We start from the raw sequence: 57,184 nt of genomic DNA on the forward strand, positions 1-57,184 counted from the left end.
GGCCTACCGGATCGGCTCGCAGCTGGTGGCACCGATGGTGCGCACGCTGGGCATCTCCAAGGCCGAGGCCAGGCGACGCGCCCTGCAGCTGCTGCGCGACGTCGGCATCACCGACCCGGAGCGCACGTTCCGGGCGTATCCGCACGAGGTGTCGGGCGGCATGGCGCAGCGCGTGCTGATCGCGGGTGCGATCAGCTGCGAGCCCGACCTGATCATCGCCGACGAGCCGACGACCGCGCTCGATGTCACGGTGCAGGCGGATGTCCTCGATCTGCTGCGCGATCTGCAGAAGCGGCTCGGCGTGGGCGTCATCCTCGTGACGCACAACTTCGGCGTCGTCGCCGACCTCTGCGACCGGGTCATCGTCATGCAGCAGGGGCGCATCGTCGAGGGCGGCGAGCTTCGCGAGGTGCTGCACTACACCGAAGAGCCGTACACGAAGCGGCTGCTCGGATCGATGCTCGTCGGCAAGGAGCCGATGACGATGCTGACCGTTCCCGAGGGGGGAGAGGGATCATGACCAGCGAGCTGCTCCGGGTGCGCGACCTCGTCGTCGAGTACCCGGCCAAGGGGTTCCGGGCGAAGCCCTTCCGGGTGCTGAAGGGCGTGTCGCTCGAGATCGGCGCCGGTGAGACCGTGGGCCTCGTCGGAGAGTCGGGATCGGGCAAGACGACGCTCGGACGCGCCGTCCTCGGTCTCGCGCCCGTCACCGACGGCACGATCACGTTCGACGGCGCCGACATCAGCCATGCGAACCGCCGGCAGCGGCAGAAGCTCGGGCGCGATCTGCAGGTGGTCTTCCAAGACCCCTACACGTCGCTGAACCCCGCCATGCAGATCGGCGACATCCTCGCCGAACCGCTCGGCGTGCAGGGCATCGGCGCGAAGCAGTCGCGGGCGCGCGTGAAAGAGCTGCTCGACCACGTGAACCTGCCCTCCGACGCCCTGCAGCGTCAGCCGCGCGAGTTCTCCGGCGGCCAGCGCCAGCGCGTCGCCATCGCGCGGGCCCTCGCACTCTCACCGAAGCTCATCGTGTGCGACGAGCCGGTCTCGGCCCTCGACCTGACGACGCAGGCGACCGTGCTCGACCTGCTGCTGCAGATTCAACGCGAGACCGGGGTCTCCTACCTGTTCATCTCGCACGATCTCGACGTCGTACGGCATCTGAGCCACCGTGTGGCGGTGCTCTATCACGGCGAGATCGTCGAGTACGGCGATGCACGACAGGTGACCGAGCGTCCGGAGCACCCGTACACGCAGCGGCTGCTCCTGGCGTCTCCGGTCCCGGACCCGGACGCCCAGGCGCTCCGGCGCGAAGAGCGTCAGGAGCTCGCCGCCTCGCGCTGAGTTCGCGGGCACCGCGAGGCCGGGGATTCCCGCCGAGACCCAGGGCGTCGCCCGCGGTCTCGGCGGGATTCCCCTGTTTCGGCGCTTTGTGCCGGGACTGGGATGGATGCCGCGGCCCGCGGCCCGCGGCCCGCCGGGGCGGCTGCCGCTGCGGCCCGCGCGGCGCGCAGCCCGCACCGCGTGCGGGTGCCCTCGGCGGACGACGCCGCGCCCGAGGGCAGACCGACGGATCAGTACGACAGACCGAAGCCGCCCGGCGCCTCAGTACGAGAGACCGAAGCCGACCGTGTACACCGAGCCCGCGGCATCCACATACGGGTAATCGGGGCCGCAGAACATGCCCGGCACGTCGCGGGGCGAGCCGGCGACGGCCTCGGGGCTGCGCGGCACCGTGAGCGGCAGACGTCCGCCCGGCGCGTCAGATCCCGCCAGCACGTCGGCCAGGTTCGCCGGCGACACGTCGTACGTCGCGACGACCGCGGCGGCGTCGGGCTCGACGTCGGAGATCACCCACGGATTCAGGAAGTTCACCACGAGCGCCGTGGGCACGGCCCTCTCGATCGCCCGGATGCGCTCGACGTCGATGCCGCGATCGGCGAGCGTGACGCTCAGCGGCCGGTCGGCGACATCATCACCGCCGAACAGCGAGATGATCGGGCGCACCCAGACCACCGCGGTGTCGGCCTCGGAGGGGTCGTCGACCACCGTGACATGGGTGGCGAGGGCGTGCCGCAGCGACTGCGTGAGCGCGGCCGCCTCTTCGCGGGCGAAGACCTCGACGTACACGCGGCGATCGGGCGCCAGCGGCAGCAGAGGCGCACCGCGATCGGCGGTCGATGCGTTGCGCAGCAGGGTCACGCTGCGCCGCTGGGCGGCCTCGGCCTCCGCGCGGGTGTCCGCGTCGGCGGCCACAGCGGTCGCCGTGTCGGGGTCGACGTAGGGGTTCTCGAACAGGCCGAGCGCGAACATCTCCTCGAGCAGCAGGGTGATCGACCGGTCGAGCTCGCTCTCGGCGAGGGCGCCGGTGCGCACCGCCGCGATCACGTCGGACGGGTCGGTGACGTCGCTGAACACGTCGGTGCCGGCGCGCACGGCCTTCGCGACGCGCTCCGCGGGCGTCAGCTGCTCGACGCCGTACGCCATTCCCTCGAGCACGCCCGAGTCGCTGTTGACGTGGCCGGTGAAGCCGAGACGGTCGCGCAGCAGCCCTCGCAGGAACGCGGAGTTGTACGCGAAGGCGACCTCCTCGAACTGCGCGTCGTCGCCGTGCAGGTCTGCGGGAAGTTCGTCGGCCGAGGTGTTCACGGGCTTCGAGTAGTACGGCATGATCGACGAGACGCCGGCCTCGACGGCCGCACGGAACGGCGGCAGCTGGTACTTCTCGAGGCTGCCCGGGGTGGGGTAGTCGTTGTCCTGCCCCCAGGGGAAGTGCGGGTCGTGACCCTCGGTGCGCACGCCGCCCCCGGGGAAGTGCTTGACGGTGAGGGCGATCGAGTCCGCACCGAGGGCCTCGCCCTGGAAACCGCGCACGAGGGTCGCGATGAGACGTGAGACGACCTGCGGGTCTTCTCCCAGCGTGCCGTTGAAACGGCTCCACCGCGGTTCGCTGGGCACGTCGGCCATGTAGCCGTACATCTTGTGCAGTCCCGTGGCCCGCCACTCGCGGCGCGCGATCTGGGCGAAGCGGCCGACGAGCCGCTCATCGCCGATCGCGGCGAGGCCGAGCTCACCGGGCCACTCCGAGAACACGCCGCCGCCCTCGCCGACGCCGAGCGTCGCACCGGCCGTGACGTGGTTGCGGGGGTTGGAGGCGAGCACGGCGGGAATGCCGAAGGCGGTCTGCTCGGCCAGCTCCTGCAGCGCGTTCGCCCACACCGCCAGCTCGCGTGCCGGCGCGTTGTCGCGCACGATGAGCCGGCGCTGGTGACGTTCTGCGATCGCACCGCGCGCACTCGACGCATAGAGCTTGGGGCGATCCAGCGGTGCGCCGGTGATCGGCTGCCGCGTGGAGTAGCCGTCCTCCTCACGCAGGTGGGTGCCGGTCGGGTCGAGCCGCGGCGCCGCGCTGAACGACGGGCGCCCCGTGGGGAACCCGCCGTCATCGCCCACCCACGCCGACCCGGCCATGTAGTGGGAGCCGATGATCATCAGGCCGGCCTTCTGGGCGAGGTCGAGACGGTCGCGCAGGTCCTCCGCACGCTCGCGGGGCGTGAGCCGCCAGTCTTCGTACGGCGTGAGCCGGCCGTCGCCGTCGAGGTCGCGGAAGCGCAACCCGTCGACCTCGATGATCGCCGCGTGACGCGACTCCAGTGCGGGCTGCTCCATGATGCGCTCCTCGTGACTCAGTGCTGCTCGGCGAACTGGCCCTCGGCGCGGATCCGCGCGTTCAGCTCGCGCAGGTACTCGTCCTCGTCGAAGTCGAGGGGCACCTCGCGCCCGGTCCAGCTGGACAGGTGGATGGCATTGGCCAGCCGCACCCCGTTGATGCCGTCGGCGCCCGGGGCGAGCAGCGGCGTGCCGTCGATGATGTTGGCCGCGAAGTTCTCCAGCACGCCCGCGTGCTGCTGTCCCCAGGCCGAGTCGAACTCGATGGTCTCGGTCGTGTACAGCTCGGCCGGGTCGATCTCTCCCATGAACAGCTTCACCACGTCCTCCGCCTTCATCGCGTCGCTGAGCTCGCGCTCGGGCTTGATGAGCCGGGTGACGGTCGCGGTCTTGCTGCCCTCGACGACGATCTTGCCCTGCTCGCCGAGGATCTCGAACCGGTCGGTGCCGACGAGATCGTGGGTGGCCGTGATGAAGGTGCCGGTCGCGCCGTCGCCGTAGTCGACGACCGCCGTGACCTCGTCCTCGACGGCGATGTCGCGACGGAATCCGTACGCGACCTTCGCGTAGACCGACTTCGGCACGCCGCAGATCCACTGCCAGAGATCGAGCTGGTGCGGTGCCTGGTTGACGAGCACGCCGCCGCCCTCGCCGCCCCAGGTGGCGCGCCAGGCGCTCTGGTCGTAGTAGCCCTGCGGCCGCCACCAGGTGGTGATGATCCAGTTCGTCCGCCGGATCGCGCCGATCTCGCCGGCGTCGACGATCTCCTTCAGCCGGCGGTAGAGCGGGTTGTTCCGCTGGTTGAACATGATCGCGAAGCTCAGTTCGGGCTTCGACGCGGCGTAGTCGAGCAGTTCGCGCACCTGCGCGGTGTAGACGCCGGCCGGCTTCTCGACGAGGGCATGGATGCCGCGGCTGAGCGCGTCGATCCCCATCTGCGGATGCAAATAGTGGGGGACGGTGGTGACGACGGCGTCGACGGTTCCGGACTCGATCAGCGACAGGTGGTCGTCGAAGAACGGCACCTCGGGATACAGCTCGGCGGCCTTCTGCTTCTTGGCGTCATCGACGTCGGCGATCGCACCGAGCGTCATGTTCGGGATCGCGCCGTCGGTGAGCAGCTTCGCGTACATGGAGCCTTGGGCGCCCAGGCCGATGATGCCGAGGCGGACGGGGGAGGTGGTCATGCGATGGTGCTCCGTTTCAGTGCGCTGTCGGGGGTGAGGGATGCCGCGGCCTCGGGGAACGACGTCGCGTAGACGTCGTGGATCATCCCGACGATCTCGGCGCCGACGGCCGGGCTGATCCAGAAGGGCTCGGGATCGGGCAGGCGACGGTAGAAGTCGGCGATGAGGCGGGCGTGCGAGACGCCCCAGTAGGCGCGCTCGCCCGTAGCGGTGAGTTCGTCTGCGACGTGTTCGACGCTGCCGTCCGCGAAGACGATCTCGAGATCGCCCTGCAGGTGCAGGTGGGCGTTCTCGGCGACGATGTCGACGGTGACCGGTTCGTTGGCGGCGTGTGCGACGGTCGCGTAGAAGACGCTGCGCACGCCGCGGCGGTGCGTGAGCGTCATCTCGGCGGTGTCTTCGACCTCGATCGGCAGAGCGTGGCGCGCGGCCGATCCGGCGACCGAGACGACGGGCCCGACGAGCCAGCGCAGCAGATCGAGCGTGTGGATGGCCTGGTTCATGAGCAGCCCGCCGCCGCCCCCGGCCCAGGTGCCGCGCCACGGCGCCGCGGCGTAGTACTCGGGTGTGCGGTGCCAGATCACCGAGCCCGAGGCTCCGAGCACCCGACCGACCCGGCCCGAGCGCAGCAGCTCGCGGGCGGCGGTGACCGGCGCGTTGTACCGGTTCTGGAAGCAGACGGCGCTCTTCGCCGCCGAGCGCTCGGCGACCGACACGAGCCCGGCGGCCTGGTGCGGATCGCGGGCCACGGGCTTCTCGATGATGGTGTGCACGTCGCGCTCCAGCGCGTCGATCGCGATCTGCGCATGGCTGGCGTGCGGCGTGCAGACGTGCACGACGTCGGGGCGCACGCGGTCGATCAGCTCGAGGTGGTCGGTGAACCCGGCGACGCCGTGGCGGCGGGATGCGGCATCCACCCTCTCCTCATCGGTGTCGCAGACGGCGACGAGCTCGGCGTCGGCCAGGCCCGCGATCGCGTCCAGGTGGACCGTGGAGACATCGCCGCACCCGATGACGGCTGCGCGGACGGTCATCGGGTCGCGACATCCGCATCGGCGAGCAGCCGCGCGAAGGCGCGCGCGGCCTGCCCGAAGGCGACGGGTCCGGAGAATCCGCCGAGGGTGAAGGCCTCGTCGAGGTGCGGTTCGAGCGAGGCGAAGCCGGTGTATCCGTCGTCGCGCAGCGCCGCGATCGTCGCGGCGACCTGGCCGTCGCCCTGACCGGCCGGCACGACCGCACCGGTGCGGGCCACGGCATCCTTCACCTGCAGGTACTCGAGGTGCTCGCGCAGCAGCGGGTAGCCCTCATCGTGCGGCCGGGCGACCCCCACCTGAACGAAGTTGGCACTGTCCCAGGCGACGCGGAGCGCCGGTGAGCCGACCGACTCGACGATGTCGGCGACGCGCTGCGGGGTGTCGCCGTAGATGTCCTTCTCGTTCTCGTGCAGAAGGACCACATCCGCGCGCTCGGCTTCGTCGGCGAGCGCGCGCATGCGGGTCAGGACGTCGTCGCGGATCGCCTCGACGGGGATGCCCTCACCGCGGAAGAACGAGAAGACGCGGATGTAGCGCGCACGGAGAGCGTGCGCGACGTGAATGACGCGGCGCAGCCGTGCGACCTCGTGCTCCACGGGCTCGGACACGTCGACCTTGCCGATGGGCGATGCGACGGCCGAGACGCCCATGCCCGCGCCGTCGAGGAGTCCGGCGAGCTGTGCGGTCCGGTCTGCATCGAGGTCGACGACGTTCACGCCCCAGGCGCTGCGCACCTCGATGTGAGCCGCCCCGAGTGCCTGCAGCACCGCGATCTGGATGCGCGGGTCGGGGTCGATCTCGTCGCCGAAGCCGGAGAGCGTCCACGTCGCAGCCGGGCTCGTCATCGCCTGCACCACCTTTCGCGGGTCGGCCGTCGACCCACGATGTCGATGCTACGGTCTTTCGATCGATTTGGCAAGCGATTGTCATCCTGTCTTTGCCCTGTAATGTTCGGCATGATTCGGCTCTGAGTGATGTCTACGGCATACGGTTGCCAAACGATGTGAATCCTGGCAGACTGACGATGTCGTCCCGATGACAGGGCGCGCATGACGAAGCATGACGAAGGAGACACACGTGGCCAAGATCGGCGTTCAGGCGATGATGCTCAAGGGGAGCTTCGTGCAGCGCGGAGCGTACGAGACGCTGCGTGCGATCACCGAGCTCGGCTACCACGCGGTGGAGATCTCGCAGATCCCGATGAGCGCCGAGAACGTCGAGCAGCTCGAGGCCGCCCGTGATGAGCTCGGCATGGACATCGCCTCGCTCTCGACGAACCTGCGCGGCGGCGGCGGGGTGGCCGTCGATGCGCTTGTCGACGACTACGACAAGCTCGTCGCCGACGCGCATCGGCTCGGCGCGCGGATGCTGCGGATCGGGATGCTGCCGTTCGACGCCATGCGGTCGCTCGACCGGGTGCTCGCCTTCTGCGACGACGTCGAGGAGTACGCGAAGCGGCTGGCCGACGACGGCATCGGGCTGTACTACCACAACCACCACATCGAGTTCGCGAAGTACGACGGGCGGCTGCTGCTGGACATCATTGCGGAGCGCTCGCCGCATGTGGGTCTCGAACTCGACGTGCACTGGATCCAGCGCGGGGGCAAAGACCCCGTCAGCGTCATCCGGCAGTACAGCGATCGCGTGCGCATGGTGCACCTGAAGGACTATCGCATCGGCAGGATGCCGGAAGACGCGTTCGCCTCGCTGGAAGCCGGCGACCACAAGGGCTTCATGGAGGCGTTCACGGGCGTCGTGCAGTTCGGCGAGGTGGGCGAGGGCAACCTCGACTTCCCGGCGATCATCGAGACGTCGCTCGACAGCGATGCGGAGTATCTGCTCGTCGAGCAGGACCAGCTCTACGGCCGCGACGTCCTCGAGTCTCTGCGCATCTCCCACGACAACCTCGTCGAGATGGGCTACGCCCACCTGTTCTGAGCCGCGCCTCCCCCGCCCCCTCGGCATCGCCCCTCCCGCGAGGTCGCACGGTTTCTCGCGAGGTCGCTCCGATTCTCGCGAGGTCGCACCGAATCTCGCGAGGTCGCACCGAATCTCGCGAGGTCGCACCGAATCTCGCGAGGTCGCACCGAATCTCGCGAGGTCGCACCGGGTCGCGGCATCCACCCCCTCCCACAGCTCCCCGCGACTGCCTAGGCTGGGCGCAGGCCGCCCACGAAGCGGCTCGACGAGGGGGTCGACCATGGGCCTGAGCAACATCGAGATCGCACAGGCGGCGCAGCTGCGTCCGATCGGCGAGATCGCGGAGGGGCTCGGGATCCCGCCCGACGCCGTCATCCCGTACGGCACGACCAAGGCGAAGATCGCCCTGCCCTACCTACGCACACTTGCCGCCCGCTCGCAGGGGCGGCTCATCCTCATGACCGGCACGTCGCCCACGCCGGCCGGCGAAGGCAAGAGCACGACCGTCGTCGGGCTCGGCGACGCGCTGACCCGGCTCGGCGAGAAGGCGATGATCTGCCTGCGCGAGCCGGCGCAGGGCCCGGTGTTCGGTATGAAGGGCGGCGCGTGCGGCGGCGGATACGCCCAGGTCGTGCCCATGGAAGACATCAACCTGCACTTCACCGGCGATTTCGCGGCCATCGCGGCGGCGGCGAACCTGCTGGCCGCGCTCGTCGACAACCACATCCACCACGGCAACCCGCTGGGCATCGACGTGCGGCGCATCACCTGGCGTCGTGCGCTCGACGTCAACGATCGGGCGCTGCGCGACATCGTGGTCGGACTCGGCGGGCCGGGCAACGGCTATCCGCGCGAGTCGGGGTTCGACATCGTCGTGGCCAGCGAGGTCATGGCGATCTTCTGCCTCGCGACGAGCCTCGACGACCTCAAGCAGCGCCTCGGCGACATCGTCGTCGCGCAGACGCGCGATCGCACCCCGGTGCGCGCCCGCGATCTCGACGCGCACGGAGCCATGACCGCCCTGCTACGCGACGCGCTGGCCCCGAACCTCGTGCAGACGATGGAGCACACGCCCGCCTTCGTGCACGGCGGGCCGTTCGCCAACATCGCGCACGGATGCAACTCGTACCTCGCGACGAGTTCGGCGCTGCGCCTGGCCGATTACGTCATCACCGAGGCGGGCTTCGGGGCCGATCTCGGCGGCGAGAAGTTCGTCGACATCCTGTGCCGCACGACCGGGCTGCGCCCCTCGATGGCCGTCGTGGTCGTGACGGTGCGCTCGCTCAAATATCAGGGAGGGGTGGATGTCGCGGACCTGCCTCGCGAAGACGTCGCCGCCCTTGAGCGCGGGGTCGTGAACCTCGAGCGGCACCTGCACATCGTGCGGGATGTGCTCTCTCTGCCCGCCGTGGTCGCGGTCAACCACCGCGCGGAAGACAGTGAGTCCGAGGTCGCCGCTCTGCGCGCCGCGTGCGACCGGCTCGGCGTGCGGATGTCGGTCGCGACGCACTTCGCCGACGGGGGAGCGGGAGCCGAAGACCTCGCCCGCGCGGTGATCGACGCCTGCCCGCCCGAGCCGGTCGAGCCCACGTACACGTATCCGCTCGAGGCGACGCTGTGGGACAAGATGACCGCCCTCGCGACCCGCGTCTACGGCGCGGCGGACATCACGGCCGACGCGGCCGTGCGCGCGCAGATCCAGCGGCTGCAGGACGACGGATACGGCGACCTGCCGGTGTGTGTCGCGAAGACGCAGTACTCCTTCTCGACCGACCCGACGGCGCTGGGCGCGCCTGAGGGCCACACCGTCAACGTGCGCGAGGTGCGCCTGGCCGCCGGTGCGCGGTTCATCGTCATGATCTGCGGCAACATGATGACCATGCCCGGCCTGCCGGCGCGGCCGGCTGCGGCATCCATCGACGTCGACGCCGACGGCCGCATCACCGGGCTGTTCTGAGGGGCGGGGCGAGCTCCCCCTGGGCGGATCTGTCGCCGTTGCGCACTCTCCGGCGCCGCAGTGCGCAACAGTGCCAGATTCTCGCGGTGATCGGGCGGGCGGGATGCCGCGGGCCGCGGCATCCCGCACTGTTCCCGACGCCACGGCTGCAGTAAGCTCGTCGGCACCGGGAAGCGCCCGGGATGTGAGGGAAGGAGCCGTGAACATGGACACCGCCTTCGTCGCGCCCTTCGCCGACCTTCATCCCTAGAGGCCACCCGCGGTGGCCTCCGCCTCTTGGAGCAACCACCTGTGACTTCTTCTTTCGACGACCTCGATCTCACCTTCGCCGACGTGTCGCTCGGCGACGGGCAGCGCTGGACCACCTGGCCCGAAGCACTCCCCACCGAACGCGGCCCCGAGCCGAGACCCGCCTGGGTCGTGACGTCGGCCGGCGCCGTCGACACCGAGCTCGGCATCCTCAAGACGGGCAAGGAGGGCGATGTCTTCCTGATCGAGCGCGCCGTGCCCGACGACCCGTCGACCGCGGTCGTGCTCGCGGCGAAGCGCTACCGCGACGATGACCACCGCACCTTCCAACGCTCGGCGGCCTATACCGAAGGCCGCCGCACGCGCAACACGCGCGACGCCCGCGCCCTCGCGAAGAAGTCGACGCACGGCCGTGCTGTCGCCGCGGCGCAGTGGTCGTACGCGGAGTTCGAGGCACTCTCGCAGCTCTGGCAGCTCGGCGTGCCGGTGCCCTATCCCGTACAGGTGACCGGAACCGAGGTGCTCATGGAGTTCATCGGCGACGGCACGGTCGCCGCTCCCCGGCTGGCGCAGTCGCACGCGCGCGGCACCGAGCTCGACGGCCTGTTCGCGCAGGTCGTCGAGATCATGCGGGTTCTCGCACGCGCCGGCTTCGCGCACGGCGACCTCTCCGCATACAACCTCCTCGTGCATCGCGGACGCGTCGTCGTCATCGACCTGCCGCAGGTCGTCGATCTCGCGGCCAACCCGCAAGGCTTCGACATGCTGCATCGCGACTGCGTCAACGTCTGCGACTGGTTCGCTCGCCGCGGTGCGACGGTCGACGCCGAGGGTCTGTTCGGCGAGCTCGTCGCCGAGACCTTCGGATGACGGGTGGATGCCGCAGCACTCCGAACCTGCTCGACTCGGTGAGAGAACAACTCCCGGCCGAGAGTGCGGGGAATATCCGTTCTCTCAGCGGTCAGGTGTTCTCTCGCGGTTGAGGCAGGGGTGGGGGTGCGAGCCGAGCGGGGTAGGGGCCGATCACTCCGCGAAGATGATCTCGAGACCCGTGAATCGGGTGAAGCCGCGGTCGGCGGTGATCAAGGGCACACCGAGGCTGACTGCGTGCGCCGCGATGAGTGCGTCCTTGGACCGCGCCGCGCTCGGTGGCGTCGCGGTCAGCGACGCGTAGGCAGTGGACGCCGCGCCGTCGAACGGTCGCCAGAATGCGCGCAACTCGTCGAGGGCGGAGACCAGCTGGGCCCGCACGCGCGCCAGTTCGCGTCCGTCCGGCTGCAGGGCGAAGCGCTCTGCACCGCGAAGCAACTCGCCGCGCACGATGTGGGAGGCTCCGTGGTCCTCGATCGCATCCACGATCTGGTCGGGTAGCGCGCCGATCAGCACGCTGGTGTCGATCATGGCTCTCACCGTGCGTCGTCCAGCCGGTCGGCGTCGCGATCAGCGGCGAGGGCGCGTCGTTCTTCCGCGGTGACCTCAGCGGGGAGCAACGCGCTCAGCAGGCGCAGACGCGTCTTGATCGCCGCCAACTGCTCGGGTTCGTCGTCCGGCAACGGCACGACCCGCAGGCGCGGGCGATTGTGCACGGTCACGATGGCGCCGGTCTCGGCGAACGCAGACGGGTTCGCCTTGAAGACGCTCATCGGAACCTCTGGTGTGAAATTCTGGGCTGGCATGATCAATTTGGTCTTTTCGATGTGAATAAGTCCGTCGACGCCCATTTTAGTCCAATATGTCTCGTACACGCCTTCCTTTTCGTGGGAAGGGCCCTCGCAGGCCGATGACCCGGGCGCGTCTGGATGCCGCAGCCCGCGACATCACGGCGCCGAGAGAGCGAGCTCCCACACGTTGTACGCGAGCTCGCCGCCGCGCCATGGCATGGATCCCGACCCCGTGAGCCTGAAACCCGCGCCGCGGCACAACGCGTTCGAGCCCGGATTGTCCTGCCCGGGATACGCCACGAGCAGCGCGCGGTCGCCTCGCGCGACGACCCGAGGAATCAACTGCCGCAGCGCTTCGCGTGCGACTCCGCGCCCCTGGAACTCGGGCAGCGTGTTCCATCCGGTCTCGTACGCGGGCGTGCCCTCGTGGTCGACGACCCAGAAGCCGATGCCGCCCGCCGGCTCGCCGTCGACCTCGATGCGGTACATCTCGGCCTCGCCCGACGCCGAGAGGCGCAGGTACCGCTCGTTGCGCTCGACGAGCTTCTCGGGCGGTTCGGGTCCGCCGATGTAGCGCGTCATCTCCGGCGTGTTCGCGCGTTCGAGCAGCGGCAGATCGCCCTCAGCCCACGGCTGCAGTGTGACGTCCATGCCCCGATCCTGCCCCGGGGCTCCGACACTCCCGCCCGCTGCCCGATCAGCGCCCGGCCCTCAACCCGATCAGCGCACAGCCCCCGGATCGGCCAGCGCCCAGCCCCCGGATCGGTGAGAGTACAACTGATGGACGAGGGAGAGGGAAATAACCGCTCTCTCGTCCGTCAGTTGCACTCTCACGGTCTTGAGGGGGCGCGGGCTCACCCGCCGCGCGCTCACCCGCCGCGCGCTCACCGTGGAGCGCGGGCGGCGAGTGTGTGGATGCCACAACCCCGGCGCCTCGCGCGGCCGCACCGGGTTGTGGCATCCCTCAACCTGTTTGAAGGTGCGTTGTGGAAGACCTACCGTGTCACTGTTCCCTCCGGAAAGGTCTCCCATGGTCGACGTCGTCCGCACGAAGAAGCCCTCCGTCCACAAGCGCCACCCCGCCGGCGGCGCCCCGACCGCACCGCACAGCGCCGCCGAGGCGCAGCGTGCCGACGCATCCGAACCGCGCATCGACATCGCGGCGGTCACCGACCTGCTGCTGGGCACCTGGGCCGACGCGCGCCGCGAGTCGCGCGAGATGATCAAGGACGAGGAGTTCTGGCAGATCCCGGGGCAGCCGATGTCCGAGCACCGCGAGCGTGTGCTGGGCCAGCTGCACCGCTTCGTCGCGGCGGGTGCCGCGGGCCGCGCCTACCCGGTCGCGCAGGGCGGGCAGAACGACAACGGCGGCAACCTCGCCTCGTTCGAAGAGCTCGTGCTCGCCGACCCCAGCATGCAGATCAAGGCCGGCGTGCAGTGGGGACTGTTCGGCTCGGCGATCCAGCAGCTGGGCACGGCGAAGCACCACGAGAAGTGGCTCGACGACGTGCGCACGCTGACGCTGCCGGGCGCGTTCGCGATGACCGAGATGGGACACGGGTCGGATGTCGCGGCCATCGGCACCACCGCGACCTACGACGTCGAGACCGAGGAGTTCGTCGTGAACACCCCGTTCCGCGCGGCGACGAAGGAGTTCCTCGGCAACGCGGCGCTGCACGGACGTGCGGCGACCGTGTTCGCGCAGCTGATCACCGGCGGCGTCAACTACGGCGTGCACTGCTTCTTCGTGCCGATCCGCGACGAGAACGGGCAGAACCTGCCGGGCGTGAGCAGCGAGGACGACGGCGTCAAGGGCGGCCTGAACGGCATCGACAACGGACGTCTCGCGTTCGACCATGTGCGCATCCCGCGCGAGAACCTGCTCAACCGCTACGGTGACGTCGCCGCCGACGGCTCGTACTCGAGCGAGATCCCCAGCCCCGGACGCCGCTTCTTCACCATGCTGGGCGCGCTCGTTCAGGGCCGGGTGTCGCTGGACGGGGCATCCACCACCGGCGCAGCCCTGGCCGAGTACATCGCCATCACGTACGCGAATCAGCGCCGCCAGTTCGATTCGGGCACCGGCACCGACGAGGTCGTGCTGCTCGATTACGGAAAGCACCAGCGGCGCCTGCTGCCGCGCCTCGCGCAGACGTACGCGCAGTTCTTCTCGCACGACAAGCTGCTGCAGAAGTTCGACGGCGTCTTCGGCGGCACGAACGACACCCCCGACGAGCGGCAGGACCTCGAGACCCTCGCCGCGGCGCTCAAGCCGCTCTCGACCTGGAACGCCCTCGACACCGTGCAGGAGTGCCGCGAGGCCTGCGGCGGCGCCGGGTTCATGGCCGAGAACCGACTGGTCGGTCTGCACCAGGACCTCGACGTGTACGCCACCTTCGAGGGCGACAACAACATCCTGCTGCAGCTGGTCGGCAAGCGGCTGCTCAGCGACTTCGCGAAGCAGTTCAAGGGGAAGGATGCCGCGGCCCTGGCGCGCTACGCAGTCGGGCAGACCGCGGGCAAGATCTTCCACGGTGCGGGGCTGCGCCGGCTCGGCCAGTCGGTCGCCGACTTCGGCTCGACCGCCCGCTCGGTCGAGCTCGGGCTGCGTGCCGAGCAGCAGCACGAGCTGCTGGCCGGCCGCGTCGAGCAGATGGTCACCGACGTGGCGACCGCGCTGCGCCCGGCATCCAAACTGTCTCCCGCCGACGCGGCCGCGCTGTTCAACGAGCACCAGGCCGAGCTCATCGAGGCCGCCCGCGCGCACGGCGAACTGCTGCAGTGGGAGGCCTTCGCCGAGGGTGTCGCCGGTGTTGACGACGCCGGCACCCGGCAGGTGCTGACGTGGATGCGTGACCTGTTCGGTCTGTGGCTCATCGAGAAGCACCTGGCCTGGTACCTGATCAACGGACGCCTGTCGGCCCAGCGCGCGGCATCCGTCACCCGGTACATCGACCGGCTGTGCGCCCGGCTGCGTCCGCACGCGCAGGACCTCGTCGACGCCTTCGGCTTCGAGGCCGAGCACGTGCGCGCGCCCATCGCGCTGGGCGGCGAGAAGGCCCGGCAGGACGAGGCCCGCGCCTACTATGCCGACCTCGCGGCCTCGGGCAAGGCGCCGACCAGCGAGAAGGCGCTGCGCAAGCAGAAGAAGTAGCGGGCGGGGGGGGGGGGGGGTGGAGGTGGTCGCCCGCTCCGTTCAGCAGTCAGTTTTTGCAGCGCACATGCCGCGACGGCCGTCGGAACTGACTGCTGAACAGGCGTGTGAGATTTCGGCAGTCGGCATCTGCGGTCGAGCGACGCGGTGGCCTGCAGAACGTGACTGTTGAACCGCGGGTGAGCGAGGCGCACGCCGCGGAGGCGACCGTGTCGCACCCCGCGCATAGGCTGAACGGGTGAACCCCGACCTCGAGATCGACGCCGACGGGCGCGCCCGCTGCGTGTGGCCCGGCATGGACGCCGAGTATCGCCGGTACCACGACGAAGAGTGGGGGATGCCGCAGCACGGCGACGGTGCCCTGTTCGAGAAGATGTCGCTCGAGGGCTTCCAATCGGGCCTGAGCTGGATCACGATCCTGCGCAAGCGGCCGCGGTTCCGCGAGGTGTTCGCCGGCTTCGATCCGGCGACGGTCGCGGCGTTCGGCGACGGCGATGTCGAGCGGCTCCTGGCCGATACCGGCATCATCCGCAACCGGGCGAAGATCCTGGCGACGATCGGCAACGCGCGGCTCGTCGCCGACATGCCCGGCGGCGCGTTCGACGAGCTGATGTGGTCGTTCGCCCCGACCGGCCCCCGCGCGCGGCCCGTCGCGTTCGCCGAGATCCCGGCATCCACCCCCGAATCCACGGCGCTGAGCAAGGAGCTGCGCCGGCGCGGCTTCCGGTTCGTGGGGCCCACGACGATGTACGCGCTGATGCAGGCCACCGGCATGGTCGACGACCACCTCGTCGGCTGCTGGCGCGCCGGCTGAGGTGCGGCAGTAAGCTCAGCGCAACTGTTTCCAGAGAGGACGGCCCATGGCCACCGAAGCATTCGCCGGACCCGTCGACTACGTCGTGTTCGCGTTCCCCGCCGGATCCGACGCCTCCGGTGGCCTGAGCGCCCTGCTCGAGCGCGTCGCCGCGGGCGCTCTCGAGGTGCTCGACCTGGAGTGCGTGGGGAAGGATGCCGCGGGTGCCGGCGTCCGCCTCGAGCTGTCGTCGCTGGTCGGCGCGGACGCCGCCGCCCCGTTCGCGGGCGCCGAATCGGGCGTGCTCGACGACGACGATCGCGCGGAGATCGCAGCTTCCCTCGAGGAGGGCGGCTTCGCTATCGCCGTGGTCTACGAGGACCGCTCCCTGGCACCCGTCGCCGATGCGTGGGCGGCCGTCGGCGCGAGCGAACTGTTCAGCGGAGGCGTCGCCATCGACGACCTCTCGTCGGCCGTCGAAGAAGGAGCCGAGTCATGAGCCTCTTCCGCACCGCGGCACGTGCCGCCGTCGCCACCCGTGTGATCGGGGCGACCCACCGCCGGCAGCAGCAGCAGTGGGCGGCGCAGGATGCCGCGGCCGTCGCGCAGGCGCAGGCTCAGGCCCCCGCTGCTCCGCCCGCCGCGCCGGTGCCGCCGGCCGCGCCCGCGCCTGCCGCCCCGCCGGCTGCCGCGCCCGCGGCCCCGCCGGCTCCCGCTCCCGGCGCCACATCGACGGCCTCGATGATCGAGCAGCTCACCCAGCTGGGCCAGCTGCGCGACGCCGGGGTGCTCACCGACGCGGAGTTCGAGGCGCAGAAGCAGCGCATCCTCGCGGGCTGAGAGACTGAGCCCCTCCGGCTGAGCCCTGCGGCTGAGACCCCCTCTGGCCACGGCCCGCCCGCGCGGTTAGCCTGGATCGGACTCACCCGACGGAGGATGTGCATGCTGTTCGCCGCACGACGAGCCGCGCAGCATGCCGGGCAGTCGGCCGTCATCGGCATCGTCGTCGCGGTGTTCGGAGGGGCGCTCGCTGCCACCACCGCGATCGCCGACCGCACGATCGACGCGGGCACCGCGCGCATCGTCGCCGATGCCGATCCGATCGCGCAGAGCATGGTGGTCGACGCGCCGGCGGGGGCGTCCGACGCCGCGATCTCCGACGCCATCGACGCGGCCTTCGCGGGCACCGCCGTGGCCGTGCGCCGCACCACCTGGTCGACGGCCCCCAGTCCGCAGGGCGAGGTGCTGCTGCTGGCCGACCCCCACATCGCAACGGTCGCGACACTCGACTCCGGCGCATGGCCGCGCGCCGGCGCCGATGCCAACGCCGATGCCGATGCCGATGCCGACTCCGGCGCAGAGGTCGCCGTTGCCGCCGCCGCCGGCGACCTGAACCCCGCCGAGATCGGCGGCGCGCCCGTCACCATCTCCGGAACCTGGCGCGCGAACGACCCGGCCGCCGTCGCGTGGGCGGGGCATCCGTCCGTCGCATCCGGCCGCGAGGACGGCGATGTCGGGCCGGTGCTGGTCTCGTCCGGCTTCATCGCCGCGCACGGCCGCGGCGCCCGCGCCGACTGGACCATCAGTGCCGCCGGGCCGGTCGCGGCGGGAGAGGTCGCCGGCTACCGCACCGGCATCGGGCGGCTGGCGACGGCGTTCGACGATCTCGAGGGCGTCGGCGTGCGCACCAGCGGAGGGTGGGATGCCACGCTCGCCCGCGCGGGCGGCGCGGCCGCTGTCGCGCGCGGCGTGCTGTCCGTGCCCGTCGCGCTGCTGCTCGTGATGGGCGCTCTCGTGCTCGGCGTTCTCGCCCGTGCGCGCGGCGCGGCGCGCGCGGGTGACATCCGGCTGCTGACGGCCCGGGGAGCCTCGACCCGCCAGGTCGTGCGCGAAGACACCGAGGTCACCGCCGTGGTCTGCGCCGGTGCGGCGGTCGTCGCGACCGGCATCGGTCTGCTCGCGGGCAGCACGCTCGGCCACGCGCTCGCCTGGGCGGCCGCTGTGGCCGTCGCGGCGCTCGTGCTCGTCGTCGCGGTGGGCGCCTCCGCCGCGCTCGCCGAGCCGGAGGCCCGGGGCGACGTCAGCCGACGGGGACTCGCGGCCACGGCGGTGGCCGCCCTGTTCGCCGCCGTCGTCGCCGGGCTGTCGGCATGGCAGCTGCAGAGCGCGGGTCTCGCCTTCGACGGGCGGGTGGATGCCGCGGCCGCCGCCGCTCCGGCTCTCGTGGTCATCGTCGCCGCCCTGGTCATCGCGCTGCTCGCGGGACCGGCCGCCGCGGTCGGCGAGCGGCTCGCGCGCCCGGTACGGGGACTGGCCGCCGTCCTCGCGCTGCGGCGCATCGCTCGGCAGGCGTCGACCGTGGTCGCGGGCGTGCTCAGCCTGGCGCTCGCCGCGGGCGCGATCACATTCGCCGCGGTCAGCGCGGTGCGCAGTCACGACGCCGTGCACGCGCAGGTCGCCCAGGTGGTGGGCGCCGATGTGCGCGGCGTGTACGACGTGTCGCCGATCGTCGACGGCGCGAGTCCGGCGGTCTCGCCATCCGCCGTCGAGGCGCTCGCCGGTGACGGATCCGCTGCCGACGGATCCGGTGCCGACGTGTTCGCCGCGCTGCGCGCCCCGGTCACCGTCGGCCAGACCGACGCGCAGCTGGTCGCGCTCGTGCCCGACGAGCTCGCCGCGGCCACCGGCATCCCGACCGCACGGCTGAAGGGAGCGACGCCGCTCGCGCTCGACGGAGACCTCGAGGTGGATGCCGCGGCCGCCGGCACCGACAAGGCGCTGCATCCGCACGCCGCCGTGACCCTCGCGGCCTGGGTCGTCGACGCTGCGGGCGTCGCGCGCCGGGTGCCGCTGGGCGCCGTGCCGATCGACGGCACGCCCCACCGCCTGACCACCGATGTCGCCGTCGGCGACGCCCTGCTCGCGGTCGAGGCGAGCGCCGCCGACGTGCAGCCGGGGGTCGGCGTGCAGGTCACCGTGCGCAGCGGGGGTGCCGAGGTCGGCGCTCCGGTCGCGGTCGTCGTCTCTGACAGCGCGCCCACCTCGCGCACGGTCGTCGGCGAGGGGCTCGATGCGCCGCTGCCGGTCGTCGTGACCCGCACGCTGGCCGACCGGCTCGCACTGCACCCGGGTGACGGCATCTCGATCCGGCTCGGCACGATCGCCCGCGCGGTCGACGGACGGGTCGCGGCCGTGCGCGAGGGGCTCGCCGGCATCGGGTCGACCGCCGGTGTCGCCGTCGATCTGAACGGCCTGGTCGACCGTGCGCTCGCGCAGGGCGGATCGGTGCCGGCGCCGGGCGAGCTGTGGGCGCACACCGCCGATGTCGCGGCGACCTCGGCGGCGCTGCGGGCGGTCGCCGAGCGTCCGGTGCAGATCGTGACCGCGGCGTCCATCGGCAGTGCCGCCGTCATCGATCCGGTGCTGGTACTCGTCGCGGCCGGCATCGGACTCGTCGCGCTCCTGGCGGCGCTCGCGTTCGCGGCCGTGTCGGCGGGTGTCGTGCGCGCGCGCCGCGACGAGGCCGTCCCGCTGCGCTCGTTCGGCTTCACCGCCGCGCGGCAGCACGCGACCGCGGCGATCGAGCTCACCGCCGTCGCGGCGTTCGCGCTCGTGCTGGGTGCTGCCGGCGGGCTCGCGGTCGCGCTGTGGCTGGGGCCGGCGCTGACCGCCGCGCTGACGGTCGGAGGAGTGACGTGACCGGGCGGCGCGGGCTCTCGCTCGCCCTGCGCTCGGCGGCCACGAGCCCGGCCGTCTCGCTCATCGTGGTGGTGCTCACCGCCGTCATCGCGTTCGTGGGCGCCGCGGTGCCGGCCCTGCTCGACGACGCGCGCACCGCGACCGTGCAGAAGCAGCTGAGCGCCCTGCCCCGCGCCGCGCTCGACCCGACGGCGACGCTGAAGGGGGCGGCATCCCCCGACTCCACCGTCGGAGGCGACCCGTGGAGCCTCGCCGATGACACCGTCGCGGGCATCCATCGCGATCTCCCGCTGCCGCTGCGCACGGTGCTGGGCGATCCCGGCGTGGTCGTCGTGCTCGACGGGCAGGCGTCGGTGCCGACCCCGCACGTACCCGCTCCGTCGAACCGGGTCGAGGTCGCGCTCGATCCGGGTCTCGAGGGCCGCATCCGCATCGTGAGGGGGAGGATGCCGCGGACCACCGAGATCGCGACCGCCGCGCATCCGGTCGTCGAGGTCGTGCTGTCGCGAGAGGCGTCGCAGGCGCTCGACTGGCCGCTGGATCAGAAGCGCGTGCTCGACTTCACCGACCTGCCGATGACCGTGCGGCTCGTCGGGCTGTACGACGCGGTCGATCCCGAGGATCCGGCGTGGGTGCAGCGCCCGACGGGGCTGCACCCGTCGGCCGATCAGGGCGGCGGCGAACCGGTGCATCTGGCCACCGCGTACGCGTCGGCCGACATGCTCGGGGCGATCGACGTGTGGGCCGGGGCGTCGTCGACGACGGTGTGGATGCCGCTGCTCGACCACCGCGTGACCGGCGCGCAGGCGGCCGAGCTGGCGGCGCAGCTGCGCGGATTCTCGGCGTCTCCGCAGGCATTCTCCGTGCGCGGGCCCGGCATGTTCGAGCAGGGGCTCACGTTCCGCAGCTCGGCCCCGCAGGTGCTGCAGGCCGGCGCTGCGCGCGGCGACGCGATGGCCGCCGTCGCGACGCTCGCGGCGGTCGGACCTCTCGGCGTCGCCGTCGTCGCGGTGGCGATGGCGGGGCGGATGCTGGCGTCGCGCCGGGTCGGTACCGTGCGCGCCGCCCGTGCACGAGGGGCATCGCTGCGGCTGCTGACCGTGCTGCTCGGCGCCGAAGGGCTCGTGCTGGGTGCGCTCGGCGCCGCAGCGGGTGCCGTGCTCGCCGCGATCGTCATCGGGTGGGCGGGTGCGGCATCCGCCCTCGTTCCGGTCATCGTCGCGCTGACGCCGGTGATCGCGGTGCCCTCGGCCGCGCTCAACGCCGCCGCCCGGACCGCGCGGCGCGATCTCGGCGTCGCCGACCGGCCGACGCGCCGGCGCCGGCTCATCGTCGAGGCCGCGATCGTCGCGATCGCGGTCGCCGTGATCGCGGTTTCGTTGAACCGACCGGTCGGTATGGGACTGACGCCGGTGCTGCTCGCCGTTCCTCTGGCGGTCTTCGCCATCGCGTGCGTCGTCGTGCTGCGGCTGATGCCGCCGACGCTCACCGGCGTCGAGGCGCTCGTCGCACGCGGACGCGGCGTGATGGCGCTCGTGGGTCCCGCGCGCGCCCGCCGGGGCCGCACGCTGCCGATCGCGACCGTGCTCGCCGCGCTCGTGTGCGTCGCGACGGCGCTGTTCGCGGGGGTCGCGATAGCCACGATCGGCTCGGGGATCACGCAGTCGGCCCGTGCGCAGACGGGCGCCGACCTGCGCGTGAGCGGGTCGGCGCTCGACGACGATCAGGTGTCTGCGATGCGGCAGGTGACGGGGGTGGATGCCGCGGCCGCCGTCACCGGCGGAGCCTCGCTCCCCGCGCACGCGAAAGGCCGCTGGGTGACCGTCACGGTCTTCGGCGTCGACCCCGGCGAGCTCGCCGCGGTGCAACGGGGTGTCGTCGGTGCGCTGCCGCTGCCGGCGGAACTGGGTGCTGGTGCGGGGGCAGGCTCCGGTGCGGGGTCGGCCTCCGGTGCGGGGGGCTCCGGTGCGGGGGCGGGCTCTGGTGCGGGGGGCTCTGGTGCGGGGGCGGGCTCTGGTGCGGACGGGGGCGCGGGCGACGGGCCGGTGCCGGCCGTGGTCTCGGATGCGCTCGCCGACATGCTCGACGGCGGCACGCTGACGGTGCACGGCGTCGAGGTGCAGGCGGCCGCGCACACCGCGCGCGTCGCGTTCGCACCCGAGGGGCGGTGGCTGGTCGTGAGCCGCGACGATCTCACGCGCCTTCTCGGGCCCGCGCCGGGCATCGACACGGTGCTGATCGACGTCGCCGACGGTGCCGACGTGCAGCAGGTCGCGGCGTCCCTCCGCTCCCTGCTGGGTGACGACGCCCAGGTCATCGACCCCGCCGACATCGCCGCGCAGACGACCGCCGACCCCGCGATGCAGGCGGTGCGGGTGTCGCTCGTCGCGGCGCTGGCGGTCGTGACGCTGCTGCTGGTGCTCGCCGTGACGATGACACTGCTGCGGGGCGCCCCCGTGCGCGGGCGCATGCTCGGGCTGCTGGGGGCGATGGGATACCCGCGCGGGCGCGAGCTGCCGCTGGTCGCGTGGGAGGTCGCCCCGCCGCTGCTGCTCGCCCTGCCGATCGGGGTCGCCGCGGGCTTCGCGCTGCCGCCGCTGCTGCTGCCGGCGGTCGACCTGGCGCGATTCGTGGGCGGGTCCGCGACGGTGCCGATCACCGCGCCGCCGTGGCTGGCGTGGCTGACGGTGGGTGGCTACCTGCTCATCGCCGTGATCGCGGTGACCGTCGCCGCGGCCGTGGCGGCGCGGATGACCGCGATGATCGCGCTGCGGCGCATCGATGAGGAGATCGAGACATGAGCGACGAACCCGACATCGTGTGTGAGGGACTCGTGCGCATCTACACGGCGCAGGGCGTCGAGGTGCAGGCGCTGCAGGGCCTCGACCTGGTCGTGCAACCCGGCGAGATGGTGGCGCTGATCGGAGCGTCGGGCTCGGGCAAGTCGACCCTGCTGAACATCCTGTCGGGGTCCGACACGCCCAGCGCCGGGCGCGCCCGGGTCGCCGGGCACGACCTGGTCGCCATGCGCGGACGCGAGCGACTCGACTACCGGCGCGGCGTCGTGGGGTTCGTCTGGCAGCAGTCCGGGCGCAACCTGCTGCCGTACCTCTCGGGCCGCGAGAACGTCGCGATGGCACAGGACGTCGCCGGCGTCATTCCGCGCGGCGAGCGGAGGGAGCGGGTGGATGCGCTGCTCGACCAGCTCGGCGTGGCGCAGGTCGCCGATCAGCGGCCCGCGCAGCTGTCGGGCGGGCAGAAGCAGCGCGTGGCGATCGCCGTCGCGCTGGCCAACGGGCCGCGCGTGCTGCTCGCCGACGAGCCGACCGGCGAGCTCGACGAGGCCACCAGCGCCGAGGTGCTGGCGGCGATGGAGCAGGTCAACCGCGAGCACGGTGCGACGACGCTCATCGTCACCCACGACGCCGCCGTCGCCGAGCACGTCGACCGCACCGTGCGCATCCGCGACGGGCGGACCTCGACCGAGACGCTGCGTGCGACGCACACCGACGAGGCCGGACGGAAGGTGCGCGTCGCCGCCGAGTACGCCGTGCTCGACCGCGCCGGGCGCATGCAGCTGCCCGCGGAGTACGTCTCGGCGCTCGAGCTGCGCGACCGGGTGCGGCTCTCGCTCGAGCCCGACCGCATCGAGGTGCGGCCCGGGAGCGGGGCGCCTGCTCAGGTCCCTCCTGGGGATAAGGACGCCCCGGTCGCCCGGCGGGCGCAACGTGACGAAGGACCGGATGCCGCGCAGACACCCCGGCCCCCGGCATCCACCCCCGATTCCGAAACCGAGGACCCGTCATGACCGCGCTGCGCGCCACCGGGCTCACCCGCACCTACCGCACGCCCGCGAGCGCGCTGACCGCCGTCGACGCAATCGACCTCGAGGTCGCGGCGGGCGAGCTCGTCGCGATCCGGGGGCGGTCGGGCGCGGGCAAGAGCTCGCTGCTGACCATGCTCGGCGGGCTCGATGCGCCCGACGCGGGGCATGTGGAGATCGCGGGCGTCGACCTGTACGGATCAGAGGGCTCCTCGATGCTGGGCACCGAGGTCGCGAGCATCTTCCAGGGGTTCGGGCTGGTGCCGATCCTGTCGGCTGCCGAGAACGTCGAGGTGCCGCTGCGGATCCGCCGCGCCGATCCCGCCGATCGCACGCGCCGCGTCGCCGACGCGCTCGCCGCCGTGGGGCTCGCCGATCATGCCGCGCAGCGTCCGTCCGAGCTGTCGGGCGGGCAGCAGCAGCGTGTGGCCATCGCGCGGGCGCTGGTGACCGAGCCGTCCGTGCTGCTGGCCGATGAGCCGACCGGCCAGCTCGACTCCGAGACCGGAGCGCAGATCATGGCCCTGATCGCGAACCTCGTGCACGAGCGCGGCACCGCCGCCGTCGTCGCGACGCACGACCCGGCGATGCTCGCCCGTGCCGACCGGGTGCTGCAGCTGCATGACGGGCACCTGAGCACCGGGTGACGCGTTCACCTCGCAGGACGGTTTCGCGATCCCGGGCGTGTCGTGGGGGTGTGGCGGCGCTTCCTCCTGCGAGCTGAACAGGGGAGGGGCGGATGCCGCGGCCCCGGCCCGGTCGAGTCGGGATGCCGCGGGCCCGGCCCGCGACACACCCGCCCCGTCGGGCGGCGGAACGGTCGAGATGGCAGGATGCAGACGTGACCATCGGCAGCGAGGACGACCTCGACGCCCGGCTGCGTGTCGCCGCCGCGCGCGACGCCGACATGCAGCCGATCGACTGGAGCGTGCTGCCCGCCGGCGTCGAGCGCGATGAGTTCGCGGCGCCCAGCGGCGCGCTCTCGCGCATCGCGCTGGGGCCGGTCGACGGCGAGCGGGTCGTGCTCATGCCCGGCATGACCGGGTCGAAGGAGGACTTCGTGCGCGTGATGCCGCTGCTCGCGGCATCCGGATTCCGTGTCGAATCCTTCGACATGGCGGGCCAGTACGAGTCGTGCGCCGCCGGCCCAGCGCCTGGCGCGCACTACACGATGGCGCTGTTCGAAGACGATCTGCGGGCGGTGCTGGCCGCGGGCGCGCCCGCGCACCTGCTCGGATACTCCTTCGCCGGAACCGTCGCCGCCGCCGTCGCCGGCACCCACCCCGAGCTCGTGCGCAGCCTCACACTGCTGTCGACGACGCCGGTGGCGGGCCAGGCGCTGCGCGCGTTCAAGGTGCTCGGGCCGATCAGCGGTGTGCTGCCGCCGCCCGCTCTCGGACGCCTGTTCGTCTGGGTGCTGCGGCACAACCTGCACCGGGCGCCGCTCGACCGCGCCGTGTTCGTGACCACACGGTTCGACAAGACGCGCGTCGACAGCGTGGTCGACATCTTCGGCCTCATGAAGCACACGCCCGACGTCGCGCCGGCGGTGCGGGCCGGCGGCATCCCGGCCCTCGTCGTCGCCGGACGGCACGACGTCTGGCCGCTCGACGCGCATCGCGCGTTCGCCGAGCGGCTCGGCGGACGGCTCGTCATCCTCGACGCCGGACACAGCCCCTGCGAGACCGCGCCGCACCAGCTCGCGGAGGCCATGACCGACTTCTTCGCCGCCGGCCGCTGACGCGGGGCGGATGCCGCGGCCCGCGCGTGCGCGGCGTGAACGCCGTGCCGGGCCCCGGCCAACGTCCTCGCCCGGTCCTGTTTGTTCGGCAGTCAGCTTCTGCAGCCCTGACGCAGGCGAAGTCGCCGAAACTGACTGCCGAACGGGAGAGCCACTTGTTCAGCAGTCGGTATCTGCAGGCCGCGCGCTCCGACGCTCGCGGATACTGACTGTTGAACGAGGGGTGGATGCCGCGGCCCGCGCCTTCCGCGCCTTCCGCGCGGCCCGCGGCATCCACCCCCAGGTTCGGTCGTCGCGGACTACCGTCTCTCCGCGCCAGAGCCGTCATTCGTGACGACCGAACGCGAGCGCCGGCGGGCCCGCAGCGCCCAGCGGCGGCGACGTCGGCGCTCCCACCAGCCGATCTCGCCCCAGTTCAGCGCGATGTCGTGGAACGCCCACGACGCCCGGCGCTTGAACCCCGCCACGTTCTGGAACGGCCGCGCCGACACGCCCACGTGCAGCTCGGCGTCGTACTCCACGCGCATGTCGGCGTCGAGCGTCATCGTGATCTCGAGGTCGTCGTGCACGTGCGGGTCGTCGAGATGCACCCGGTCGCGGATGCGCTCCCACACCGTGCGGCGCAGCGCGAAGTTCGACCCGAACACGGGCTGCTGCCCGGCCATGATGCCGATGAACCAGAAGTATCCGCCGAGGTAGACATGCCCGCCGACCCATCGCCAGAAGCGTCCGGCGCCGTAGAACTCTCCGGTTCCGGTGAGGCCGGCCAGCTCGGCGTCGGCGTCGAAGCGCGCAGCGACACGGGCGGTCCAGTGCGGATCGGGGCGGGAATCGGCATCCAGCCTCCCGATCACGTCGCCGGTCGCGGCATCGAACCCGGCGGCCGTCGCACGCAGCACGCCGCGGCGCGGCTCCGACACGACGCGTGCTCCTGCCGCGACCGCGACGGCGACGGTGTCGTCGGTCGAGCCGTTGTCGACGACGATGATCTCGTCGGGCGCCCGCGTCTGCGCGGCCAGGTGCCGCAGGCACTCGCGCAGCATGTCGGCATCGTTCAGCGACGGGACGACGACGCTCACGGTGCTCATCGTCGTCAGCCTACGGGCATCGGGCGGGGCGCGGGAGTACCGGCCCTTCGTCTCGCCACCGCACGGCTCGCTGAGCAGCCGGGCCGTCCTTATCCCCAGGAGTGTCCGGCCCCTCGTCTTGCCACTGCACGACCCAGGAGCCTCCGGCCGGCCGTCGCGTCGCCCAGCGCCCCGCAACCGCAAGCGGCCCGGGGACTCCATGCACGGGAATACATCCACTCCGCCCTGGGTTGCCGCCTGCGGAGGAACACCTTGGACTACGGACACCCGCTGCGCTTCGGCGTCTTCATCACCCCCGCGAACGCGCAGCCGCAGGCGCCGGTCGCGCTCGCGCGCCACGCCGAGGCGTCGGGTCTCGATCTCGTGACCTTCCAGGACCACCCGTACCAGCCGGCGTTCCTCGACACGTGGACGCTGCTGTCGTACGCGGCGGCGCAGACCGAGAGCATCCATCTCGCCCCCAACGTGCTGAACCTGCCGCTGCGTCCGCCGCTCGTGCTCGCACGCGCGGCGGCCAGCCTCGACCTGCTCAGCGGCGGACGCCTCGACCTCGGCCTGGGCTCGGGCGCGTTCTGGGACGCCATCGAGGCCATGGGCGGGCGCCGGCTGACCCCCGGCCAGGCCGTGTCGGCGCTCGAAGAGGCTATCGGACTGATCCGGCAGACGTGGGATGCCGCGGCCCGCGGCGGTGTCTTCGATGAGGGCGCCTACTACTCGGCGCGCGGGGCGAAGCGCGGCCCGCGGCCGGCGCACGACATCCCGATCTGGCTCGGTGCGTACAAGCCGCGGATGCTCGCGCTCACCGGGCGGCTCGCCGACGGCTGGCTGCCCTCGCACGGCTACCTGAAGCCCGGCGACCTCGCCGCCGGCAACGCGCGCATCGACGATGCCGCCGCCGGTGTCGGGCGCGATCCACACGAGATCCGCCGGCTGCTGAACATCGGCGGACCGTCCGGCGATGTTCGCGGCTGGATCGAGCAGCTCGCGCAGCTGACCCTCGACGACGGCATCGGCACGTTCATCCTCGCCGCCGACGATCCGGGCTCGGTCCAGGCGTTCGGCGAGGAGATCGCCCCCGCCGTGCGCGAGCTCGTCGCCCACGAACGGGCCGACCGTGGCACGACGCCGGCAACGACGCGCTCGGCCTCAGCGCTCGCCGCACGCCGCACCGGCATCGCCTACGACGACGTTCCCGCCGGCCTGCACGCCGTCGAGCCCGGCGACTTCGACTACGCCGACGTGCAGTCGACATACATGCGCGGCGGCGAGCCCGGCATCGTCCTGCAGCCCGACTCGCCGTCGCAGGTGGCGGCCGCGCTCGCGTTCGCGCGGCGGCATCCCGATCTCCCGCTCGCCGTGCGCAGCGGGGGCCATGGCATCTCCGGCCGCTCCACGAACGACGGCGGCATCGTCATCGACCTGCGGCGTCTGAACGACATCGAGGTCATCGACAAGGCCCGGCGCCTGGTGCGCATCGGCCCCGGCGCCCGCTGGATGGAGGTCGCCGCCGTCCTCGCCGAGCACGGCTGGGCGCTCAGCTCGGGCGACTACGGCGCCGTCGGCGTCGGCGGCCTGGCCACCGCGGGCGGCATCGGCTGGCTCGCCCGCGAGCACGGACTGACGATCGACCACGTGCGCGCGGTCGAGGTCGTGCTCGCCGACGGCACGATCGAGCGGGTGGATGCCGCGACCGACGCCGCGCTCTTCTGGGCGATGCGCGGCGCGGGAGCGAACATGGGCATCGCGACGTCGTTCGAGTTCGAGGTCGACGAGGTCGGCCCGCTCGGGTTCGCGCGGCTGGTGTTCGACGCGTCCGACACCGCCGACTTCCTCGTGAACTGGGGGCGGATCGTGCAGGCGGCGCCCCGCGAGGTCACGAGCTTCCTCATCATGGGGCCGCGCCGCCCCCGGCAACCGCAGGTCGCGCACGTCATGGCCATGGTCGACCGGTCCGAGCCCGACGACATCGTCGCGCTGCTGCAGCCGTTCGCACAGCTCGGGCCGCTGCTCGACCAGCAGGTGCAGCTGACCTCGTACGCGCAGGTCATGACGAACGCCGACATCGGTCCGCAGCACGGCGCGGGCGAGCCCCTGGCGCGCTCGGCGCAGCTCGACGAGATCACGCCGGAGGCGGCATCCATCATCGAGGGGATGCTGGATGCCGGCGACTCTTACTTCTTCCAGCTCCGGTCGGTCGGGGGTGCGGTGGCCGACGTGCCCGACGATGCCACCGCTTATGCGCACCGGCAGGCCGCGTTCTCTGCCGTCGCGTTCGGCGCCGATCCGGTGCGGCTCGACGCGCACTGGGGCGAGCTCGCGGCGCACTCCCGCGGCGTCTACCTGAGCTTCGACTCGACGCTGCGGCCCGAGCGCATCGGCGAGGCGTTCCCGCCCGCGCACCTCGCGCGACTGCGGGCGGTCAAGGCGCGAGTCGACCCCGACGGCGTGTTCTCCGACAACTTCGCGATCCCGCCCGAGGAGGGCGTGACGGGCTGAGCCCGCCCGGTCGCCCCGCGAGCCGTGGGCGAGTCGAAACGCGCGATACTCAGCGCGCGGCGTCGGAGAGGTGCCGGCTGTTGTGGCCGAGCACCTTGACCATCACGCCGCGGCGGCGCAGCTCGGCGAGCGTGCGGCTCTCCTCATCGCGCGAGCGGCCGAGCGCGTGGATGCTCGCGACGACCACGACATCGCCGTTCTGCAGCGTGCCGAACAGGCGGACGAGGCGCTCTTCCCAGCTCTCGAGGGTTTCGGGGGCCGGATGCCGGAACCCCTCGATCGGCACGCCGAAACGCGTCAGGTCGTCACGCTGCTCTTTGATCGACGGCATGTCGTCGCGGGCGACGACGACGCCGACCAGGCGCGATCCGTTCGGGCGCGCCTGCCACCAGTCGTGGTCGTTCTGCAGCTGCTCGAAGCACTCCGGGCACTCAGCAGCGACGTGCTCCGGACCAGGCGTGCTCTCGTTCATCCCTCTATTCTCACCCGAACCACCGACACTCGCGGTCTCTCACTCGTCTTCGAGTCGCAGACGCAGGCTCATCTCGTCGGCGTCGAGCTCGGCCAGGGCGTGCCGCAGGGTCGCCGAGCTGTACGTGCCGCCGTGCGAGAGGGTCGCCAGCGACCGGCGCATGGCGGTGATCGAGATGAGCCGCAGCTCGAGCATCTCGCGGGCGTACGACGAGCGGTCGTCGTCGGGCGGCGCGCTCATCTGCTCGCGCATGCGCTCGGTCAGCCGCGGGGTGAACGGGGTGCCGTCGTGCTTGCGCAGCTCGGTCGAGCTCAGCGCCTGCGCGCTCGCGGCCCGCAGATCCGCGTCGAGGCGCGCCTTCTCGCCGGCCAGCGGGGACTCCTCGCCGGTGTTCGCGAGCCCGAGGATGCGCACGACCCACGGCAGCGTGAACCCCTGCAGCATGAGGCTGATCAGCGCGACCAGGAACGCGATGAACACGAGCAGCGCACGGTGCTCGATGCCCTCGCGCGGCAGGGTCTGGGCGGCCGCGAGCGTGACGACACCGCGCATGCCCGCCCACACCAGGATCGTCCCGTTGCGCCAGCCCACCGGCTGCGCCTGGTAGTAGTCGAAGTCGGCGAGCATCCGGTCGACGCGACTGCGCATCGACTCCATGCGTCGCTGCTGGCGGGCCGAGTCCGACGGCATCCCCGGTCCCTCCGGGAAGGGCACGCTGCCGTCCTCGATGGCGTCGAGTCGTTCGCTGAAGTGCTCGAGCCGGCCGCGGTCGATGCGCCCCGCACGTCGCGATTGCCCCCACACGACGATCGACACGTACGCGGTGCGCACGAGCAGCACGATCGCGAGGGCGACCAGCGCCAGCCAGAGCCCCTGCCAGACGGCCAGCCCGAACGAGCCCACGTCGGCGATGGTCTGCTCGAGGATGTCGCGCAGCTCGAGCCCCATCACCAGGAACACCGCGCCCTCGAGCACCTGCTCGATCGTGCGCCAGTTGAGGTTGTCGCTCAGCCGCTGCTCGGGCAGCAGGCGGCGGCGGGCGCCCTGGCCTGCCACGATGCCCGCGACGACCGCGGCCACCAGGCCCGAACCACCCAGGTGCTCGGTCGGCAGGTACGCGAGGAAGGGAGCGCAGAAGCTGATCGCCGTGTTGGCGGCGGCGCCGCCGATCCACTCGCGCAGCAGCAGCACGACCCAGCCGACGACGGCGCCCACGATGAGGGCGGCGATCACACCCCAGGCGAAGGTGCCGATCGCACCCCACACCGAGAAGCCGCCGGCGATGGCGGCAACTGCGGTGCGCAGCAGCACGAGGGCGGTCGCGTCGTTCAGCAGGCTCTCGCCCTCGAGCATCGTGACGACGCGTGGCGAGATGCCGAGCCGCTTCGCGATCGAGGTGGCCACGGCATCCGTCGGCGACAGGATGGCGCCCAGGGCGATGCCCACCGGCAGGGTCACGCTCGGGATGACGAGCCAGAAGAACACGCCGAGCACGAGGGCGCTGACCAGCACGAGGATGACGGCCATTCCGGCGATCGGCGAGAAGTCCCGTCGGAACTCGATCGCGGGAAGCTTCACGGCCGCCGAGTACAGCAGGGGCGGCAGCACGCCGACGAGGATCCATTCCGGTGGGATCGGCGGGATGTCGACGAACGGCAGCGCCGAGATGACGAGGCCCACGGCGACCAGCAGCAGGGGACCGGCCACGCCCAGTCGCTGTGCGAGCGTGTTGATCACCACGATGACGATCACGCCGGCGACCGCGATGATGAGTCCGAGCATCAGGGGGTCTTCCATCGTGTCCTCCTCGCGACGGCGGGTGTGGGCGGGGCGTGCGCGAGGCGCGTCTCGGGGCAGGAACCGCCGGAGGAATATCCACCGATCACGCGTATGCGCGCGTCGGCATCCTCGCTCCGGCGGTGCGCTCGCGATAACGTTATCGCATGGCGTTCAACGGAAACTCTGAACGTCGGGGGGAAATGTGAGCGGTCCGAAACGACTGGACGATGTCCTGTATCCGGACATCGAACCGTACGACAGCGGGATGCTGCTGGTCGGCGACGGGCATCGCGTGTACTGGGAGCAGAGCGGGAATCCCGAGGGAAAGCCCGTCGTCTTCCTGCACGGCGGCCCGGGCGCCGGCACGTCGGCCTGGCATCGGCGCTTCTTCGATCCGGAGCGCTACCGCATCATCCTGCTCGACCAGCGCGGCTGCGGCCGATCGACGCCGCATGTGTCCGCACCCGACGCGGACCTGCGGCACAACACCACGTGGCATCTCGTGGCCGACCTCGAGCTGCTGCGCAAGAACCTCGGCATCGACCGGTGGCTCGTCTTCGGCGGGTCGTGGGGCAGCGCGCTCGCGCTCGCATACGCGCAGGCGCATCCGTCGTCGGTGAGCGAGATCGTGCTGCGCGGCGTCTTCACGCTGCAGCGGCATGAGCTCGAGTGGTTCTACGAGGGCGGGGCGTCGGCACTGTTCCCCGACCGGTGGGAGGAATTCATCGCCCCGATCCCGGTGCTCGAGCGCTCGCGCATGATCGAGGCGTACCACCGGCGGCTGGCCGACCCCGACCCCGCCGTGCACGTGCCGGCCGCGGTGGCGTGGTCGCGCTGGGAGGCCGAGACGATCTCGCTGCTGCCCGACGAGGAGAAGGTGGCCGAGGCGATCGAGCCCGACCACGCCGTCGCGTTCGCGCGCATCGAGAACCACTACTTCCTCAACCGCGGATGGTTCGGCGACCGTCAGCTCATCGACGGGGTGACGCCGCTGCGCGGCATCCCGGCCGTCATCGTCCAGGGCCGCTACGACGTGTGCACCCCGATGATGACCGCGTGGGAGCTGCACCGTGCCTGGCCGGAGGCCGAGTTCGTCGTGGTGGATGACGCGGGTCACGCCGCGAGCGAGCCCGGCATCGCGCGGGCGCTGCGCGCCGCGACCGACCGCTTCGCCGGCGCTTCCTGACGGGCGGGCTCGCGCGCGCCCGGCTAGAGCAGCTCTGCCACTGCGTCGCGCTCGGCGAGCAGCTCGGCGACCGACGCGTCGATGCGCGTGCGTGCCCGGGCGTTCACGTCCAGTCCCTCGACGATGCGGTAGCCCGAGCCGTCGCTGGTGACTGGGAACGACGACACCAGACCCTCGGGCACGCCGTACTCGCCGTGTGAGACGACGGCGGCCGACGTCCAGCCGGCGTCGGCGGGGCGGCCGAGCATCCAATCCCGCACGTGGTCGATCGTCGCGTTCGCAGCCGAGGCGACCGACGACGACCCGCGCACCTCGATGATCTCGGCACCGCGCTTCGCGACCCGGGGCACGAACTCGTCGTCGAGCCAGCGGGCGGCGTTCTCGGCGCCGCCGAAGCGCGCGGCGAGGGCCTCGACAACGGGCGCCCCGTCGACCGTCGCGTGCGCGATGTCGGGGAACTGCGAGGCGGAGTGGTTGCCCCAGATCGCCACATCGCGGATCGCGCCGGCGCTCGCATCGAGTGCCGCGGCGAGCTGGCCGACGGCACGGTTGTGGTCGAGGCGGGTGAGCGCGGTGAACCGGTCGTCGGGCAGCTCGGGCGCCGACGCGCGCGCGATGAGGGCGTTCGTGTTCGCCGGGTTGCCGACGACCACGACCCGCACGCCCGGGGAGGCATGCTCCTGGATCGCCGCGCCCTGCGGCCCGAAGATCCCGGCGTTCGCGGCCAGCAGGTCGGCGCGCTCCATGCCTGGCCCGCGCGGCCGTGACCCGACCAGCAGCGCGATGTCGCATCCGTCGAAGCCGATCGCCGGGTCGTCGGTGACCTCGACGCCGCGCAGCAGGGGGAAGGCGCCGTCCTGCAGCTCGAGCGCCGCGCCCTCGGCCGATCTCAGCCCCTGCGGGATCTCGAGCAGCCGCAGCCGCACCTCGCGGTCGGGGCCGAGCAGGTCGCCCGCCGCGATGCGGAAGAGCAGGGCATAGCCGATCTGGCCGCCCGCGCCGGTGATGGTCACGGTGACAGGTGTCTGCGCCATGCTCTGAGCCTAGACGGCGGGGCGCGTCTGCCGGCGGCGGTGTTCCGAACTCATTGAATCCGGTGGGTGGATGCCGCGCAGCGGCCCTTCTGGAGCATTCGAGGCGCGGAATGGCTGAGTTCTGAACGAGCTCAGCGCGCCGACAGCCCCCGGATCAGGTCCGCCGCGACCTCGCCGATCACGATCGCGGGCGCGTTCGTGTGCCCGCGGATGATCTGCGGCATCACCGACGCGTCGGCCACGCGCAGTCCCTCGATCCCGCGCACGCGCAGCTCGGGGTCGACGACGGATGCGGCATCCGCCCCCATCCGCGCCGTGCCGACCGGGTGGTACAGCGTGTGCGAATAGCGGCGCAGCGACAGCTCGGCGCGCTCGGCGGCGCTCATGCGCTCGCCGCCGGCCGGCTGCACCCAGGCGCCGGTCGTGACGGCGCGCAGCGCTGCGGTGTCGATGAGCCGCTCGCAGACCTCCAGGCCCGCGCGCAGCGTCTCGGCGTCGGCCGGGTCCGACAGATACCCGGGGTCGATGAGCGGCTTGTCGGCCGGATCGGCCGAGGCCAGCCGCACCGTGCCGCGACTGCGCGGCTGCAGCAGGATCGCCCCGACCGTGATGCCTTCGCCCGGCAGCGGCACGAGGCCTTCGCCGACGTACGGGGCCGCGGCGAAGATGATCTCGATGTCGGGCAGTCCGTCGCCGCCGTCGGTGCGCACGAATCCGTAGGCCTCGGCAACGTTCGAGGTGAGCATGCCGCGGCGCTGCGTGAGGTAGCGCACGAGCTCGATCGGCTTCTCGGCGTTGTAGAGGGTGCCGCCCTGGGCGGCGGGCGCGAGCCCGGCCACGAGATGGTCCTGCAGGTTCGCGCCGACTTCGGGAGCGTCGACGAACGGGTGGATGCCGCGATCCTGCAGGTGATCGGCGGGACCGATGCCGCTCAGTTGCAGCAGCTGGGGCGTGTTCACGGCTCCGCCGCAGAGGATCACCTCGCGCCGCGCGACCGCATGCCGGGTCACGCCGTCGATCTCGACGTAGACGCCGGTGGTGCGGGTGCCGTCGAACGTCACGCGCCGCACGAGGGCGTTGGTGATCACGCGCAGGTTGCGTCGGCGGGATGCCGACCGCAGATACGCGTCGGCGGTCGAGGCCCGCGCGCCCCGGTCGTGCGTGACCATCGTCTGCGAGAAGCCCTGCGCGTCGGGCAGGTTCGCCGGCGTGACCGGGTAGCCGGCCTCCCGCGCGGCGTTCAGGAAGGCGGCCGTGTGCGGGCGCGGATCGCGCTGATGCTCGACGTGCTGCGGGCCCGCGGTGCCCTGGGTCTCATCGGCGGCGTCCTGCGTGTTCTCGACGCGGCGGAAGTAGGGGGCCAGGCCCTCCCACGACCAGCGGGGGCCCGCGGCATCCCCCCACGCGTCGTAGTCGGCGGCGAAGCCCCGGATCCACATCATGGCGTTCAGCGACGACGACCCGCCGAGGGTCTTTCCGCGCGGCCAGTAGACCGTGCGGCCCTCGAGGTGTTCCTGCGGCACGGTGTCGTAGTTCCAGTCGTACGGCCCGCGGAACAGCTTCGAGAACGCGGCCGGCACGTGCAGCTCGAGCGCCTTGTCGGGTCCGCCGGCCTCGAGCAGCAGCACGTCTGTGTGCGGGTCCTCGCTCAGACGTGCGGCCAGCGCGGCACCGGCCGATCCCGCGCCGACGACGATGTAGTCGGCGTGGAGGGGACGGCTCACGAACGCATCGCCTTCGTGAGGGTGGCCACCAGTCCCGGCACGCTGTGGTTCATGTCCCACCGGGTGAGGCCCTCGCTCACCGCGGTGCCGGTGCGCGCGTCGACGAACCACGGCGGCTTGGGCAGCACCGAGAAGCGGTTGCGTCCGCCCAGCGACCGCGGGAACGGCCGGAACGGCCCGCGCATGATCGAGCGCTCGACGTGGTCGAGCAGCGACGTGTTGTGCACGATGCCGATGCCGCTGGAGACGTCCTCGAGCGTCGCGCCGGGGAACGCGCCCCACGACAGCACCGGCGTGGCGAAGACGATGCCGGTCCAGGCGTTGATCGCGATGCCGCCGTAGCGCAGGTCGGCGATCGCGCGTTCGAAGCCGTCGCCCAGCGCGTGCTCGGTGTCGGGGTCGATCAGCACGTTGGCGCCGAGCGTTCCGGCGAGCCGGTCGTTGGCGTGCGCGACGGCCGCGTCGAGGAACTCCTGCCCGTTGCCGGGCAGTTCGACCACGCCGAGCACGGGGGAGAAGTACTCGGTCGTCTCCAGGGCGGTCGCGTCGTCGCCGGCGCCGATCTCGACGAGCGCGCGGGTGTGTTCCGCCGTCCACTCGGCATCGGGATAGGCGGTGGATGCCGCGGCCAGCTTGCCCTTGCTGTTCGGGTACCAGACGGGTCGCTGCGGGGCGTCCGCATACGCGGCGCGCAGTGCCTGCAAGAACTCAGCGCGCTGCGCCCAGTCGCGGCTCATGATCACGACTTGACCGGCGATGCAGTTGTGCCCGCTGTTGTGCAGGCGCATCGTGACGATGTGCGACGCCTGGTACGCCAGATCGGCCTTCGACCAGCGGCCGGGCACCACGATGATCGGCGAGACGCCGCCGAGCTCGGCGGTGATGGGGGTCGTGAGCTTCGGGTCGGAGGCCTCGCGACGCCGGGCGGCCTCGGCGCCCGTGCCCCAGACGATGGCGTCGAACGTGGTCGCCGCCCCGGTGATGTGCACGTGGCTGAAGGCCTCGTGCCCGGTCAGGTAGGCGCCGACGTCGCCGGCGCCGCGCACGATGCGCAGGAAGCCGGGCTCGATCAGCGGCGCCAGCGCCCGCTCGTAGATGGGCACGAGAGCGTCCTGCGTCGGATTGACCTTCAGCACGCTGACGCGGTTCGCCGCCAGCAGCTCGTAGAACACGTCGAGCACCGGGATCGCCGTGATGTTGCCGGCGCCCAGCACGAGCCCCACGGTGGCGGAATCGTCGGGATGCCGCTGCCCCAGCCCCGCGTCGCTGCGCGCCTGCGCGCCGCTGACACCCGGTGCGAACCAGACCTCTCCGGTGAAGCCCGAGAGCAGGATGCGGTCCATCCCCTCGGCCGGGAAGACGTGCGCCCGCACCCGGTCGCCGGGCGCGGCATCCATCCGCACGCCGTTCAGCGGGCTCGTGCCGGACTCGAGCCGCCGCAGCGTCGCGATGTAGCCGTCGATGGCCTCGAGCACCGCGTAGGGTCCGGCGAGCCACTCCTCGCCGAACAGCGGGTTGGACTCGTCGAGCCCCTTCGAGTGTGCGGCCGCCGTCGCCCATTCCTCGGAGCACGCAACGACCGCGGCGCGCACGCGCTCGAACAGCCGCGCGCGCTGGTCGAGCGTGAGCAGGCCCCACGCGCGGGCGCCGGTCTGCACGGCGCCGATCGCCTGGTCGAGCGCCGCGCGGATCTCGTCCGGAAGGACGGGGGATGCCGCGGCCTTGGCCTTCGGTGCGGGCTTCGCTTTTGGTGCGGGCTTCGCCTTCGCCGGAGCCTTCGCCGGGGCTTTCGCCTTCGGAGCCGGCTTGGGCCCGGACTTCGCAGCCGTCTTCGGTTTTGCGGCCGCAGAGTTGGTCGCCTCGGCGGGCGTTCCGGCGGTGCTCTTCGCGGCCCTCCTGGGGATAAGGACACCTTCTGCTGTGTCCTTATCCCCAGGAGGGACAGACAACGCCGGGTCTGTGGCCGCAGGAGTCGGGGTCGACGCGCCTGTGGCTGTGTCCTTATCCCCAGGAGGGGCCGACACAGCCGTGTCGGTAGGCGCGGACGTCGGGGTCGACGCGGCGCTGACGGCCTCGTCGGGCGACTGGTCGGGGCTGGTGTCGGCTGACGGCACGTCGCTCTCCTTCGGGCGGGGTTTCTCAGTCTAGGCGTGGGATCCGGTGTCAGCGCCGGTGCGACCCGGAGTCGATGTCGTCGCGGCGCAGCCGGTACCGTCCGAGCGCGATCAGGCTCAGCAAGATGAGCACGGCGGGCACGAGGCTGAAGCTCGCGACGATGCCGGTGACCGCGGCATCCGGCTGCGTCACCGACACATCGTTCGTCGACGAGATGTATCCGGTGATCGCCAGGATGATCGACAGCACCGTCGCGCCGAGCGCCATGCCGATGGTCTCGCCGGCGGTCCAGACGCCGCTGAAGGTTCCGGCGCGGCCGGGACCGTTCGTGCGCTCGTCGTGCGAGATGACGTCGGGCAGCATCGCCATGGGCAGCGACTGCATGCCCGCGTAGGCGATGCCGGCGACGGCGACCGGTGCGTAGGCCCACGCACCGGGCGCGAACTGCAGGCCGAACAGCGAGAGCGCCGCGAGGGCGAAGACGACACTGGCGATCGCGAAGGTGCGCTCCTTGCCGAGGCGATTCGCGATCGCGCCCCAGGCCGGCGCGGCGAGGAACGCCGGTGCGATGAGCGCCGCGAACAGCAGCTCGACTGCCGCTTCGGAGTGCAGCACCCAGGTCGCGACGTACTGCGCGCCGGCGAGCATGAGCCCGGTCGCCAGCGCCTGCAGCAGGTACGTCGACAGCAGTGTGCGGAACGGGGCGCTGCGCCGCAGGGTTCCGATGCCCTCCGCGTAGTGCGTGCGGATGCTGAGCCGGCCCCTCGTCTCGTCGCTGCGCTCCTCGCTCGGGGAGAGGGGATCGTCGTCGCCGCGCTCCTCGCCGGGCGACCGGGGCGCCGCGTGCTTCGCGACCGTCGTGGCGACCAGCATCCCGCCCGCCAGAACGATCCCGGCGACCACGCCCATCAGCAGATATCCCGTGACGGGGTCGCCGGTGACGCGGCGCAGGGCGGGTCCGCCGGCGCCGAACAGCAGGATCGCGAGTGTCAGCACCACGACCCGCCAGGTGAGCAGCCGGGTGCGCTCGTCGTAGCCCGGGGTGAGCTCGGCGGGCAGGGCGATGTACGGCACCTGGAACAGGCTGAAGGATGTCGCGGTCAGCAGGAACGCGACGAGCACCCAGATCGCGCCGAACACCGGGCCGAGCGCCGGCGGCGTCGCGAACGTGAGGGCGAAGAAGATCCAGATCGTGCAGGCGCCGATGAGCATCAGGCGGCGGCGCGTGCCGTGCCGGGCCCGGTCGCGGTCGCTGAGGGCGCCGACGATCGGGTCGATGATGACGTCCCACACCTTCGCCGCTGTGATGACGATGCCGGCCACGAGGGCGGCCACGCCGAGCGAGTCGGTCAGGTAGTAGGTCAGCACGAGGCCGGGCAGGGTCGCGAACCCGCCCGTGCCGATCGAGCCGATGGCGTAACGGGTGATCACATGCGGACGCAGCCGGGGAGCGCGCTCGGGCGCGCTCGTTTCGGGTGCAGCGGCGTCGGGAGCGTCGTTGCTCATGCCGTCAGTGTATGTCGGGTTCTCGGGCCCCTGAGCGTCAGAGGGTCTCGAGCGCCGCGCCCACGGCCGCCATCCCCTCGACGACCTCGGCGAACGACGTCGACAGCGGCGAGAGCCCGATGCGCAGTCCGCCCGGGTCGCGGTAGTCGGGGATCACGTCGCGCTCCCACAGCCGTGCCGTGACCTCGCGCATCGCGGGGTGCGTCAGCGTGACGTGGCCGCCGCGGGCCGCGGCATCCCGCGGCGATGCCACCGCCACAGAAGGCAGCAGCGTGTCGGCGAGACGCACGGCGAACGAGGTCAGGGCCACCGACTTCGCACGCACCGCGTCGATGCCGACCTCGTCGAGCAGCGGCAGCATGTCGCGCAGCGCGAGCATGCCGGTGATCGAGGGCGTGCCCGACAGGAAGCGGCGCATTCCCGCGGCCGGGGCGTACGCCGGGCCCATCGCGAACACGTCGGCGGCGCCCATCCAGCCCTGGATCGGCTGGGCCAGCACGTCCTGCCACCGCGTCGCGACGTACGCGAACGCGGGCGAGCCCGGCCCGCCGTTGAGGTACTTGTACGTGCAACCCACGGCGAGGTCGAAGTCCCATGCGTCGGCGCGCACGGGCACCGAGCCTGCGGAGTGGCAGAGGTCCCACACGATGAGCGCCCCGGCGTCGTGCACGAGCGCGGTCAGCGCCGCGGCATCCGCCATATGCCCCGATCGGTATGCGACGTGGCTGAGCAGCACCACGGCGGTCTGCGGCCCGAGCACCGGCGCGAGGAGCTCAGCGGTCACCCCGCCGTCGAGCGGCGCCTCGATCCATCGCACGCGACCGCCGCGCTCGGCGGCGATGCCTTCGACCAAGAACCGGTCGGTGGGGAAGTTGTCGCGGTCGACCACGATCTCCACTCGTGCCGGGTCGGCCGCGCGCGCATGGTCGAACGCCGCGCGCAGCAGCTTGTACAGCAGCACGGTCGTCGAGTCGCCGATGATCGTCTGCCCCGGCGCCGCACCCAGCGCGACGCGCCCGAGCAGGTCGCCGAGGGCGAACGGCGCATCCATCCAGCGCTCGTCCCACCCGCGGATGAGCCGTCCGCCCCACTCGTCGCGCACGAACGCGCCGACCGCGTCCGCCGTGGCGCGCAGCGGGCGGCCCAGCGAGTTGCCGTCGAAGTAGACGAGGGACGTCTCGGCTCCGACGAACAGCGCGCGTCGATCGCGCAGCGGGTCGGCGTCGTCGAGGGCGGATGCCTCGGCCCGGGCCTGTGCCCAGCCGCGGTCGAGCGACTCAGGGCTCATGCGGCGTCAGCTCCTCGGCCGGCACGACGGTCGCCGCGCCCAGCCACTCCGGGATCGCCGCCTCGTCGGCAGGCGGCGGGCCCGCCACGAACGTGGCGACCGCCGTCTCGGGATGCGGCAGCGGCCACGGGTCGGTCAGCGCCGCGATGAGCGCGGGGCCGGCGACCCCGGCCTCGTGCAGTGCATGCAGCTCTTCGACGAGCAGGCCCGCGCCGCGCGGCCCGTTGCCCAGGTCCGTGCCGTAGAGCACCGCACCGCCGGCCGCGGCGAAGCGGCCGAGGTTCTCGGCGGCGATCGACGGGTCCTCGTTGATGGTGATCGTCGAGATCCAGCGCTGCCCTGCCTCGACCGCCCGGGCGATCAGCTCGTCGTCGACCCGCTCGGTGAACGGCACGTGCGCGATGGTGTCGGCCCCGGCATCCACCGCCAGCGCCGTCATCCCGTCGCCCTCCACATGCGCGACCACCGGCAGCGCGCGCGCGTGCGCCGCCGCGATGACCGCGTCGAGTGTGCCGCGGTCGAAGACGGGCCCGGCCGCGGAGTTCAGCGCGACCTTGATGACGCTGGCTCCGGCATCCGCCATCTCGTCCACGCTGGTGCGGGCGCCGCCCGGCACTCCCGGATCGGCCGACGGCGAGGTCACCATGTGCACGATCTGCGCCGGTGCCCACGGCTGGAACGTCGGGTAGCCGCCCGGCACCGTCAGAAACGCGCCGGCATATGCCACCTGCGGAATACCCCGTTTCGGGCGGCGCGCGAAGTACGCGGGGTCGCCGCCGAGATCGAGCGCGGCGGCGATGCCGCGTGCGGGCAGCGCGTGCTCGTTGACCAGGTGCAGGTGCAGGTGGTGGTCCATGAAGGCGGGGAGGGCGATGCCCTCCTGACCGGTCAGGGCCCGGCGGCAGGTGCGGGCCCGCGGGCCGAGGAGCGCGGCGAGGCGCTCCGGATCGACGTGCGGCATGGTGGTCATCCCCCGATCTCGGTGCGCACTGCGTACAGCTCGGGGAAGAACGTCAGGTCGAGCGCGCGCTTGAGGAAGCTCACGCCGCTGGACCCGCCGGTGCCCCGCTTGTATCCGATGATGCGCTCCACGGTCTTCAGATGCCGGAAGCGCCACAGCTGGAAATTGTCCTCGAGGTCGACGAGCTCCTCGCACGTCTCGTACTCGGCCCAGTGCGCGTCGGTGTCGGCGTAGATCGCGGCGAACACGGGGACCAGCTCGGGCGTGAACTCCCACGCCTTCGTCACGTCGCGCGCGAGCACGTCCGCCGGCACCGGGTGCCCGGCGCGGGCGAGCAGCCGCAGGAACTCGTCGTAGAGACTCGGCGCCTCGAGCGCGGCCTGCACCAGCGCGAGGTTCTCGGGATCGGACTCGAACACCCGCAGCATCCCGGCGTGCTTGTTGCCCAGCGTGAACTCGACGGCGCGGTACTGCGCCGACTGGAACCCGCTGGCGTTGCCCAGGATGCCGCGGAACTGCGCGTACTCGGTGGGGGTGAGCGTCGCCAGCACCGACCATTGGTCGGTGGTCGTCTTCTGGATGTGCTTGACCCGCGCGATGCACTTCAGCGCGTGGCCGAGCTCGTCGGCGCGCAGGTGCGCGCACGCCGCACCCAGCTCGTGCAGGATCAGCTTCAGCCACAGCTCGGTGGTCTGGTGCTGGATGATGAACAGCAGCTCGTCATGGTGCTCGGGAGAGCTGAGGGGATGCTGCGCGTCCAGCAGCGTGCCCAGCTGCAGGTATCCGCTGTAGGTCATCCGGTCTTCGAAGTCCGTGATGACCGTGTCTTCGATGGTCCTCGTGTTGCGTTCGACGCCTTCGTCCACGTCGTCCAGCCTAGGTCGCCCCGGGTCTCTGAGCGAGCGCAGGCCCGTTAGCGACGCCGACCGATACCCTCTCAAAACCTCATACGTCTGTGAGAGTGTCAGAGGCGCATCTGCCGCACCGAGCGCGCCTGCCGCGATCGCAACCGCCGCGCCCGGCGCACCGATCGTGCCAGGCATGAGCGCAACCGTCGCGCCCGGCGCGTCACATTCACGCAGTCACGACGACGACGCGGCAGTCCACTCCCGATGCGCGGGCGATGCGTGTGTCGGCGGTGACGAGCGTCGCCCCCAGCACCTCGGCGAGCGCGACATACGCGGCGTCATACGCCGAGAGGTTGTGGCGCAACTGCCAGGCGCGGGGAAGCAGTGGGGTGGGATCGTGCAGGTCGACGTCGGCGGCCGCAAGGTCGGCGAGGGCAAGGGCGCCGCGGTCGGCGCTCAGATGGTGGCCGAGGGACAGACCGCGCAGTGCCGACGCGACCTCCACGCCGAGGATCGCCGGTGCGTGGATGGACACATCGGGGTCGGCGATCTGCGCTGACACCTGTGCCGCGCCGGGACGTCCCAGGAGCCACTCGACCGCAGCAGAGGCGTCGAGGACGATCATCGAGCCGCGCGCACAGACTCGACGAGCTCGGCCGATCCGGGCCCGTCGATCACAGGCTCGCGCGATGCCACGAGGTCGAGAAGCTCGCGGCGCGTCGGCCGCTGCAGAGAGCGCTCGAGTTCGGCGAGGGCGAGGTCGGAAAGCGAGACGCCCTCCATCGCCGCTCGCGCCTTGAGGCGCCGGTGCACGTCCTCGGGCACATTGCGGATCTGGATCATCGTCATGTGCTCAGTATAGTTGCATGCTCTGCACATGCAGCGAGCGGGAGGGCGCTCCCGCTCACACGCCGGCGGGCACACGGAACACCCGCAGCTGCAGCGCGAGCGTCGCGTAGTAGCCGACCAGCGTGGTCAGCTCGAAGACGACCGGGCGGTCCAGCGCCGAGACGGCTGCCGCCCACGCCGCATCGTCGAGGTCGCCGTCGAGCAGCGCGATGACGGTGTGCGCGACGACCCGCTCCGCGCCGGTGAAGGCCGAGGGGTTCTCGACGCGCAGCGCGTCGAGCTCGCGCTCGTCGAGCCCGGCGGCGCGCCCGACGGCCTCGTGCGAGGCGCGCTCGAAGTCGCTGCGCCACCGGGCGGCCACCAGCAGGATCGCCACCTCGCGCTGCCGGTCGGTCAGCGCGGTGCGATAGCGCACGGCCGCGCCCAGCTGCTGCAGCGCGTCGCCGACCGGCGGCGAGAGCAGGAACGCCGCGAACGGCCCGTTCAGCGCGCCGTCGGCCGCGGTGAGGGGGAAGTGCTGGGGCCCGGTGCCGCGGTCGCCGCCCGTGATCGCGTCGTACACGGCGCGCTGCGCGTCGGTCATCGCGTCGGGCGTCAGCCGCGGCATCCGGGTCTCCATCAGCGGTGTCCGCTCGCCGTCAGCGCCGGCCGTAGAGGATGCGCTCGTTCTGCGCGGCCTCATTGTCGTGACCGAGGGGAATGCCCGTCCGGTCGCGGATGAGCAGGGATGCCGTCAGCGACAGCAGCACGGTGATGGCGAGGTATCCCGTCACGGCCCACGTCGTCCCGGTCGCCTGCACGAGGCCCTCGGCGATCGTCGGGGCGAACGCTCCGCCGAGGATCGCGCCGATCGCGTACGCGATCGAGACGCCCGAGAAGCGCACCGAGGCGGGGAACGTCTCGGCGAACAGCGCCGACAGTGGCCCGTACGTGAGGCCGAGGCCGACGGTCAGCAGTGCGAGGCCGAGGAAGAGCAGCCCGACGTTGCCCGTGTTCACGAGCGGGAAGGCGACGGCGACGGCGACGGCGGCGAGCAGCAGGATCCACCCGATGATGAACCGTCGCCGCCGTCCGATCTTGTCGGAGAGGAAGCCGCCCAGCAGGGTGAACAGCAGCCAGGTGACGGCCGAGGCGGTGACGGCCCAGAGCACCTCGCCGACCGGCAGACCCAGCGGTCCGTCGGGGTTCGTCGCATAGCGCTGGATGAATCCGCCGGTGGTCATGTAGCCGACGGACTGGTTGGCCACGAGCACGAACGCCGCCACGATCACGACGATCGCGTGCCGGCGGAACAGCTGGGCGATCGGGGCCTTGGCCTCTTCCTTGCGCTCGGCGAGCTCGGTGAACACCGGGCTCTCTTCGACGCGGCGGCGCACCCAGTAGCCGAGCACCACGAGGAAGATCGACAGCAGGAACGGGATGCGCCAGCCCCACGTCATGAAGGCGTCGCCCGGGGCGATCCACGTCATGATCGCCAGCACGCCCGACGAGAGCAGCAGACCCAGCGGCACGCCGATCTGGGGCGCCGCGCCGAACGCGCCGCGGCGCGACTTCGGCGCGTGCTCGACGGCCAGCAGCGCCGCGCCGCCCCATTCGCCGCCCGCGGATACGCCCTGCAGGATGCGCAGCGTGATGAGCAGGATCGGTGAGGCCATGCCGATCGCCGCGTAGGTGGGCAGCAGACCGATGAGCGCGGTGGCGGCGCCCATCAGCACCAGCGTCACCATCAGGACGACCCGGCGCCCGTACTTGTCGCCGAAGTGCCCCGCGAGGAACGCGCCGAGCGGGCGGAAGAGGAAGCTGATCCCCACCGTGAGGAAGGCGAGCGTGGCGGCGAACTCCTTGCCGGCGGGCGCGAAGACGAGGTCGGTGAAGACGAGCCCCGCGGTCGCCGCGTACAGGAAGTAGTCGTACCACTCCACGGTCGTTCCGACGATGGTGGCGAACACGACGCGGCGCCGGTCGGCCGGCTGGGAGATCGTGCCGGTGGGCGTGAGCCCGGCCAGCTGGTGGTCCGTCATGGTGACTCCTTTGTCTCGGTGCGCCCCGTAAGGTTCTCTCGCAATGTTCTATCTAGCAGAACACGCATCAGGTAACGGAACGCATAGCCAGAAACAATATGCCGTCAGCCAGAACACCGCAAGAGTTTGTTCCTGAGAATTTCGGGCTTGCGCGGCATCCCACATCGTATTAGTGTGCAGAACACGATCTGCTAAGCAGAACACACACTGACGTGAAGAACGGAGACACACCATGTCGTGGGGCGTCATCTCTGAAATGGGTCCGGTTGCGATCCGCACCTCGGACTTCGCGCAGTCCGTCCAGGACGCGCAGCAGATCCTCGGTCTGCGTGAGACGCACCGCGACGGCGGCGTCTCGTACCTCGCCGCCGCAGACGTGCATCATGAGCTCAGCTACATCGAGTCCGACATCGACGGCGTCGAGTCGCTCGGGCTGATCGCTGGGAACGGCGATGCGCTCAAGGAGATCCGCAAGCGGGTCGAGCACGAGGGCTTCCGCATCGTGAGCGAGAAGCCGGCGCGCGACGGCGTCGAGGACGGCTTCACCTTCGTCGGCCCCGAGGGCTTCGCCTTCGAGATCTCGATCGGCCTGGGCCGCGAGAAGGCGCCGGCGAAGGGCTTCGGGCCGCAGCGGTACGGGCACTTCAACTTCCACCCGCAGGATCACCACGGGATGGTCGACTTCCTGCAGCGGGTGCTGGACTTCCGCGTGTCCGACGTCATCGGCACCGGGGGCTCTGCCGGCTACTTCCTGCGGTGCAACACCGAGCATCACGGCATCGCGGTGCTCAAGGGTCGCGGCACGCTGCACCACCACGCGTGGCAGGTGCAGGACGTCACCGACCTCACCAAGATCGGCGACCGCATGCACGCCCTCGGCCGCGAGCTGTTGTGGGGGCCGGTGCGCCACGGCGCCGGCAACAACATCGCCTGCTACTACCTCGAGCACTCGGGCAACGTCGTCGAGCTGTACGCCGACATGGAGCAGATCTACAACGACGACCGCGAGCCCGTCGTCTGGGAGGACGGCGAGGTCTGGTGGAACCAGTGGAACTCGTACGTTCCCGACGGCTTCCGCTCACACGGCCTCGCACCCACCGACCTCGCCCGGCGCTGACCCGGCGCGACAAGAACGCATCGACAAGGAGAGACCCATGAAATTCGTGCGATTCGACCAGAATGGCACCGTGAAGCTCGGCGTCGTCGACGGCGACCAGTACCGCGTCGTCGACGGACAGGACGACCTGCTGCCCCTGATCCAGGCCGGCGAGCAGGAACTGCGCGCGGCGGGCGAGAAGGCGCTGAACGGCGGGGAGGCGGTGGATGCCGCATCCGTCCGCCATCTCTCGCCGCTGGCGACCCCGCCCACGTTCCGTGACTTCTACGCGTTCGAGCAGCACGTCAAGGCCGGCCGCAAGTGGCGGGGGCTGGAGATGGACCCGCTCTGGTACCAGATCCCGGTGTTCTACTTCTCGAACCCCTACGCGTTCCGCGGCGAGGGCGACGTGCCCGCCACCCCCGGCGCCTCGAACTTCGACTTCGAACTCGAGGTCGCCGCCATCGTCGGCAAGGGCGGGCGCAACCTCACCGCCGAAGAGGGCGAGGACGCCGTGATCGGCTACGCGATCCTCAACGACTGGAGCGGTCGCGACATCCAGCACGAGGAGATGAAGCTGTCGATGGGCCCGGTCAAGGGCAAAGACACCTCGACCTCGCTCGGCCCCTGGTTCGTCACGAAGGACGAGCTCGAGCCCTACCGCACGGCCACCGGTTTCGACCGCACGCTGACCCTGTCGGTCAACGGCCGCGAGTACTCGCGCGCGAACTGGAAGGACGTCTACTTCTCGTTCGGCGAGATGGTCTCGTACGCGAGCCGCGGCACCGAGGTGCGCCCGGGCGACGTCATCGGATCGGGCACGTGCGGCACGGGGTGCATCCTCGAGCTGAGCCGCACGCACTCGTCCGAGGAGTACCCGTGGCTCAAGCCCGGTGACGAGGTCGTCGTCGAGATCGAGGGCCTGGGCACCCAGCGCTCGACGATCGTCGCGGCCGACGAGCCTCTGCCCTTCCGGCGGCAGGACGCCTGATGAGCACCCGGTACGACGTCGCGATCGTCGGGTACGGCCCGGTCGGGCAGGCCCTGGCGACCCTGCTCGGGCGCCGCGGCCGCTCGGTCGTCGTGTTCGACAAGCAGCCGGGGCTGTATCCGCTGCCGCGCGCGTGCCACATCGACCACGAGGGCATGCGCATCCTGCAGGCGATGGGCATCGCCGATGAGGTCGCCGCGGCCATCGTGCCGGCGCGCGAGTACCTGATGCTGCGCAGCGACCTCAGCGTCATCTCCGACCTGCCGCGCGTGTGGGAGACCCCGAGCGGCTGGGAGCCGTCGTACCACTTCTATCAGCCCGATGTGGAGGGCCTCTTCGACGCCGCGGCCAAGGCGACGCCGGGCGTCGCGGTGCGGCAGGCCACGGCCGTGCACACCGTGCGCGAGGAGTCCGACGGCGTCGTGCTCACCGTCGGCGACGACGGCGAGGAAGTGCGGGCCCGGTATGTCATCGGCGCCGACGGGGCCAACAGCCTCGTGCGCACGCAGGCCGGCATCGGCCGCGAGGACCTCGGCTTCGAGGCGACCTGGGTGGTCGTCGACGTCGAGATCGCCGAGGGCGCGCCCGCGCTGAACGTGCCCGACACCGGGCAGGTGCTCGACCCCGCGCAGCCGCGGCACATGGCCTGGCTGGGCGGCCGGCACTACCGCTGGGAGTTCATGATCGTCGACGGCGCCGACCCCGCCGAGGCGTCGCTGCCGGAGAACGTCTGGCCCAAGCTGTCGCAGTGGGTGGACCCCGCGACCTCGACGCTGCTGCGCTCGACCGCCTACACCTTCGGGTCGCTGGTGGCCGAGACCTTCCGCGCGGGCCGGGTGCTGCTGGCCGGAGACGCGGCCCACCTCATGCCGCCGTTCATGGGGCAGGGCATGGTGAGCGGACTGCGGGATGCCGCGAGCCTGGCCTGGATCCTCGATCTGGTGCTCACCGGCCGGGCCGACGAGGGCTTCCTCGACGCGTACACCGAGACACGGCGCCCCCATGTGCTCGCCTACATCGCCGAGTCGGTGCGGGTCGGGCAGATGGTGTGCGAGACCGACCCCGAGCGGGCCAGGGTGCGCGACGCCGAGCTCGAGGCGCAGACGCAGAGCCCGCCGCCGTTCCAGCCGCTCGCGGGCTCGCTCTACCTGCGTGGACCACTCGCCGGCACGATCGCGGTGCAGCCGCGCGTGGGCGGCAGGCTGCTCGACGACGTGCTCGGCCCGGCGTTCACGGTGCTCACCGTCGACGGCGCCGACCTCGCCGGGCTCGACGCCGCCGGGCAGGGCGCCATCGACGCCCTGGGCCTGGTGACGGCGGTGCTCGCCGAGGGCGAGGGCGCCGGCATCCTCACCCCCGACGACGATCGGTTCGCGAGCTGGCTGTCGGCCGCCGACGCGACCTGGGCGCTGGTGCGCCCCGACGGGTACGTGTATGCGGCGGGACGCGGCGCCGACGCCCTCGGCGAGGCGCTCGCTGCGCTGCGGCGCACGGTCGCGGTCGCGGCGTGACCGCCGTCGGTGACGCGCCCGTCGGTGACGCGCCCGTCGCTAGGATGGGAGCCCGCACGAAACGGGGGCGTCCGCATATGGCAGAAGGCGCGTACGAGTACGCCATCGACTCGGTCGACAACGCCGTGCACGCCCTGCTCATGCTGCGTCAGCGCTCCGCGCTGCGCGTCACCGATGTGGCCGCCGAGCTCGGCGTCGCGCGGTCGACGGCGCATCGCATCGTCTCGACGCTCGTGCAGTCGGGCATGCTGCGGCGCAACGACGCCGACCGGTCGTACGGGCCGGGGCCGGCTCTCGTCGAGCTGGGCATGGCCGTCATCGGCGTCGGCGATCTGCGCGCCGAGATCGGACCGGTGCTCGCCCAGCTCGCCGGCGAGACGCGCGAGACCACGCATCTGCTCGTGCGCGATCGCGACGAGGTCGTGTTCGCGGCGGTCGCCGAGGGCACCTATGTCATCCGCGCCGCGTCACGGGTGGGCAGTCGGCTGCCCGCGCACGTCACGTCGGCGGGAAAGGTCATGCTCGCGGCCATGCCGCACGACGACCTGCTCGCGCTGTATCCCGGCGACTTCGACTGGCGTGCGGGCGGCACCGACGCGGCGCTGCACAGTCGCAAGCAGCTCATGAAGGAGCTCGAGGTCGTCGCCGCGCAGGGCTGGGCGGTCAACCGCTCGGAGAGCGAAGAGGGGCTGATCGCGGTGAGCGCGCCGGTGCGCGACCCGCGCGGCGCCGTCATCGGAGCCGTCAGCATCTCGGGCCCGGCCGAGCGCATGGCTCCGCGCGTCGCCGAGACGGCGACGACGCTCAAGGCCGCGATCGCGCGCTTCGAGAAGGGGCTGGGCGCGACCGAGGGGCGATGAGCGGGCGGAGCGAGTCGAAACGCCCCGACCGGCGTCAGATCAGCGACAGCTCGCGCAGCTTGGCCTCGACGTCGGCGTTCGACGGCTCGACCTGATGCGACGAGTCGGGATACACGACCACGGGGATGTTCTTGCGGCCCGAGATCTCTTCGGCGACGTCCGCGGCGGACGGGTCGGCGACGAGGTCGATGTACTCGTACTCGATGCCGAGCTCGTCGAGCTGCTTCTTGGTACGGCGGCAGTCGCGGCACCACTCGGCGCCGAACATCTTGATGGAGGAAGTCATGCCTCCATTCTCCCAGGTCACAGCAGGGGAGACGCTGAGCGCAGAGACGCGATCCCGTCGAGCACGATGGCCAGCTGTGCGGCGAAGCGCTCGTCGGCCGATCCGCCGTAGCCGTACCGGCCGGATGCGGCGACGCGGGGGTGCGACGCGGCGTCCACCGCGGCATCCCGCTTCTCGAGATCGTAGGTTCCGGCGGGGGCCTGCGCGCGCTCCTGCTCTTCGATGCAGCTGCCGACGGTGAACGAGGTCAGGAGCGCGACGGCGTCGGTCGTCGCCTCGACGGTGAAGCCCTGGGTCTCCATCCAGGCGAGTCCGGCTTCCTGCCCGCGCAGCATCGACGCGTCGGTGAGAGCCGTGCCGCTGAACGCGCGGGCGCCGTCGCGGTGGGCGAGCAGTCCGCGGCGGGTGGCCTGCGCGTACTGCTCGAGGGCGTCGCGCCAGCCGTCGACGGAGGGGGTGGATGCCGCGGCCGCCCGGCCCGCGTCGGCAGCGTCCTTATCCCCAGGAGCGTCGCCGGTCGCGGTGTCCGCGCCGCCCGCATCGGCAGAGGTCACGGTCGCAGCCGCGCCCCCCAGCACCGGCACCGCGCGCCCGATCTCGGTCCACACGCGTGTGCCCATTTCGTCGAGCAGCGCCTTCTTGTCGCGCACGTGCCAATAGAGCGCCGGCGCCTTCACGTCGAGGCGCTCGGCGACGGCACGCACGGTCAGGCCGTCCATCCCGACGTCGTCGAGCACGGCCAGTGCGGCGTCGACGATCGCGTCGCGGGTGATGCCTTTCGCCATGCTTGACAGCTTAACGGTGTTAAGGGATGATGGCGACATCATTTAACAACGTTAAGGAGACATCATGAAGGCCGCGATCATCGACGCTGCGGGAGCGGCGCCGCACTACGACGACTTCGCCGAACCCGAGCCCGCTGAGGGCGAGCAGATCATGCGGGTCGTCGGCGCCGGCATCCATCCCGTCGTCCGGGGGATGGCGAGCGGGCGCCACTACGGCAGCGAGGGGACCTACCCGCTCGTGCCGGGCGTCGACGGCGTCGCGATCGGCGATGACGGCGTCGCACGGTACACGGGGTTCATCCGTGCGCCGTGGGGCACGATGGCCGAGCGTGTTGCGGCGCAGTTCGGGGTCCCGCTGCCCGAGGGCGCCGACCCGGTCGCCGTGGCCGGCGGTATGAACCCCGGCATGAGCTCGTGGCTGCCGCTGACCGCGCGCACCCGTGAGGTCGACGCCCTGGGGACCGTGCTCATCGTCGGCGCCACGGGCATGGCCGGCCGCATCGCCGTGCAGAACGCGCTCGCGCTCGGTGCGGACCGTGTCGTCGGCGTCGGGCGCGACCCCGAGCGGCTCGCCGAGGTCAGTGCGCTCGGGGGAGTGCCGGTCGCGCTCGCCGACGGGTCCGACGCGATCGCGCGCGCCCTCGACGGCACAGAGCCCAGCATCGTCCTCGACTTCGCGTGGGGCGAGCCCGCCGAGCTGGTCTGGCAGGCGCTCTCGCGCCGCGGGCTGCACGACGACACCGCAGACATCGCCTACGTGCAGATCGGCACGATGGCGGGCCCCACGGCCGCGCTGCCCGGCGCGCTGCTGCGCAGCCGCAACATCGTCGTGCGCGGTGCGGGGGCGGGCTCGACGCCGGTCGCGGAGATCATGCAGCAGCTGCCCGGCTTCATGCAGCGCGTCGCCGACGGCGAGGTCGTGGTGCCGGTGCGGGCGTTCGGCCTCGCGCAGGTGGCCGACGCGTGGGCGTACCGGGGCCCGGAGCGCGCGGTGGTGGTGCCGTAGGCGCAGCGCCCGCCGGGCGCGCTCGCTCAACGAACCTCACGCGCCTCCTATGCACTCGCCCACACCCCGGACTTCGTCCAGGTCGGCGTGCGACGATGGAACAACCGCGCGAGCCGCGGCCATCGAACCGGAAGACCCATGCAGCTGTCGATCATCGTCCCGACCTTCAACGAGGCGCCCAATGTGGCGGAGCTCGTGCGTCGGATCTCCGATGCGGTGCGCGGGATCGAGACCGAGATCATCTTCGTCGACGACAGCGTGGATGCCACGCCCGCCGTGATCGCGGAGGTCGCGGCATCCAGCGCTCTTCCTGTCCGGTTGATCCACCGCGATACGCCCACCGGGGGGCTGGGCGGCGCGGTCGTCGAGGGCATGAAGGCCGCGGCGTCGGACGTGTGCCTGGTCATGGACGGCGATCTGCAGCATCCCCCCGAAGACATCCCGGCGCTGTTCGGACGTTTCGGCGTCGGCGATGCCGATGTCGTCGTGGCGTCGCGGTATGTGGGCAGCGGGTCGGCGCACGGGCTGGCTGATCGCACGCGGGTATGGGTGTCGAAGCTGTCGACACTGCTGACGCGGGCGATGTTCCCGATCCGGCTGCGCGGGGTGTCCGACCCGATGACGGGGTTCTTCCTGGTCGATCGCACGGTCATCGACCTCGAGGGGCTGAAGCCGCGCGGGTTCAAGATCCTGCTCGAGATCTTGGCGCGCAAGAGCCTGCGGGTCGTGGAGATCCCGTTCGACTTCGCCGACCGGTATGCGGGGGAGTCGAAGGCGTCGGTGCGGCAGGGTATGAACTTCCTGGTGCAGCTGACCGGGCTGCGGTTCGGCAAGATGTCGCTGTTCGCGCTGATCGGTGCGTTCGGTGCGGTGGCGAACCTGGTGATCATGTGGGCGCTGATCCAGCTCGGGATGAACTACGTCCCCGCGGCGATCATCGGTGCCGAGGTGACGATCATCGGCAACTTCCTGCTGCAGGAGCGGTTCGTCTTCCAAGACATGCGGTCGGATGCCGCGGGTGTCTGGTCGCGGTTCGTCAAGTCGTTCGCGTTCAACAACGTCGAGGCCGTGGTGCGCATCCCGGTGATCGCGCTGATGGTGAACACGTGGCACATCTCGAGCGTGATCGCCGCGGGCCTGACGCTGATCGTGGCGTTCGTGGTGCGGTTCATGTTCCACTCGCTCGTCGTCTACGCGCCGCGCAAGGCCGGCGCCCGCTCGCGCGTGCGCGAGGTCGTCGAGGAGATCGACGCCCAGGCCGCGACGCCGGGCGAGCTGTAGACGCACTCAGGGACCTGAGGCGGGGCGCAGTGCGGCCCTGGCGGAGCGGACACAGTGGGGCCGAGGTTGGTCAGCTGACGGGGACATCGTCCAGGATTTCCATGAGTCTGGTCTGGTCTCGGCTCGCCGATGGCTGTTCTGAAACTCTTCGTTCGAGACGCTGACGAAGCCAGGCCCGGGTCTCAGGAATGGTGGGACGTGGCCGCTCGCCACCGAACGTTGCGAAGGCCGTGACATCCCCATAGAGATCATCCAGTCCGGGCGGCGCATAACCGGCGTCTTCCCAATCAATGACTCGGACGACACCGGACAGCTGCGTCCGGGTATTCCATGGTGAGAAGTCACCGTGTGCCGGTGTCCAGTGTGCGGGCACTCCGTCCGGCCGAGGGAGACGTACGGAGAGGATCTCGGAGATCTCCGTCGCGACGCGTGAGCGCGTGGCCCGCTTTCGAACGGCCCCGAGAGGATAGTTCGGCACTGAAGTGCTGAGCATCCAAGATCGTGAACCAGCCTGGCCGGCTCCAATGGGCCGCACGACTTGAAACGTCCGAGGCTTCGCTGCATGGACGAGGTTGAGCACTTCAAACTCGCTGCGGATGCGAGTCCAATCGGGGTCTACGCGCGCAAACGCGATCGCGATTCCGCGGCGAAAGAGAAGTGCCGACCAGCCGTGCCGCTCACTTTGGGGCCGCGTGTATAAGGCGGCGGCATCGATGTCTCCGATCAACGGCTCCCACTCGTTGCTGAGCTCGCGCCAGAGCGATTCATCGATGACATCGGTCCATGGGGCACGATCCCCTGGTATGACTGCAGGGCCAAACACTCGCACGGCGGCATATAGTGCGCGTTGAGCCCACACCTTGGACGTCTTGCAGGGAGAATGCATCGACAGGCCTGCCGAAGCGGAACGTCGATCGGCGCAGGGAACCCAGATGTGCCCGGTAGCGGGAAACCGTACGCTCCGGGTATCGACGTGGTTCGTCACGGCCATGGGAGGGAGCGCCCTACCATGGCCTCGAGCTCGTGTCGGTCCGCCGCGAACTCCCTTCTCAGTCGCGATTCGAGCTCGGGCGAGAGAGGCTCTCCAATAGCCGCGTTCATACGTGCGTCAGCGGCAACGCTCTCTACGTCGAGTCCCAGGAACTCCGCCGTTTGCGCAATCATGGCGGGCTGATTCGCGTAATACTCCTCGCTTGTGATGACGAGAATGTTCGACATCCCGAAGAGGTCCGCCCAACGACGCAGAGACTTAGCGTAGAGACTCTGCGAAAAGTACGACTGCTGCTCATGCGCGTAGCTGTAGTAGCGCGGGTCGTTGGCCAGTTTCTCTTCTTCGCCCTTCAGCCGTTCCGGTTCCGCAGCGAGCGCGTCCTCGAAGGAGAGTGGCTCAGCGTTGCTCCGCCGACGTTCCTTCCAATGGGAGTACGTGCGCTGTACGGGATCACGCAGGAGCAGGACGATCTTCGCGTCGGGCATCGCCTCATGGGCGCGTTGCGCGGCTAGCGGGTGGAAGAGATAGTACGGCGAGGCTTCGCCCACCAACACCGGCATGCCAAGTCGTCGTGCAGCGCGGTCACGTGCACCGCGTGTGGGCATGTAAGACCTGTACCACCGCAGACCTCGGTGGTAGTTGGAATCGAAGAAGTGAACGCCCTTGGTCTCGTTCGCTTTCGGCAGGTGCTTCGCAGACGGAAACATCGGGACGATCTGCGGCACCTTCAACAGATCGTAATAAAAGGATGTGGTCCCACCGCGCTTCGTGCCGATCAAGAGGAAGTCCGGAAGCGGTCGCCAAGCCGCAGTGAGTGATCCGATGAGTCGGAAAGCCTCGCTGCCTGTCCGAAGTACGAGGTCTTTGACTCGGCCAGTCTCTCCTGCGGTCCGTGTCGATGGCGGATGAGTTGATGGAGTCGTTCTACCAGGTGTTGGTTTGGATCTCATTCAGATACCCCCAAGATCTGCGGAATGTTGACGACGGTACGGCTGGGGGCCGTGGCCTTCACGGCTGATCTTCATCGAACGATGGTGACTTGTCTCGTTACTCGGAGTCTGAGTGCGCCTCTGCTGCTCTGCGCAGACCATACTCGTTGTGCACGTGGCCGAAAACGCCCGCGACCATGCCTCGTCCGCGCGCGGCGCGCCGTTCACCATGGCCGCGGCGGGACAGCGAGCCCGTCACGCGTCCCCAGACTATGAGCAGCCCGCCGCTCGCGATTCTAGCGACACCGTGCGCCATCATCCGCGCACGTGCTCGTACGCGTGCCATCGGAGAATCGGCGAGCACGACATTGACTCTGGTCTTCGTATTGCCCAATCGGTATGTACGTCGGAGAACCCACTCGCGCGTCAGCCGTGCGGGGTCTTCCTGTTCCATGACCAACGCGTGTTCGGCCCAGACGATTCTCGCGCCCCGTGCGCTGAATTGTCGGGTGAAGAGACTGTCGCTTCCGCCGGTCAACCCGAACCGCTCATCGAAGGTGAGTCCGTGAGCGCGGACGGTTCGAAGGTCGAGGAGTAGGTTGTTCGTCGCGGCTTCATTGATCAGCTGCCCGTCGGCGCGCTTCGGACGAATGAAGGCTCCACTGACCCGCAGCCACTTGTCCACCCCGTCCGGGAACGGTGTGACGACTTTGCCCGCGACGGCATCCGCGCCGGACTCCATGAAACGCGCGATGAGTGCTTCGAGCCATCCCTGGGCAGGAATCTCGTCGTCGTCGATGAAGATGATGACATCCTGGTCGACCGAGTCGCGCAGAGAGCGGTTGCGCACCGCGGCGATCCCCGGAGCCGGTTCGATGACGTAGGAGACCGCGTGTGCCTCGCAGATCGACGATGCCGATCCCCTCGGATCGTTGTCGATCACCTGCACCGACACCTGGGCATCTGTGCGGTCGCCATTGATCGCGGCGACCTGACGTAAGACCTCGGTGAGAACGCGCTCCAAGAGGACTGGACGTTTGTAGGTCGGAATCGCGATCCGTGCTCTGACGAGATCGCTGGGCAACTGTGGTGGGGTCATCCATCGGCTCCGAGTTGATGCTGGTGGTGTGTCATGGTGTGGTCTCGTCGTGACCGAGCGCCGCCGAGAAGGCGTGCCAGTGACGGGTGCCGGCATCCTTCCAGTCGCGATCGTGGAACGCCACCTTCGCACCCGCGGGCACAGCTTTCGCAGCGCGCAGTGCGGAACCTAGATGCTCTGGCAGGAGCGGTCCGTCGAACAGTGTGACCCAGGTGGCGCCGACCTCAGCCTGGAGGGTCTCCGCCGCGGGGACCCTGGGCAGTAGGACATGGCGATCGAGGGAGAGCGCGGCCAGCGCCGCCCCCGAGTTCGTCATGTGGTGATAAGGGAGGGCGACGAGTTCCGCCTCAGTGAGTGCGTTCACCAGATCTTCGTCGGTCACGTAGGCGAATGTGACTGAAGTCCTGGGGGTCTTAGCAACACCTTCCTCGATGTTGCTTCGCAGCTTCTCGGTGCGGGGCATGCCGACGATGCTGAGACTGACCGTCTCGTCGTCCTCGCTGAGTGATCGGAATGCGCGGACAAGATCTTCGACGCCTTTGTACGGCCGGATGAGCCCGGCAAATCCGATACGTCCGGGGATGAGTTCGGCGCGGGGGAACTTCGCGTACCAGTCGCGGTAGTCGCCGTGTGGAATGACGTATGTGTCGCTATCGCTGCTGTGAGCATCGTTGAGGAGGATGCGGATACGGGTGCGACGCATGAGCGCGTGGTCGAACCACCCGGCTGCCCGAGACTTCTCGTGGGGTGTCACGTTATGCATCGTGCGGACAACGGGAGTTCTCCGCACGATGAGACGAAGCAGCAGCAGGGCGGCAGCGAGCCGTTTGGCGAGGCGGGTCAGCGGGTTTCTACCCGCCAGGAGTGCGTCCGGCCAATGCGCATGGAAGACGTCGTAGGGGCCCACCAGCGCCCTTCGCCAACTGAAGAACGCAACCTCGAGGCGGGGCTCGGCCTTCAACGCCGTCGCCAGTTGCGTGATGTACGGATTTGTCGTAGATCTTGGCTCAGCGAATGACTCGAGCACTCGGATGGTCGCCATCTCACCCCCAGTAGTGGCAGCCTCAACCTTGCCAAGGCTAGCCAACTTGTCCCCATTGCGACCCGAGTTTGACTGGCGCGAGCGTAGCGAGGCGAAGCTGGGCGAGGAACACCCGACAGGGCTCGCCAAGGTTACGCGCCGGAGCATACCGTGAGAGTCTAATGAGAAGGTAAGCGACACGCATGGTCTTCCAAGAATCAGGGTTTACTATGAGTATGCCCCAGTGCGGTGATGCGGTGGTCATATATGCCCTCGCGTTGCCGTTTTTTATTGCTCTTGGACTCGTTGCTTTGATTTTTAAATTCAGTACTTTTGGTGGAACCCGTGTGCGTCTCGTTGTTGGCGCACTTGCATTGATCGGAGTTGTGGTTGCGACCGTCGGTCTCGTACAGACGACGACCGCGAGCGCGGCCACCGTGACCGGCCCAGCGACTTTGTTGAACGTCGCCCCAGGCAAGACGATTGTGAAGACTCTGGACAACAAAGCCCGCGCGGACGGGACAGCTGCAGTCACATACAAGCTGCCGGCGGTGCCTAAGTCGGGTACCGGAGTGTACGCAAGTCTCCGCGTGCGGTCGGCGAATGGTGCGGCGTACGCGTTGCAGACTCGTGTGTACCCGACGGGCAAAGTGCAGGTGACAGTCAAGCGGGTTTCCAACGCCGGCAAGACCGCCACGGCGTTGACCGGCACGCGGGCGCTGACCTCGTCGGTCAAAGCCGGCACACCCATTGCCCTCACGCTCAAGGTTGGAGGATCAACGAAGGTGGCCCTCACCGGGACCGTGAAGGTGGGTTCGTCAGCGAGTCAGAAGATTTCTGTCACGGATTCCTCGACTCTCCGAATCCGGGCGAAAGGGAAAGCCGACTTCGCTCTTTACACGAGCAGTTCAAACCCCTCCACGGCGGTGTCACTCGAGTCTTCGAGTACATCCGGCTCCACCAGCGCGTCCAGTAACGGGACTTCGTCGGTTGCTCCCGGCAATCAGATCTCGGGTTCGAGCGCGGGCGTTCCGGCAGGCACAGTGTTGACCAGGCACGAAGGCGACATCG

At 70.9% G+C, this 57,184-nt stretch carries 50 protein-coding genes (2 of these 50 only partly in view); 23 read left to right on the top strand and 27 right to left on the bottom strand.

The genetic code is table 11. From position 1 onward, the window contains the following. Both ABMQ42_RS02770 and ABMQ42_RS02775 read left to right on the top strand, forming a co-directional pair. Positions 1–520, top strand: partial view of a dipeptide/oligopeptide/nickel ABC transporter permease/ATP-binding protein gene (locus tag ABMQ42_RS02770; protein WP_349721228.1) — the final stretch only. 1,283 nt of this gene lie to the left of the window's left edge; the window shows 520 of its 1,803 coding nt (coding positions 1,284–1,803); its start codon lies beyond the left edge, outside the window; the stop codon is at positions 518–520. Then, positions 517–1,347: an ATP-binding cassette domain-containing protein gene (locus ABMQ42_RS02775; RefSeq protein WP_349721229.1), complete on the top strand. Its 831-nt coding sequence runs from the start codon at positions 517–519 to the stop codon at positions 1,345–1,347. The genes ABMQ42_RS02770 and ABMQ42_RS02775 overlap by 4 nt, the downstream gene beginning before the upstream one ends. A gap of 261 nt (positions 1,348–1,608) precedes the next feature. Here ABMQ42_RS02775 and ABMQ42_RS02780 read toward each other — a convergent pair whose 3' ends face one another. The 4 genes from ABMQ42_RS02780 to ABMQ42_RS02795 are packed head-to-tail and all read right to left on the bottom strand — an operon-like array spanning position 1,609 to position 6,738. Then, on the bottom strand, positions 1,609–3,672 hold the full coding sequence (locus tag ABMQ42_RS02780) for a glycoside hydrolase family 3 protein (RefSeq protein WP_349721230.1): 2,064 nt from the start codon (positions 3,670–3,672) through the stop codon (positions 1,609–1,611). A gap of 17 nt (positions 3,673–3,689) precedes the next feature. Further along, on the bottom strand, positions 3,690–4,859 hold the full coding sequence (locus ABMQ42_RS02785; protein WP_349721231.1) for a Gfo/Idh/MocA family protein: 1,170 nt from the start codon (positions 4,857–4,859) through the stop codon (positions 3,690–3,692). Continuing rightward, entirely contained in the window at positions 4,856–5,893 is a 1,038-nt protein-coding gene (locus tag ABMQ42_RS02790; RefSeq protein WP_349721232.1) for a Gfo/Idh/MocA family protein, read from the bottom strand. Before ABMQ42_RS02790 ends, ABMQ42_RS02785 begins: the two co-directional genes overlap by 4 nt. After that, entirely contained in the window at positions 5,890–6,738 is an 849-nt protein-coding gene (locus tag ABMQ42_RS02795; protein WP_349721233.1) for a sugar phosphate isomerase/epimerase family protein, read from the bottom strand. The genes ABMQ42_RS02790 and ABMQ42_RS02795 overlap by 4 nt, the downstream gene beginning before the upstream one ends. A 232-nt stretch (positions 6,739–6,970) precedes the next feature. Between ABMQ42_RS02795 and ABMQ42_RS02800 the strand changes: the two genes are divergently transcribed. From ABMQ42_RS02800 to ABMQ42_RS02810, 3 genes are all read left to right on the top strand, one after another. Further along, positions 6,971–7,831 (top strand): sugar phosphate isomerase/epimerase family protein, encoded by an 861-nt coding sequence (locus ABMQ42_RS02800; protein ID WP_349721234.1) that lies wholly within the window; start codon positions 6,971–6,973, stop codon positions 7,829–7,831. Between the two features lie 262 nt (positions 7,832–8,093). Continuing rightward, positions 8,094–9,770, top strand: a complete 1,677-nt coding sequence (locus ABMQ42_RS02805; RefSeq protein ID WP_349721235.1) for a formate--tetrahydrofolate ligase — start codon at positions 8,094–8,096, stop codon at positions 9,768–9,770. A 291-nt stretch (positions 9,771–10,061) separates the two neighbouring features. Then, positions 10,062–10,889 (top strand): serine protein kinase RIO, encoded by an 828-nt coding sequence (locus tag ABMQ42_RS02810; protein ID WP_349721236.1) that lies wholly within the window; start codon positions 10,062–10,064, stop codon positions 10,887–10,889. A gap of 153 nt (positions 10,890–11,042) precedes the next feature. Here ABMQ42_RS02810 and ABMQ42_RS02815 read toward each other — a convergent pair whose 3' ends face one another. From ABMQ42_RS02815 to ABMQ42_RS02825, 3 genes are all read right to left on the bottom strand, one after another. After that, positions 11,043–11,420, bottom strand: coding sequence for a type II toxin-antitoxin system VapC family toxin (locus ABMQ42_RS02815; protein ID WP_349721237.1), 378 nt, complete (start codon positions 11,418–11,420; stop codon positions 11,043–11,045). 5 nt (positions 11,421–11,425) lie between these two features. Then, on the bottom strand, positions 11,426–11,740 hold the full coding sequence (locus tag ABMQ42_RS02820; protein WP_349721239.1) for a hypothetical protein: 315 nt from the start codon (positions 11,738–11,740) through the stop codon (positions 11,426–11,428). A gap of 96 nt (positions 11,741–11,836) precedes the next feature. After that, positions 11,837–12,331: a GNAT family N-acetyltransferase gene (locus ABMQ42_RS02825; RefSeq protein ID WP_349721240.1), complete on the bottom strand. Its 495-nt coding sequence runs from the start codon at positions 12,329–12,331 to the stop codon at positions 11,837–11,839. A 379-nt stretch (positions 12,332–12,710) separates the two neighbouring features. Between ABMQ42_RS02825 and ABMQ42_RS02830 the strand changes: the two genes are divergently transcribed. From ABMQ42_RS02830 to ABMQ42_RS02870, 9 genes are all read left to right on the top strand, one after another. Continuing rightward, entirely contained in the window at positions 12,711–14,834 is a 2,124-nt protein-coding gene (locus ABMQ42_RS02830; RefSeq protein ID WP_349721241.1) for an acyl-CoA dehydrogenase family protein, read from the top strand. A 238-nt stretch (positions 14,835–15,072) separates the two neighbouring features. Further along, a complete protein-coding gene (locus ABMQ42_RS02835) occupies positions 15,073–15,648 on the top strand; it encodes a DNA-3-methyladenine glycosylase I (RefSeq protein WP_349721243.1) in 576 nt (191 codons plus the stop codon). A 46-nt stretch (positions 15,649–15,694) separates the two neighbouring features. Next, positions 15,695–16,126, top strand: a complete 432-nt coding sequence (locus tag ABMQ42_RS02840) for a DUF6325 family protein (protein WP_349721245.1) — start codon at positions 15,695–15,697, stop codon at positions 16,124–16,126. Continuing rightward, positions 16,123–16,467, top strand: coding sequence for an SHOCT domain-containing protein (locus ABMQ42_RS02845; RefSeq protein WP_349721246.1), 345 nt, complete (start codon positions 16,123–16,125; stop codon positions 16,465–16,467). The genes ABMQ42_RS02840 and ABMQ42_RS02845 overlap by 4 nt, the downstream gene beginning before the upstream one ends. A gap of 102 nt (positions 16,468–16,569) precedes the next feature. Next, positions 16,570–19,326, top strand: a complete 2,757-nt coding sequence (locus ABMQ42_RS02850; protein WP_349721248.1) for a hypothetical protein — start codon at positions 16,570–16,572, stop codon at positions 19,324–19,326. Further along, the gene (locus tag ABMQ42_RS02855) at positions 19,323–22,127 is read left to right on the top strand and encodes an FtsX-like permease family protein (protein ID WP_349721249.1); all 2,805 of its coding nucleotides are present in this window, start codon (positions 19,323–19,325) and stop codon (positions 22,125–22,127) included. The genes ABMQ42_RS02850 and ABMQ42_RS02855 overlap by 4 nt, the downstream gene beginning before the upstream one ends. Beyond that, on the top strand, positions 22,124–23,134 hold the full coding sequence (locus ABMQ42_RS02860; protein WP_349721250.1) for an ABC transporter ATP-binding protein: 1,011 nt from the start codon (positions 22,124–22,126) through the stop codon (positions 23,132–23,134). Before ABMQ42_RS02855 ends, ABMQ42_RS02860 begins: the two co-directional genes overlap by 4 nt. Next, a complete protein-coding gene (locus ABMQ42_RS02865) occupies positions 23,131–23,796 on the top strand; it encodes an ABC transporter ATP-binding protein (RefSeq protein ID WP_349721251.1) in 666 nt (221 codons plus the stop codon). The genes ABMQ42_RS02860 and ABMQ42_RS02865 overlap by 4 nt, the downstream gene beginning before the upstream one ends. A 194-nt stretch (positions 23,797–23,990) precedes the next feature. After that, entirely contained in the window at positions 23,991–24,890 is a 900-nt protein-coding gene (locus ABMQ42_RS02870) for an alpha/beta fold hydrolase (RefSeq protein ID WP_349721252.1), read from the top strand. 299 nt (positions 24,891–25,189) lie between these two features. Here the strand turns inward: ABMQ42_RS02870 and ABMQ42_RS02875 are convergent, their stop codons facing one another. Continuing rightward, complete coding sequence (locus ABMQ42_RS02875; protein ID WP_349721254.1) at positions 25,190–25,978, bottom strand: glycosyltransferase family 2 protein; 789 nt, start codon at positions 25,976–25,978, stop codon at positions 25,190–25,192. A gap of 252 nt (positions 25,979–26,230) precedes the next feature. On the opposite strand from ABMQ42_RS02875, the gene ABMQ42_RS02880 reads away from it, so the two are divergent. Continuing rightward, positions 26,231–28,474 (top strand): LLM class flavin-dependent oxidoreductase, encoded by a 2,244-nt coding sequence (locus ABMQ42_RS02880; protein ID WP_349721255.1) that lies wholly within the window; start codon positions 26,231–26,233, stop codon positions 28,472–28,474. Positions 28,475–28,523: 49 nt separating this feature from the next. Here the strand turns inward: ABMQ42_RS02880 and ABMQ42_RS02885 are convergent, their stop codons facing one another. Together ABMQ42_RS02885 and ABMQ42_RS02890 are read right to left on the bottom strand one after the other, a co-directional pair. Then, positions 28,524–28,946 (bottom strand): recombinase family protein, encoded by a 423-nt coding sequence (locus tag ABMQ42_RS02885; protein WP_349721257.1) that lies wholly within the window; start codon positions 28,944–28,946, stop codon positions 28,524–28,526. A 39-nt stretch (positions 28,947–28,985) separates the two neighbouring features. Beyond that, the gene (locus tag ABMQ42_RS02890) at positions 28,986–30,743 is read right to left on the bottom strand and encodes a cation:proton antiporter (protein WP_349721258.1); all 1,758 of its coding nucleotides are present in this window, start codon (positions 30,741–30,743) and stop codon (positions 28,986–28,988) included. 184 nt (positions 30,744–30,927) lie between these two features. Here ABMQ42_RS02890 and pip point away from each other — a divergent pair, with 184 nt between their 5' ends. Next, the gene (pip, locus tag ABMQ42_RS02895; RefSeq protein WP_349721259.1) at positions 30,928–31,911 is read left to right on the top strand and encodes a prolyl aminopeptidase; all 984 of its coding nucleotides are present in this window, start codon (positions 30,928–30,930) and stop codon (positions 31,909–31,911) included. Positions 31,912–31,934: 23 nt separating this feature from the next. Here pip and ABMQ42_RS02900 read toward each other — a convergent pair whose 3' ends face one another. The 11 genes from ABMQ42_RS02900 to ABMQ42_RS02950 form a co-directional block, all read right to left on the bottom strand. After that, positions 31,935–32,945: a malate dehydrogenase gene (locus ABMQ42_RS02900; RefSeq protein WP_349721260.1), complete on the bottom strand. Its 1,011-nt coding sequence runs from the start codon at positions 32,943–32,945 to the stop codon at positions 31,935–31,937. A gap of 131 nt (positions 32,946–33,076) precedes the next feature. Continuing rightward, positions 33,077–34,669, bottom strand: a complete 1,593-nt coding sequence (locus tag ABMQ42_RS02905; protein WP_349721261.1) for a GMC family oxidoreductase — start codon at positions 34,667–34,669, stop codon at positions 33,077–33,079. Then, a complete protein-coding gene (locus ABMQ42_RS02910) occupies positions 34,666–36,618 on the bottom strand; it encodes an aldehyde dehydrogenase family protein (protein ID WP_349721263.1) in 1,953 nt (650 codons plus the stop codon). The genes ABMQ42_RS02905 and ABMQ42_RS02910 overlap by 4 nt, the downstream gene beginning before the upstream one ends. A gap of 214 nt (positions 36,619–36,832) precedes the next feature. Further along, on the bottom strand, positions 36,833–38,290 hold the full coding sequence (locus tag ABMQ42_RS02915) for an MFS transporter (protein ID WP_349721264.1): 1,458 nt from the start codon (positions 38,288–38,290) through the stop codon (positions 36,833–36,835). Positions 38,291–38,327: 37 nt separating this feature from the next. Next, positions 38,328–39,578 carry a kynureninase gene (locus ABMQ42_RS02920; RefSeq protein WP_349721265.1) on the bottom strand — a complete coding sequence of 417 codons (1,251 nt, stop codon included), beginning with the start codon at positions 39,576–39,578 and terminating at the stop codon, positions 38,328–38,330. Further along, positions 39,568–40,548 carry an amidohydrolase family protein gene (locus tag ABMQ42_RS02925; RefSeq protein WP_349721267.1) on the bottom strand — a complete coding sequence of 327 codons (981 nt, stop codon included), beginning with the start codon at positions 40,546–40,548 and terminating at the stop codon, positions 39,568–39,570. The genes ABMQ42_RS02920 and ABMQ42_RS02925 overlap by 11 nt, the downstream gene beginning before the upstream one ends. Continuing rightward, the gene (gene kynA / locus ABMQ42_RS02930) at positions 40,545–41,405 is read right to left on the bottom strand and encodes a tryptophan 2,3-dioxygenase (protein ID WP_349721268.1); all 861 of its coding nucleotides are present in this window, start codon (positions 41,403–41,405) and stop codon (positions 40,545–40,547) included. Before kynA ends, ABMQ42_RS02925 begins: the two co-directional genes overlap by 4 nt. Before the next feature lie 208 nt (positions 41,406–41,613). Beyond that, positions 41,614–42,012 (bottom strand): type II toxin-antitoxin system VapC family toxin, encoded by a 399-nt coding sequence (locus ABMQ42_RS02935; protein ID WP_349721269.1) that lies wholly within the window; start codon positions 42,010–42,012, stop codon positions 41,614–41,616. Beyond that, positions 42,009–42,236, bottom strand: coding sequence for a FitA-like ribbon-helix-helix domain-containing protein (locus tag ABMQ42_RS02940; RefSeq protein ID WP_349721270.1), 228 nt, complete (start codon positions 42,234–42,236; stop codon positions 42,009–42,011). Before ABMQ42_RS02940 ends, ABMQ42_RS02935 begins: the two co-directional genes overlap by 4 nt. Positions 42,237–42,291: 55 nt before the next feature. Continuing rightward, on the bottom strand, positions 42,292–42,843 hold the full coding sequence (locus ABMQ42_RS02945) for a carboxymuconolactone decarboxylase family protein (protein ID WP_349721271.1): 552 nt from the start codon (positions 42,841–42,843) through the stop codon (positions 42,292–42,294). Positions 42,844–42,874: 31 nt separating this feature from the next. After that, positions 42,875–44,257: an MFS transporter gene (locus ABMQ42_RS02950; protein ID WP_349721272.1), complete on the bottom strand. Its 1,383-nt coding sequence runs from the start codon at positions 44,255–44,257 to the stop codon at positions 42,875–42,877. A 232-nt stretch (positions 44,258–44,489) separates the two neighbouring features. Between ABMQ42_RS02950 and ABMQ42_RS02955 the strand changes: the two genes are divergently transcribed. From ABMQ42_RS02955 to ABMQ42_RS02970, 4 genes are all read left to right on the top strand, one after another. Further along, complete coding sequence (locus ABMQ42_RS02955; protein ID WP_349721273.1) at positions 44,490–45,374, top strand: VOC family protein; 885 nt, start codon at positions 44,490–44,492, stop codon at positions 45,372–45,374. Between the two features lie 37 nt (positions 45,375–45,411). Further along, the gene (locus tag ABMQ42_RS02960; RefSeq protein WP_349721274.1) at positions 45,412–46,344 is read left to right on the top strand and encodes a fumarylacetoacetate hydrolase family protein; all 933 of its coding nucleotides are present in this window, start codon (positions 45,412–45,414) and stop codon (positions 46,342–46,344) included. Beyond that, a complete protein-coding gene (locus ABMQ42_RS02965; RefSeq protein ID WP_349721275.1) occupies positions 46,344–47,855 on the top strand; it encodes a bifunctional 3-(3-hydroxy-phenyl)propionate/3-hydroxycinnamic acid hydroxylase in 1,512 nt (503 codons plus the stop codon). Before ABMQ42_RS02960 ends, ABMQ42_RS02965 begins: the two co-directional genes overlap by 1 nt. 77 nt (positions 47,856–47,932) lie before the next feature. Continuing rightward, the gene (locus ABMQ42_RS02970) at positions 47,933–48,715 is read left to right on the top strand and encodes an IclR family transcriptional regulator (protein ID WP_349721277.1); all 783 of its coding nucleotides are present in this window, start codon (positions 47,933–47,935) and stop codon (positions 48,713–48,715) included. A gap of 34 nt (positions 48,716–48,749) precedes the next feature. Here ABMQ42_RS02970 and ABMQ42_RS02975 read toward each other — a convergent pair whose 3' ends face one another. Together ABMQ42_RS02975 and ABMQ42_RS02980 are read right to left on the bottom strand one after the other, a co-directional pair. Beyond that, positions 48,750–49,001, bottom strand: coding sequence for a glutaredoxin domain-containing protein (locus ABMQ42_RS02975; RefSeq protein ID WP_349721278.1), 252 nt, complete (start codon positions 48,999–49,001; stop codon positions 48,750–48,752). A gap of 17 nt (positions 49,002–49,018) precedes the next feature. Beyond that, positions 49,019–49,786: a TetR/AcrR family transcriptional regulator C-terminal domain-containing protein gene (locus ABMQ42_RS02980; protein ID WP_349721279.1), complete on the bottom strand. Its 768-nt coding sequence runs from the start codon at positions 49,784–49,786 to the stop codon at positions 49,019–49,021. Between the two features lie 64 nt (positions 49,787–49,850). Here ABMQ42_RS02980 and ABMQ42_RS02985 point away from each other — a divergent pair, with 64 nt between their 5' ends. Continuing rightward, a complete protein-coding gene (locus ABMQ42_RS02985; protein ID WP_349721281.1) occupies positions 49,851–50,792 on the top strand; it encodes a zinc-binding alcohol dehydrogenase family protein in 942 nt (313 codons plus the stop codon). Positions 50,793–50,930: 138 nt separating this feature from the next. Further along, positions 50,931–52,073: a glycosyltransferase gene (locus ABMQ42_RS02990; protein ID WP_349721282.1), complete on the top strand. Its 1,143-nt coding sequence runs from the start codon at positions 50,931–50,933 to the stop codon at positions 52,071–52,073. 70 nt (positions 52,074–52,143) lie between these two features. On the opposite strand, the gene ABMQ42_RS18170 is transcribed toward ABMQ42_RS02990, so the two are convergent. The 4 genes from ABMQ42_RS18170 to ABMQ42_RS03005 form a co-directional block, all read right to left on the bottom strand. After that, positions 52,144–53,064 (bottom strand): phosphotransferase, encoded by a 921-nt coding sequence (locus ABMQ42_RS18170; RefSeq protein WP_502884581.1) that lies wholly within the window; start codon positions 53,062–53,064, stop codon positions 52,144–52,146. Continuing rightward, positions 53,055–54,014 (bottom strand): sulfotransferase domain-containing protein, encoded by a 960-nt coding sequence (locus ABMQ42_RS02995; protein WP_349721283.1) that lies wholly within the window; start codon positions 54,012–54,014, stop codon positions 53,055–53,057. The genes ABMQ42_RS18170 and ABMQ42_RS02995 overlap by 10 nt, the downstream gene beginning before the upstream one ends. A gap of 97 nt (positions 54,015–54,111) precedes the next feature. Beyond that, positions 54,112–55,092 carry a glycosyltransferase family 2 protein gene (locus tag ABMQ42_RS03000; RefSeq protein WP_349721284.1) on the bottom strand — a complete coding sequence of 327 codons (981 nt, stop codon included), beginning with the start codon at positions 55,090–55,092 and terminating at the stop codon, positions 54,112–54,114. A 31-nt stretch (positions 55,093–55,123) separates the two neighbouring features. Beyond that, complete coding sequence (locus ABMQ42_RS03005) at positions 55,124–56,134, bottom strand: glycosyltransferase (RefSeq protein ID WP_349721286.1); 1,011 nt, start codon at positions 56,132–56,134, stop codon at positions 55,124–55,126. 209 nt (positions 56,135–56,343) lie between these two features. Here ABMQ42_RS03005 and ABMQ42_RS03010 point away from each other — a divergent pair, with 209 nt between their 5' ends. Beyond that, positions 56,344–57,184 carry the 5' portion of a right-handed parallel beta-helix repeat-containing protein gene (locus ABMQ42_RS03010; RefSeq protein WP_349721288.1) on the top strand. Its footprint extends 710 nt past the window's final position, so the window shows 841 of its 1,551 coding nt (coding positions 1–841); its start codon is at positions 56,344–56,346; its stop codon lies beyond the right edge, outside the window.

Source organism: Microbacterium sp. KR10-403, assembly GCF_040196215.1.
GTDB lineage: Bacteria > Actinomycetota > Actinomycetes > Actinomycetales > Microbacteriaceae > Microbacterium.

Coding starts and splice junctions, on each gene's coding strand:
- ABMQ42_RS02795 (WP_349721233.1), bottom strand. CDS start 6,738: ATGACGAGCCCGGCTGCGACGTGGACGCTCTCCGGCTTCGGCGACGAG.
- ABMQ42_RS02935 (WP_349721269.1), bottom strand. CDS start 42,012: ATGATCGTCCTCGACGCCTCTGCTGCGGTCGAGTGGCTCCTGGGACGT.
- ABMQ42_RS02965 (WP_349721275.1), top strand. CDS start 46,344: ATGAGCACCCGGTACGACGTCGCGATCGTCGGGTACGGCCCGGTCGGG.
- ABMQ42_RS02985 (WP_349721281.1), top strand. CDS start 49,851: ATGAAGGCCGCGATCATCGACGCTGCGGGAGCGGCGCCGCACTACGAC.
- ABMQ42_RS02775 (WP_349721229.1), top strand. CDS start 517: ATGACCAGCGAGCTGCTCCGGGTGCGCGACCTCGTCGTCGAGTACCCG.
- ABMQ42_RS02845 (WP_349721246.1), top strand. CDS start 16,123: ATGAGCCTCTTCCGCACCGCGGCACGTGCCGCCGTCGCCACCCGTGTG.
- ABMQ42_RS02970 (WP_349721277.1), top strand. CDS start 47,933: ATGGCAGAAGGCGCGTACGAGTACGCCATCGACTCGGTCGACAACGCC.
- ABMQ42_RS02865 (WP_349721251.1), top strand. CDS start 23,131: ATGACCGCGCTGCGCGCCACCGGGCTCACCCGCACCTACCGCACGCCC.
- ABMQ42_RS02840 (WP_349721245.1), top strand. CDS start 15,695: ATGGCCACCGAAGCATTCGCCGGACCCGTCGACTACGTCGTGTTCGCG.
- ABMQ42_RS18170 (WP_502884581.1), bottom strand. CDS start 53,064: ATGGCCGTGACGAACCACGTCGATACCCGGAGCGTACGGTTTCCCGCT.
- ABMQ42_RS02900 (WP_349721260.1), bottom strand. CDS start 32,945: ATGGCGCAGACACCTGTCACCGTGACCATCACCGGCGCGGGCGGCCAG.
- ABMQ42_RS02950 (WP_349721272.1), bottom strand. CDS start 44,257: ATGACGGACCACCAGCTGGCCGGGCTCACGCCCACCGGCACGATCTCC.
- ABMQ42_RS03005 (WP_349721286.1), bottom strand. CDS start 56,134: ATGGCGACCATCCGAGTGCTCGAGTCATTCGCTGAGCCAAGATCTACG.
- ABMQ42_RS02825 (WP_349721240.1), bottom strand. CDS start 12,331: ATGGACGTCACACTGCAGCCGTGGGCTGAGGGCGATCTGCCGCTGCTC.
- ABMQ42_RS02915 (WP_349721264.1), bottom strand. CDS start 38,290: ATGAGCAACGACGCTCCCGACGCCGCTGCACCCGAAACGAGCGCGCCC.
- ABMQ42_RS02995 (WP_349721283.1), bottom strand. CDS start 54,014: ATGAGATCCAAACCAACACCTGGTAGAACGACTCCATCAACTCATCCG.
- ABMQ42_RS02850 (WP_349721248.1), top strand. CDS start 16,570: ATGCTGTTCGCCGCACGACGAGCCGCGCAGCATGCCGGGCAGTCGGCC.
- ABMQ42_RS02940 (WP_349721270.1), bottom strand. CDS start 42,236: ATGACGATGATCCAGATCCGCAATGTGCCCGAGGACGTGCACCGGCGC.
- ABMQ42_RS02955 (WP_349721273.1), top strand. CDS start 44,490: ATGTCGTGGGGCGTCATCTCTGAAATGGGTCCGGTTGCGATCCGCACC.
- ABMQ42_RS02875 (WP_349721254.1), bottom strand. CDS start 25,978: ATGAGCACCGTGAGCGTCGTCGTCCCGTCGCTGAACGATGCCGACATG.
- ABMQ42_RS02945 (WP_349721271.1), bottom strand. CDS start 42,843: ATGCCGCGGCTGACGCCCGACGCGATGACCGACGCGCAGCGCGCCGTG.
- ABMQ42_RS02785 (WP_349721231.1), bottom strand. CDS start 4,859: ATGACCACCTCCCCCGTCCGCCTCGGCATCATCGGCCTGGGCGCCCAA.
- ABMQ42_RS02885 (WP_349721257.1), bottom strand. CDS start 28,946: ATGAACGAGAGCACGCCTGGTCCGGAGCACGTCGCTGCTGAGTGCCCG.
- ABMQ42_RS02805 (WP_349721235.1), top strand. CDS start 8,094: ATGGGCCTGAGCAACATCGAGATCGCACAGGCGGCGCAGCTGCGTCCG.
- ABMQ42_RS02830 (WP_349721241.1), top strand. CDS start 12,711: ATGGTCGACGTCGTCCGCACGAAGAAGCCCTCCGTCCACAAGCGCCAC.
- ABMQ42_RS02960 (WP_349721274.1), top strand. CDS start 45,412: ATGAAATTCGTGCGATTCGACCAGAATGGCACCGTGAAGCTCGGCGTC.
- ABMQ42_RS02975 (WP_349721278.1), bottom strand. CDS start 49,001: ATGACTTCCTCCATCAAGATGTTCGGCGCCGAGTGGTGCCGCGACTGC.
- ABMQ42_RS02925 (WP_349721267.1), bottom strand. CDS start 40,548: ATGACCACCATGCCGCACGTCGATCCGGAGCGCCTCGCCGCGCTCCTC.
- ABMQ42_RS02980 (WP_349721279.1), bottom strand. CDS start 49,786: ATGGCGAAAGGCATCACCCGCGACGCGATCGTCGACGCCGCACTGGCC.
- ABMQ42_RS02890 (WP_349721258.1), bottom strand. CDS start 30,743: ATGGAAGACCCCCTGATGCTCGGACTCATCATCGCGGTCGCCGGCGTG.
- ABMQ42_RS02920 (WP_349721265.1), bottom strand. CDS start 39,578: ATGAGCCCTGAGTCGCTCGACCGCGGCTGGGCACAGGCCCGGGCCGAG.
- ABMQ42_RS02990 (WP_349721282.1), top strand. CDS start 50,931: ATGCAGCTGTCGATCATCGTCCCGACCTTCAACGAGGCGCCCAATGTG.
- ABMQ42_RS02790 (WP_349721232.1), bottom strand. CDS start 5,893: ATGACCGTCCGCGCAGCCGTCATCGGGTGCGGCGATGTCTCCACGGTC.
- ABMQ42_RS03000 (WP_349721284.1), bottom strand. CDS start 55,092: ATGACCCCACCACAGTTGCCCAGCGATCTCGTCAGAGCACGGATCGCG.
- ABMQ42_RS02780 (WP_349721230.1), bottom strand. CDS start 3,672: ATGGAGCAGCCCGCACTGGAGTCGCGTCACGCGGCGATCATCGAGGTC.
- ABMQ42_RS02860 (WP_349721250.1), top strand. CDS start 22,124: ATGAGCGACGAACCCGACATCGTGTGTGAGGGACTCGTGCGCATCTAC.
- ABMQ42_RS02815 (WP_349721237.1), bottom strand. CDS start 11,420: ATGATCGACACCAGCGTGCTGATCGGCGCGCTACCCGACCAGATCGTG.
- ABMQ42_RS02820 (WP_349721239.1), bottom strand. CDS start 11,740: ATGGGCGTCGACGGACTTATTCACATCGAAAAGACCAAATTGATCATG.